Raw genomic sequence first — 48,559 nt, forward strand, 5'->3', positions numbered from 1 at the left:
GGCAACCCCACCCGTGTGGAAGGTACGCATTGTAAGCTGTGTACCAGGTTCCCCGATAGATTGGGCAGCGATTGTACCAACTGCTTCACCAACTTCAACCGCATCACCAGTCGCCAAGTTGATACCGTAACAGTGACGGCAGACACCATGACGAGTGTTACATGTAAATACGGAGCGGATGGTTACTTCTTCAACACCAGCATTAACAATTTCACGAGCCTTGTCTTCTGTAATCAATTCATTTGGACCAATGATAACTGCACCAGTTTCTGGGTGTTTAACAGTTTTCTTAGTGTAACGACCATTGAGACGTTCTTCAAGAGACTCAATCATCTCTTTACCTTCAGTAATAGAACGGATCAAGAGACCACGGTCTGTTCCACAGTCATCCTCACGGATGATCACGTCTTGGGCAACGTCAACCAAACGACGAGTCAAGTAACCTGAGTCGGCTGTCTTAAGGGCCGTATCGGTCATACCTTTACGAGCACCGTGAGTTGAGAAGAACATTTCCAATACAGACAAACCTTCACGGAAGTTTGAAAGGATTGGCAATTCCATGATACGTCCATTCGGAGCAGCCATCAGACCACGCATACCGGCAAGCTGTGAGAAGTTTGAGATGTTACCACGGGCTCCAGAGTCCATCATCATAACGATTGGGTTCTTAGGATCTTGGTTGGCAATCAAGCGTTTCTCCAATTTTTCACGGGCAGCACGCCATTCAGCTGTTACAGCATTGTAACGTTCGTCGTCTGTGATCATACCACGACGGAATTGTTTAGTGATTTGTTCTACACGTTTGTGTGATTCTTCAATGATTTCAGCCTTGTCTTCAACGACTGGGATATCGGCAATACCCACTGTCAATCCTGCAAGAGTTGAGTGGTGGTATCCGAGGTTCTTCATACGGTCAAGTAGGGCAGAAGTTTCAGTCGTACGGAAACGTTTGAAGATTTCAGCGATGATATTTCCAAGGTTTTTCTTCTTGAATGGAGGGTTAAGTTCAAGTTTGCTGATAGCTTCCTTGATATCTCCACCAAGTGGCAAGAAGTATTTAGCTGGAACGCCTTCTGTCAAGTTGGCATTATTTGGTTCTTGCAAGTAGGGTAGACCTTCTGGCATGATATCGTTGAAGAGAATCTTACCAACAGTTGTAAGCAAGATTTTGTGTTTTTGCTCTTCTGTCCATGGTTTGTTAAGACTGTCTGTTGCGATACCAACACGTGAGTGGAGGTGAACATAGCCATTGCGGTAAGCCATAACAGCTTCGTCACGGTCTTTGAAGACCATTCCTTCACCTTCACGACCAGCTTCTTCCATGGTCAAGTAGTAGTTACCCAAAACCATGTCCTGAGATGGAGTAACAACTGGTTTACCATCTTTCGGGTTCAAGATGTGCTCAGCAGCCAACATCAAGATACGCGCTTCTGCTTGGGCTTCTTCTGAAAGCGGTACGTGGATGGCCATTTGGTCACCGTCAAAGTCGGCATTGTAGGCTTCACAGACAAGTGGGTGCAAGCGAAGGGCTTTACCGTCAATCAAGACAGGTTCAAAGGCTTGGATACCCAAACGGTGAAGGGTCGGTGCGCGGTTCAAAAGCACTGGGTGTTCCTTGATAACTTCTTCGAGGATATCCCAGATGCGTTCGTCTCCACGTTCTACCAAGCGTTTAGCCGCTTTAACGTTTTGCACGATATCGCGCGCAACGATTTCACGCATCACGAATGGTTTAAAGAGCTCGATCGCCATTTCACGTGGCACACCACATTGGTACATCTTAAGAGTTGGACCAACGGCGATAACGGAACGTCCTGAGAAGTCAACACGTTTACCGAGCAAGTTTTGACGGAAGCGTCCTTGTTTACCTTTAAGCATGTGGCTCAATGATTTCAATGGACGGCTACCTGGTCCTGTGATTGGACGACCACGACGACCATTGTCAATCAAAGCGTCGACCGCTTCTTGAAGCATACGCTTCTCATTTTGAACGATGATACCTGGTGCATTCAACTCAAGCAAACGAGCCAAACGGTTGTTACGGTTGATAACACGGCGGTAAAGGTCATTCAAGTCAGATGAGGCAAAACGGCCACCATCCAACTGCAACATTGGACGAAGATCTGGTGGAATAACCGGAAGGATGTTGAGAATCATCCATTCAGGTTTGTTTCCAGACTTGTAAAAGGCATCCAAAACATCCAAACGACGGATAGCTTTGATACGTTTTTGTCCAGTTGCTGTCTTCAATTCTTCTTTAAGCTCAGCAATTTCTTTTTCAAGATCTACTTGTTTCAAGAGGTCTTGGATAGCTTCGGCACCCATTTTAGCAACGAATGATCCGTAGCCATATTCACGCAAGCGCTCACGGTATTCACGCTCTGTCATGATTGATTTGTGCTCAAGTGGTGTATCCTTAGGATCGATCACCACGTAAGCAGCAAAGTAGATTACTTCCTCGAGGGCACGAGGACTCATATCAAGGGTCAAGCCCATACGACTTGGAATTCCCTTGAAATACCAGATATGAGATACAGGAGCTTTCAACTCGATGTGTCCCATACGTTCACGACGAACTTTTGTACGCGTTACTTCAACACCACAACGGTCACAAACAATCCCTCTGTAACGAATGCGTTTGTACTTACCACAAGCACATTCCCAGTCTTTTGTAGGACCAAAGATGACTTCGTCAAATAGTCCTTCACGTTCTGGTTTCAACGTACGGTAATTGATTGTTTCAGGTTTTTTGACTTCTCCATAAGACCATGAACGGACTTTGCTTGGAGAAGCTAGTGTGATTTGCATACTTTTAAAACGATTTACGTCAACCACTATTTCTTCCCTTTCTATTCTAAGTGAGCTACTTATTCTTGTTCAGTAGCTTCTTCTGTTGCTTCCGCTTTTGCACCTTCTTCAGCTTCAAAAGCAGCTTTTGCTTCTTCAGCAGCTTTTTTACGTGCTTTTTCAAGGTCATCTACGTGGATGACATCTTCGTCCATGCCCTCGTCAAGATCACGAAGTTCAACTTCTTGATCATCTTCGTCAAGAACACGCATGTCAAGACCAAGTGATTGCAATTCTTTAACAAGAACTCGGAAGGATTCTGGAACACCTGGTTTTGGAATTGGTTTTCCTTTTGTAATAGCTTCATAGGCTTTCAAACGTCCGTTGATATCGTCAGACTTGTAAGTCAAGATTTCTTGAAGGACATTTGAGGCACCATAGGCTTCAAGCGCCCAAACCTCCATCTCACCGAAACGTTGTCCACCAAACTGAGCCTTACCTCCGAGTGGTTGTTGCGTAACTGTTGAGTATGGTCCGACTGAACGAGCGTGCAATTTATCATCAACCATGTGGTGGAGTTTGATCATGTACATGACACCAACTGATACACGGTTATCAAATGGTTCACCAGTACGTCCATCGTAAAGGATAGTCTTAGCATCGCTATCCATGCCTGCTTCCTTAACAGTTGACCAAAGATCTTCTGAACTTGCTCCATCAAAGACCGGTGTTGCGATGTGGATACCAAGAGTACGAGCTGCCATACCAAGGTGAAGCTCCATAACCTGACCGATATTCATACGTGATGGCACCCCAAGTGGGTTCAACATGATATCGACTGGAGTTCCATCTGGAAGGTAAGGCATATCTTCTACAGGAACGATACGAGAGACAACCCCTTTGTTTCCGTGACGTCCGGCCATCTTGTCTCCGACCTTAATCTTACGTTTTTGAGCGATGTAAACACGAACCAGCATATTAACACCTGATTGTAATTCATCACCATTTGCACGTGTAAAGATCTTAACATCACGAACAACACCATCGGCACCGTGGGGTACGCGAAGTGAAGTATCGCGAACTTCACGAGATTTGTCTCCGAAAATAGCGTGCAAGAGACGTTCTTCAGCTGAAAGGTCTTTTTCACCCTTAGGTGTTACTTTACCTACAAGGATATCCCCTTCTTTAACCTCAGCACCGATACGGATAATACCCATTTCGTCAAGGTCTTTAAGGGCATCTTCACCAACGTTTGGAATTTCACGAGTGATTTCTTCAGGCCCAAGCTTTGTATCGCGTGTTTCTGATTCGTATTCTTCAAGGTGGACAGATGTATAGACATCATCTTTAACCAAGCGTTCGCTCATGATAACGGCATCCTCGAAGTTGTAACCTTCCCATGTCATGTAGGCAACGATTGGGTTTTGTCCAAGCGCCATTTCTCCATTTTCCATAGAAGGTCCGTCAGCAATGAAATCACCTTTTTCAACGATATCGCCAACTTTTACGAGAGTACGTTGGTTGTAGGCAGTACCTGAGTTTGAACGACGGAATTTTTGAATGTGGTAAACATCCAATGAGCCATCTTCACGACGAACTTCTACCTTGTCAGCATCTGCATAGGTAACCTTACCACCATGTTGTGCAATAACTGCAGCTCCTGAATCATGAGCTGCTTGGTATTCCATACCAGTACCCACGTAAGGTGCTTTGGGATCAATCAATGGCACAGCCTGACGTTGCATGTTGGCTCCCATGAGGGCACGGTTGGAGTCATCGTTTTCCAAGAAAGGAATACATGCTGTCGCAACGGCAACTACCTGCTTAGGCGAAACGTCCATATAATCAACACTTGATGCTGGATATTCTTGGTTAACCCCTTGGTGACGTCCCATGACAACTTTTTCAGCAAAAGTGCCATCTGCGTTCAATTTAGAGTTAGCCTGAGCTACTGTGAACTCATCTTCTTCATCGGCTGTCAACCAAACGATTTCGTTGGTTACTTTTCCAGTTGCACGGTCAACCTTACGATATGGTGTTTGAATGAAACCATACTTGTTGAGGTGCCCGTATGAAGACAAGTTGTTGATCAAACCGATGTTTGGCCCTTCAGGTGTTTCAATCGGACACATACGACCATAGTGAGTGTAGTGCACGTCACGCACTTCATATCCAGCGCGGTCACGTGTCAAACCACCAGGTCCTAAGGCAGACAAACGACGTTTGTGTGACAACTCAGAAAGTGGGTTGTGTTGGTCCATGAACTGTGACAATTGAGAAGAACCAAAGAATTCTTTGATTGCTGCAGTTACTGGACGGATATTGATAATTTGTTGTGGTGTTAGTACTTCGTTATCTTGAACAGACATACGTTCACGAACGTTACGTTCCATACGTGAAAGTCCAAGACGCACTTGGTTGGCAAGCAATTCACCAACAGCACGGATACGACGATTTCCAAGGTGGTCGATATCATCCACACGGCCAATACCTTCAGCCAAGTTGAGGAAGTAGCTCATCTCAGCCAAGATATCTGCAGGAGTTACGATGCGAACTTTATCATCTGGATTTGCATTACCGATGATTGTTACAACACGGTCTGGATCAGTTGGTGCAACAACCTTGAATTTTTGAAGAACAACTGGCTCTGTTACTACAGCAGCATCATTTGGAATGTAGACAATCTTGTTCAAGTCGCCATCCAAATGGCTTTCGATACTTTCAATGACGCTACGAGTCATGATTGTACCAGCTTCTACCAAGATTTCTCCAGTTTCAGGATCTACCAATGGCTCAGCAATAGTTTGGTTGAGCAAACGTGTTTTAACATTGAGTTTTTTATTGATCTTGTAACGACCAACTGCAGCCAAGTCATAACGACGTGGGTCAAAGAAACGAGCTACAAGCAAGCTACGTGAGCTTTCAGCAGTCTTAGGCTCACCTGGACGAAGGCGTTCGTAGATTTCCTTCAAAGCTTCGTCTGTACGAGAGTCCATTGGGTTCTTGTGAATATCTTTTTCAACAGTGTTACGAACAAGATCGCTGTCACCAAAGATATCAAAGATTTCATCATCGCCTGAGAAACCAAGCGCACGAACTAAGGTCGTAAATGGAATTTTACGAGTACGGTCGATACGAGTATAGGCGATATCTTTTGAGTCGCTTTCAAGTTCCAACCAAGCTCCACGGTTAGGGATAACAGTTGAACCGTAGCCCACTTTACCATTTTTGTCTACCTTGTCATTAAAATAAACACCTGGAGAACGCACCAACTGTGATACGATGATACGCTCACCACCGTTGATGATGAAAGTCCCCATCTCAGTCATGATTGGGAAATCACCAAAGAAAACTTCCTGTGTCTTAATTTCGCCAGTTTCTTTGTTAATCAAGCGGAAGGTTACAAAGATAGGTGCTGAGTAGCTGGCATCATGGATACGAGCTTCTTCAAGCGTATATTTAGGTTCTTTGATTTCGTAGCCAACAAATTCCAACTCCATTGTGTCTGTGAAGTTTGAAATTGGCAATACATCTTCAAACACTTCCTTCAGACCATGGTCTAGGAAATCTTTGAATGAATCAGTTTGAATTTCAATCAAATTTGGTAAGTCAAGAACTTCTTTGATTCTTGAAAAACTACGACGGGTACGATGTTTCCCGTATTGAACGTCATGTCCTTTCTCCTTTTTAAATAAAGTTCCAAGCTTAGTGATCTAAGCTAGTAATTATCGTTAGAGGGTTCTAAAAACCCTATCAACTTATCCCCCTCGACCAATTTTCAGAATCTTTAAATCTTTGTTACAAAAATCGAAAAACCTGAAAAAAAGCACAAAAAGAGCAGCTAAATCCGACTTTTTCAGGAGATTTAACTGCTGTGAGCCTTGTCCGGACAATATTTCAGACAAAACCTACGACAAATGATTATTTACATTATACCTGATTTTTTTTGATTTTTCAAGGGTTTTGAACGATTTTTTTGCCTGTAATATTGATAGGTCTTGTTTTCAGAAAAGGATATTTTCATTTTCGCTAATTCATTTCCAAATCAGCCTCTTCGTAAAACTGTGTGACCTTCAACAAAAAATATCTGAATCAATGATCGAATCATTTTTGACCTCTGCCATTCAATGGTAGGAACTTAGCAAGCAAGAACTTCTAGAGACTTTAGGAAATCTATCCGACCTTAAAAAGGATTTCTCAGTCGTATTTGGATAGAAATTCATTCGTTTTTCCAACATGATTTCTTTATTGAAATAAACCTGAATAGCCTGGTCAGCAATGTTCAGTGAGCCAATGGTAAAAATAAATCCTACCAGAAGCATTTTTCATGCTCTCAAAAGAAGCTATCTTTTTGACTTTCAAAACGTTTGAATCAAGCTATTCTGTCCTTTTTATATAAAGTAATCCCCCCTAGTTTTAAAGATTTCTAGCTCTCCACTCTGACTCGGGTCACAATGCCATCCTTGTCAGTCAAGCTAAATTCTGCAGAAGAAAACCAATGAGTTATCGCCTTATTACCTTGAGATTGGGCAAAAACCTTCAACAACTCCTCTTTGTTCTCAACTTCAACCACATAGTAGGCAAGACCCACCATGCCATTCTCACGTCGCGCTAACAAACGACCACCCCATTCATTCACCGCTAGATGATGATGGTAATTCCCCGATGCTATCCAACTGGCATGCGGAATCGTGAATTTATCCTCAAGACCGAGAGACTCTTGGTAGAGCACACTCGCTTCTCGGCTGTTTTTAACAGATAGGTGAACGTGCCCTATGCGAGTGCCACTTGCGATTGCAAAAGGCTCTATGTTTCTTCCTAGTTCGTAGATATCTTGTGCAGAGAGTTCTTCTGTCACACCGATAATTCGTCCGTCCTCACGAATGTCCCAGACTGTCACTGGCTTGTCTCTATAGAGTTCTATGCCATTACCTTCCAGATCTTCAAGATAGATAGCCTCACTATAGCCATGATCAGCTCCACCAACTAATGGGATTTTTAAGTCTAACAAGTGTTTAAAAACATTAGCCAAATCTTCTCGACTTGGCAAAAGAAGGGCCATATGATAAAGACCATAACTTTGCTTAGGATTGCTAATGTCATCTGTCTTAATTAGCCGAACTAGCGGTTTCCCACCGGCACCTAAAAGAATTTCTTTTTCCGATTGAATCAAAATCTCCAACCCAAGCAATTGATGATAAAATGCTGTCTGACTTTCTAAGTCCTTGACATTTAAAGCTACTTCAGCCAAATGAATGCGACTATTATACTCGTAAACCATAGAAAACCTCTCTTTGTTGTAACTATTTTTGTTGCAACTATTATACTCCACTCTCAGCCAATGTCAATCCAAATGCTCAACGTTGATAAAACAAGAAAAATCCTCCCCATGTAGGAAGGATTGTTTGGATTTAATGAGCCAACATTTCTTGGGCAATCTCTTGACCAGATAAATTCTCTGGATAGTAGGTTGGCCAGTTGTCCATCTCTTCAAAGAGGACTTCCTGGCTAGTACCTCCAAAGAAGATATGGAAGTGCCCAGTCTTAACTGGTGCGATATTGTGGTCGCTAAACTGAACATACTTAAATTGTCCAGCATCCGCATCTGTCGCTTCAAAGAGATAACGAACTCCTCGATTCCCTTTCTTATAGGTCAAGATTTTCTTGCCGACATACTTGTATGTATATTTCTTACTTTGGTCACCTTGGATGAATTCCATAGTATTATCCGTGATATTAATCTTAGATACATCAGTTTGATAGCCTTTTTGATAGTAGGCTTTGTATTCATCCTTGGTCATTTTACCAGTCAATTTAGCCTTGTAGTCAAAGACTTGGTCGAGAGTACCATTTTCAAGGAAAGGATAAACAGACTGCCAGTTACCAGCATAGTCACTCAAGGTACGATCCTTGACATCGGCATCTTCAAAGTAACCATTTTGAACGGTTTTAGTTTCCTCTGCTTTTTCTGGCTCAATTTCTGCCCCTGCTTGGTCAGTTGTTTGCTTGAGGGCCTTGAGATTTTTCTCCATGACAGAGATATAGTTTTCTCCAGCTTTCATGTCCTCTTCGGTCAAGCTTTCCAGAGGATTCAGAACGTCTAACTTAACTCCTGTTTCTTTTGAGAGAGTATTAGCTAGGGCTTGTGAGGCATTTTCTTCAAAGTAGATATAAGAAATCTTATTTTTCTTGATGTATTCGGTCAATTCTGCCAAGCGGCTTGCTGAAGGCTCCGCATCTGGGGAAAGACCTGAGATAGAAACTTGATTGAGTCCGTAGTCTAAAGCTAAGTAACGAAAGGCCGCGTGTTGAGTCACAAAACTCTTTTGTTTAGCACTAGAAAGTCCTTCAGTATAGGCCTTATCCAGAGCTTGTAATTTCTCGATATAGGTAGCTGCATTTTGCTCAAAGGTTGCTTTTTTATCAGGATAGTCAGCTGAAAGACTATCACGGATGTGCTCTACAAGTTTGATTGCACGCGCAGGAGACAACCATACATGAGGGTCATACTCGTGATGATGACCTTCTTCGCCATGGTCATGGTCTTCCTCTTCTTCACTTCCTGGAAGAAGCAACATATCTCCAGTAGCCTTGATTGTTTTTACTTTTTTCGCATCTAGTGAATCTAAAAGCTTGGGAACCCATGTTTCCATGTTCTCATTTTCATAAACGAAGGCATCAGCGTCTTGGATTTTAGCAACTGCCTTAGGCGATGGTTCATAATCATGTGGTTCTGTCCCTGCCCCAATCAAGAGCTCGACATTGGCTGTATCTCCTGCTACTTGCTTGGTAAATTCGTAGACAGGATAGAAAGTTGTAACGATATTTAATTTCCCATCTGCTTGTTTTTGATTGGAACAAGCTGCCAAGAAAACTGTCACAAGACTTGCCAAAAGTAGGCCTAGTTTTTTCATTTTCTTCTCCTATTTGATAAAACGTTTGAGTAAGCTGACTAACAAAAAGACAACTACAAAGATAATGGTAATACTTGCACTCGGTGGTGTCTCTGCATAATAGGAAATATAAAGTCCTGCCACCATGCCTAGAAAACCAATAACGCTGGCAAGAATCATCACCGAACTAAAGTTCTTCCCTAAACGCAAAGCGATACTAGCTGGCAAGACCATGATAGTTGATACCAAAAGTGCCCCTGCAGCTGGAATCATAAGAGCAATAGCCACACCCGTCACCATGTTAAAGAGGATAGACATAGTACGCACTGGAAGACCATCTACAAAAGCTGTATCCTCATCAAAAGTTAAGATGTACATAGGTCTTAAAAAGAGGAAGGTCAGGATTAAAACAACCGCTGCAATGACAAAGAGCCCAATTACCTGCTCTTGACTAATAGTCACAATAGAACCAAAGAGGTATTGGTCCAAACTCATCGAGCTAGAGCTCTTACCCTTACTCATAACAATGAGTGAAACCGCAAGACCTGTTGACATGAGGATGGCTGTTCCAATCTCCATAAAGCTCTTGTAAACCGTACGTAGATATTCAAGAAAGACCGCCGCAATCAAGACAATAGCAATAGTCGAGGTGGTCGGAGAAATCCCCAAAACCAAACCAAAGGCAACCCCTGAAAGCGATACGTGACTCAGAGTATCACTCATGAGACTTTGGCGCCGTAAGATGAGGAAGGTCCCAAGGACTGGCGAAAAGAGACTCATAGCGATAACAGCCAAGAAGGCCCGTTGCATAAAATCATAAGAAAATAGATTAAGCATGGTCTACCTCCTGGTCATTTTCATGGACATTGAAACAACGCCATGGCGAATCTTGGTCACGGACAAGGTGGATATTGCGATCTGCGTAATCCTTGACTTCTTCAGGATCGTGAGTAATCATCAAAACAGCCTTGCCATGGTGGTGGGCACTGTGATGCATGAGTTCATAAAATTCATTCTTGGTACCTGCATCCATCCCTGTTGTCGGCTCATCCAAGATAAAGATATCTGGATCTGAAGCAAACATACGTGCAATGACCGCTCTTTGCTTTTGCCCACCAGAGAGAGAACCAATACGTTTATCCCGATGTTCCCACATGCCAACTGAGTTTAAACTAGCCTTAATGTGTTCTTCATCGTGAGCATTCAAACGACGGAACCAGCCCTTTCTTGGGTAGCGACCTGATTTGACAAACTCATAAACAGTACTAGGAAAACCTGCATTAAAACTGGCGATCTGCTGAGGAAGATAGGCGATTCTTAATTTTTTCCCATGAATATTTGTCTTTGAGATGGTTACTTTCCCAATTCGTGGTTGAAGAATTCCAAGGCTAGCCTTGATTAGCGTTGTCTTGGCTGCTCCATTTTCTCCTGTCAGTGTGACAAATTCCCCACTATCAACACTGTAATTGATATGCTCAAGCACAGGTTCCTTGTCATAATAGAAGGACAAATCCTCTACTGTGATGTATCTCATTACTTGATTTCTCCTACTAAAGCAGTTAAAAACCGCTGGATAATTTTTTGTTCGTTTGGTGTAAACTGAGTGGCAACCTGCTCATAAGTCGAGAGGGTATGTTCATGATGATGGTGGTGTTCCTCAGCAATAGGTCGAGCCAAGTCTGTTAATTGATAGAAGACAACGCGAGCATCCTTAGGATCCTTAGACGTTTCTAGCATCCCCTCTTTAACCAGGGATTTGATAGCCTTGGTAACGGCAGCTTGACTGACATTGAGACGACGCGCCAACTCAGAGTTGGTGAGCGACTCCTCTGATAAAAGCATGAGAATATGCTCCTGGGTATTGGTCAAGGCCACATCACTCGTGCAATGGCCAATCAAAATTTCATGCTGATTTTCAGCTTTTAAAATAATCTCGTTTAAAAATTGATCGATATCTTTTGCCAACTGTCTCATGATTTGCTCCTTTCTTAGAACGGAATTTCTATAAATACAAGGTTTTCATACTCTTCAAAAATCAAATTCAAACCACGTCAGCTTCGTCTTGGCGTACTCAAGTACAGCCCGCGTCTCGCTTCCTAGTTTGCTCTTTGAGTTTTATTGAGTATCACACCATTCCTTTACTAGTTAAGTATATCACATCCAAGTAAGGAGTCAAGAAAAAAGATGAAAACACCTGAGATGTTTTCATCCTTTAGAATTATTTTTCTTGTTTGCGGCTAGTCCAGAGGGCTGTCGCTCCAAGAATCATACCCAATAGCATCATGAAAATAGATTGTTCACTACCTGTATTCGGAAGTATTTTTTCTGATACGACTGTCTTATTGACAAATTTATCTGCAACCTTATAATCAACTTTTACAGTAGATGTTTGGGCAGGAGTTGTTCCTTGATTTTTTCCTGATGGAGTTGTTTTTGTTGCTGAGTCCTTCTCAGTTTTAGCTGGAGTGGTCTCTTGAGTTTTTCCTGGCTTAGTTGCATCATTTCCTGAATTAGCCGGAGTTGTTCCCTGAGTTTTTCCTGGTTGAGTAGGAGTTATTGCTGGATCTTTTTCTGGTTTAGCCGGATCTGTTGCTGAATCTTTTCCTGGTTTAGCTGGACCTTGCTCTTCTGGCAGTTTAAATGTTTTTGAATCCACAGAAATCGTGCGTGAATTTGGATTTACCTTTTCATACTGAGTCAAATCAGCTGTTTTGAGATAGTCTTCAAAGGCAGCATCCATTGAAGGACCTTCTTCTCTGGCACCACCAAGCATGGTGTAACCGTCACCACCTGCTGCAAGGAAGTCATTGGTTGCTAGGTAGTAAACTTTTTCCAAATCTAGTTTTTCATAAATACCAGTCGCACGATTCTTAACTTGAATAGCCAAGACACGTTTGCCTGCAGCTAGGTTTGTATCGTAATAGACCTTGGCTCCTGAAATCTGTAAGAATCCACCACTTGGTTCTAGCAATGGTTGACCATTTTCATCCAAGACAGTTTTTCCTGCCTTATCAACCTGCAAAATAGATCCGAGTGATTTTTCAAACATGTCAAAAACTTGCTGACCAGTTACTTGAATTTGTGAGATTGTGTTTCCAAATGGTAAAACCGCAATGACATTTCCTTTTGTAATTGGTTTACCCTTGGCAATCGTTTCACGCAAGCCACCACCATTTGTCACAGCGATATCTGTTGGATGACTAAACCCTGTTTGACCATACTGGTAGAGAGAATCTGCTACGACATTCCCAAGGTTGGTTTCACGGACACGGACATTTTCACGGTCACCGTTCAATTCAACTGGACTATTTGAAACGACTTCTATAGCATTTTCAGCGTCATACTTTTGTTTGATATCCTTGACAAGTTTTTCAATTTTTGGATTAGCTTCTAATTTCTTAGCATCAGCAGCCGCAATGAGTGAAGGATCACCCAATAATTGTCGAGATTTGTAAGTAATTTTACCAACGTTATGGAGATAGCTTCCTGTCTGGTTGTAAGTCACATTGTCACCATAAGTAGTCGATTCTACTGTATGAGAGTGACCATCAATCACTGTAACACGCTTACCTTTCAAAAGAGGATTTTTTGAAAGTGCTTCTGCAAGTGTTGAACCACGCCATTCTACAGGTGTTGTTGTATCGACTCCCAAGTGAGCGAGAACAACATAATGTTTGTAGTCTTTGCCTTCTGCCAATGCTTTAGCTTGAATTTCTTCGATAACCTTGTTAACCTCTGCAATAGGTTCTGTAAAGGTTACGCCTTTAACATTTTTAGGGTGGGTCTTAGTAGCTGTTTCAGGCGTTGTCACACCGATGACGACAAACTCATCACCTGCAACATCCTTGTTCTTATCAACAATTGTTGCTGCTTCAAATAAACGAGCCCCATTCACATAAGTGTTTGAGCTGAGCAATGGGAAGTTCAAAATTTCTTTGTATTTTTTAACTTCATCAAGTCCAAAGTCGAACTCATGATTTCCTACAGCCATAGCATCGTAGCCCATCTCATTTAGGATTTTGGCACGAGCTTCACCCTTTGTAGAGTTTGAAATAGGCAGACCTTGGAAGGCATCACCTGCATCCACTACTAGAGTCGTTTGGTTGCCCTTTTCTCGCTCCTTCTCAATAACTGTCGCGAGCTTGGCATCTCCAATTACTCCTTTTTCTTCTACGATACGACCATGCACGTCATTAGTATGCAAGATAACAGTATCTGCTTCTTCTTTTTGAGTTGCAGCCTCTTCAGCTGGTGTTGCCGGACTTGTAACAACCTCAGGAGTCGCTGCCACTACTGGTGCTTCTGTAGTGCTCACAACTTCTGTAGCTTCTGAAGTACTAGTATTTTCTTCAGCATAAACTTGTCCAGCTAAAAAGGCCGGAGCTAATAGGGCTGTCGATAGGACAGGCAACAAAAAACGTTTATTCATATTGAAATCCCTTTCTCTTCTTTCTTTTACCATTATACGCTATTTAGCATCATTTTAAAACTTTTAACCTTTTTGAAGGTAACCTATCCGACATTTCATAAAAAAAGTCTGAACAAAAAGCTCAAACTCCTTTTCTATATTATTGAAAATCTTTGATGTTACCATCGTAATCCGCCCAATCTTGACTAAAGAAACGATCATTCATTTGGTAATTAAGTTCGGTTGTTGGATTGCTCAAAAAAGGATTTACAACCTTATCAAACGCCAACCAGCCCAACCAACCAATATGAATCGTATCCTTAACAAAGTAGGGATCTCCACCATTTTTTGAAAAATCAGCAATATTAGTGAAACCTTGACTCTCCAACTGGTAACGAATTTTTTCGACAGTGTGTTGATACATTTCTTCACTCAAGCCTGTATAATCCATCCATTTTTTATTGACAGGTTGAAAGACAAAGAGTACATTGACCTTAGATTTTGCAAATTGATCGAGCACTAACTGTAAATCATTGTACTCACTTGACTGGAGAAAGTTGTAATTTTTTTGATACCCTTCCCACTTTTTTAAATCTTTCTTTAGTTGAGTATTGTAAAAGTGGTTATCCATCCCCAAATCATTATTGGTCGTATTTTCTTCTGCATCCTTACGTGCAATATTTTCCAATTCTTCATAAGAAAATTGATCTGGGAGGCTGCTCAAATATTTTTCAATATGATCCTTGTACTTTAATCGACCATGAATGGAGAATTGACCAAAAAGAGCAGCTTGTCTTTCATTGAACTCGGCAGAGAGATTAACCATCGTTTGATCAAAGTCTGACAATTGTTCATTCTTGGCAAGCTTCTCAACAATCCCCTTCATCGGTACTCTTGGATTTTGCTTCAAGAGTCTAGTGGCCGCATATTGAGCAGCCAGATCTCCGGATTGATTTTCCAAAAAGGCCGTCAACTGGTCATTGTTAAAAAAGCTTTGAAAAGTAGGCGCATCGTGCTCCTCTTTTGTAAACCATTGCGGAGAGATTACAAATACCGCTTGTTTGTTTTCAAGCTCAGATGTGATTTGTTGTAGTCCAAAGTACTGACTAAGAGAAGCTGCTCCTGCCTGCCCCATAAAATAAGGACGATAGGGGCGATTATACTTTTCAGCTAATACTCCTGGATGCATGCTATCAAAACGAATCCATTCACTCGAACCCAAAAAGGGTATAAAACGTATATTAGGATCCGTGAGAGCTCTCACTTTTTGACTTCTTTCCTTAAAGCTCTCTGCACTTATCGAAGCGGCAGAGTATTTTTCCTCCATGAGATTATGACTTGGGCTACTTGGATAGAAACAGATAAGAAGGCACACCAACAAGCCCGCTAGAAAGACAGGCCCGAAAATCAGCCACAAGCGTTTAAGCATTCTTTAACTCCGTAATTCCTGCTACGATTTTATTAGCTGTATTCCAGTCATCACGACCAAATTCTGTAACTGGGACACGAATATCAAATCGGTTTTCGATTTCCACGATTAATTCAACTGTCCCCATACTATCCAAGACACCTGCATCAAAAAGATCTTCATCCATCATGTCAGAAACATCTTCCATAAACAATTCATCAATAATTTCAATAACTTCTGATTTGATATCCATTTTTTAATTCCTTTTATTTTTTAAACCATAAATCATTCAAAAATCCAGAGAAGATTAAGAATGAAATCATCACGACATGGAAGGTTATCACCATGCCAAGCAACTGAACCCAGCGATTCTCAGGCAAGGGAGCTTGCCCTGCTTTCTTACGTTCTTTATTGAGCGTTTTTTTCTTTCGAACCCAGGCATCATTAATGACTAAGCCCACTCCATGAAAGAGTCCGTAGGCGATGTAAAACCAAGTTATCCCATGCCAGAACCCCATAAGGAGCATGTTCAAGATATAGGCGACACTTGAGGTCACATTTCGATTCTTAAACAATTTCTTTCTCGTCATCACCATGACCATGCGCATAAAGACAAAGTCACGGAACCAGAAGGATAAACTCATGTGCCAACGATTCCAAAACTCCTTCAAATCTCTTGACAAGAAAGGTTTGTTGAAGTTGATTGGACTACGAATCCCCATCAGATTTGAAATAGCTAGAGCAAACATAGAGTAACCTGCAAAGTCAAAGAAGAGCTCCAAACCAAATGTGTACATGATGGCCACTACATAATAGTTAAAGACGCCTCCTGTTTGTAGAGCTAAATTCTTTAGTGGTGGCAATAAAATCTCGCCTAGAATATGAGCTAGGATAAATTTATACAGAAATCCCCACATGATATACCGAACGGACTCGGCTAGCATATCTAGCAACTCATCGCGCTCTGGTATCGTCTTATAATTTTCATTAAAACGTTTGAAACGATCAATAGGACCACTTGAAAATGTCGGCATAAAGAGAAGAAAACGCAAATACTCCCACATCTTCAAATCCTTAATGACTCCATCTCTGAGTTCGATGATGATTCCCACCGAACGAAATGTCAAATAAGAAATTCCGATAAAACCCAGCAAGGATTGTGTTCCGTTAATGGCTGTTTGCGCCTTTACAAATACGATTGGAAGTAAAGACAACAGACTAACGAGATAGAAAATCCATTTGCCATCTCGAATTTTTCGATACTGCTTGTAAAAAAGAACCAGTACAATTTGCCAAATTAGATAGATTCCTAAGGCAGCTATTTGATTAGTCTTGCCACCCGTCAACATGGTAACGATAAAGAAGAGACTAACCAGTATTTCATACCAAGCAAAGCGTTTTTTGAAAAAAAGACCGATAAAGATTGGCAAGGCAGCAGTAATCACGTACAAAAAGTACTGCGGATTCCCATACGGCTCAATATGAGGCAGCTGTTTCAGGAAATCCATCATCTATTATTCACCTCGTTAATCAATCCTTTGATGTCAATCTTGCCATTTGGAGTTAGTGGCAATTCCTCTCTGTAAAGAAACTTAGATGGCATCATGTAAGACATCATAATATCTTCCAAGTCTTCCTTGATAGCTTTCGTGATATCAATTTCGCGCTCAAATTGTTCTTTGACGCCATCTTTTAAGATAACATAGGCCAAGAGGTTTTGAACCTTGTGGTCTTTGTTGTAACGTGGAACTGCAACAGCGGATTCAACATACTGAGATTTATTCAAGTTTTGAGAAACATCTTCTAGCTCAATGCGGTAACCGTTAAACTTGATCTGGAAGTCCATCCGTCCACCATAGAGAAGGAGACCTTCATCTGTCATAGTTCCCACATCTCCCGTATGATAGGCTGGCAGACCTTCAAATTCGAAGAAGGCTTCTGCTGTTTTCTCTGGATTATTCATATAACCTTTTGAAACGGCTGGTCCAGACACGATGATCTCCCCTTGCTCACCATTTGGCAATTTATTGCCCTCTTCATCGATGATGAAGGTTGGTGAATCAGGTTTGGTGTAGCCAATCGGAAGACGTTTCAAGGTTGCCAACATCTCATCTGTAATAGCGACTGCTGACAAAGCAACTGTTGCTTCCGTTGGACCGTAAGCATTGATGATACGCGCATTTGGGAAACGCTCGCGCAATTTCTGAGCGGTTTTAATGGTCAACTCTTCCCCATCAAAATAAAAATGGGTAATCCCTGGCATCTTTTCAGCATTGAAATCTTCAGACAACATGGCCATATCTGCAAAAGATGGTGTTGAAGTCCAGATAGAAATTGGAAGTGAAAAGATAGTCGCAAAGAGCTGCTTAAAGTCTTGAGTAATGGCTGATGGGAGGGCAAAAAGCGTTCCTCCAAGAGCCAAGGTCGGTGCCCAGTACATGACAGACAAGTCAAAAGAATAGGGTGGTTGCGCCAACATTTGTGGACGATCTGGCGTCGCAAATTCCTTGTCCGTAATCATCCAGTTGGTAAAGCTGAGCAGATTATCATGCGAAATTTGCACCCCTTTTGGTTTTCCAGTTGTCCCTGAAGTAAAGATAATGTAGTAGTTATCATCGCCCTTGACTGGATGCGTGATTTCATAGCTAGTCCCTTGGGCAAAGGCTTCTTGAACCTGAGCTAGATTCATCATCGGTGTAGAAACCTGCTCCAATGGAAATTCTGAAATGGCAATAATCAAACTTGGCTCTGCCACTTCTAAAATAGCTGAAACTCGCTCCAAAGCCGAATGGCTATCAATTGGAATGTAGGCATGACCTGACTTAGTCAGCGCTACAAAAGTTGCCAACATTTCATATTCTTGGCCTCCGAAAACAACCACGGGAGACTTCTCTGGTAAATCCAGTTGATCAATAGCTGCAGCCAAACTATCCGAATCAGACTTCAAATCTCCATAAGTGTGCTCTTGCCCTAAGACATTGTATACTGGAAAGGTAGGTTGAGTTTGGGCGAAATATTCAATCGCTTCAATCATATCTTTTATCGGCTTATTAGACACGATGATTTTTCTCCTTTAAACTAAAATTCATTGTAAATAAAGCTTCCCTGACTTTGTCCTAGGTAACTAAAAAAGTAAAGCAAACCAAGTAGAACAATAAAATACAGGACCGTTTGTCCTAAAAAAACATAGATTGGTTTCTTTTTATCCATAATTAACTTCTTTTTGTAAATTTTCAATAATTTTATGCAAATATACAATTACTATTTTTTCTTGTTCCCATTTTACCACTTTAGTCTCTTCATTTTCAACTGTTTACCATTTTTAGAAAGCACATTTTAGCTTATTTTAAGACAAGTTAAGATATTAATGTTTTGCCTTCAAAAAACAACAAAGTTTGAGATTGGATTCTCAAACTTTGTTACAAATAGCTCTTTTATCTTAGAAAAGTGAGAATACAAGCACGGCCAAGGCTGCACCGATAACAGGTCCCACAACTGGAATCCAAGCATAAGACCAGTCTCCGTCTCCCTTGTTTGAAATTGGAAGGATACTGTGCATGATACGAGGTCCAAGATCACGTGCAGGGTTCAAGGCATAACCTGTTGTCCCACCTAGTGATAGACCGATACCGACAATCAAAGTCCCCACTGCAAAGGTTCCGATTCCTGCTTGAAGGTCATAAAGTCCCAAAGCAAAGATTGTCAATACCAATACAAAGGTGCCAAGGATTTCGCTAATCAAGTTTGATACAGTATCTTTGATGGCTGGTCCAGTACTGAAGGTTGCCAGGATATTGCCTGCATTTTCTTCTGCATCATAATGTGGTTTAAATTGCAACCAAACCAAAATCTGACCGAGCATAGCCCCTGCGAACTGGGCTAGGATATAAGGGAATACTGATGCCCAGGGCAAACCACCTTTTAAAGCCACACCAATGGTCACAGCTGGATTTAAATGAGCTGGACTGAGGGTGCCAGACACAAAGGCCGCGACAGCAACGGCAATTCCCCAACCCATGGTAATGACAATCCATCCTGAATTGTTACTCTTAGTTTTGGGAAGAACCACACCTGCAACAACACCATTTCCTAGGAGAATCAGGATTAAAGTCCCCAAAAATTCTCCAAATAATTCTTTCATCATATCTTTGTCTCCATTTAAAAGAAGGAGAGAGAAAGCAAGGAACGCTTGTCTCCCTCTCTTCTAGTTTTTCTTAATTTTTTAATGCTGCCAAGTCATTTTGAGCAAGAGCTGCTTCGACATCAGCACGGTAAGTTGTTTTCTCTTCTTCTGTCCAGTCATAGAATCGTCCCATTTCATCCAAAACTGGCTCTAAGATGCTGTCCAAGCTATCACGCATGAAAAGCATGTAGTTGGTACGACGAAGGAGGAAGTCAACTGGGCTAAGAGCCAACTCGTTGCGCATTGCATAGTGAAGGGATAAGGTATCTGCCAAGCTGAGTCCTGGTGCTTGTTCTAAACTATGAGCAAGAGCAAAGACCTTCGGTGCATTTGAACCATAGAGATTTGCTAGGTAATGAGCTTCCTTGCTATCCAAACCACGTGACACTCCAAGTTGCGCAAAGGCTTCGATTTCTGAGTCCACATTTGCTGGATTCAATTCTCCACCTGAAACAGGGTAAGTCTTAGAGTTGATGAGTTTAAAGCTACGATCAAATTCTGCTTTGAGGATATCAACCACGCGCTCCATAGCTCCTTCTGCCATCTTACGGTAGTCTGTAATTTTACCACCAGCAAGGGTCAAAAGGCCATTGTCATCACGATCTAAGCTCGAACCACGAGAAACTGCAGATGGATCCAAATGTTTCTCAGAAGTACTACTTTCAAGCTTGCTGACAGCAGATTCAACATCTTCACGCGTTTTTTCTTTCGATAGATAAGCTTCAACAGTCGCAATCAAGTTATTAAAGCTTTCATCACTGATAGTTCCGTTATTTCCGCCATTGTAGTCAGAAGCGCTATTGCCTGCAATCAATGGACGAAGACCTGCCCAGCTGCTTTCGATATCGTCAATAGTGATGTTTGCTTCTGGGAAGCGGTTGTTGACAATGCCAAGCAGATAATCTACATCTTCCTGAGTCACTTTTGGATGTTCCAAATCACCTGTGTAGTCTGTATCCGTTGTACCAAAGTAAGTCTTGTTTTCACGTGGGAGAACAAAGACCATACGGCCATCATCCAAACCTGTATCAAAGTAAACTGGCTGTGAAACCTTGATCTTACTTGAATCCACTACTAGGTGAACTCCCTTAGTTGGACGCATTTGTGAGAATTGGGTTCCCTTATTAGACAAATTACGTACCTTGTCGCTCCAAGGACCTGTTGTGTTGATCACCAGACGAGCCTTGATTTCAAAGACTTGGTCTGTCAACAAATCACGGGCTACGACACCAGTAATCTTGCCACTTTCGTCAAAGAGGAAGCCTTCTGCCTTAACGTGGTTGGCAATGAGGGCACCATCTTGGTTAGCACGTTTGATGTTTTCAATCACGAGACGGGCATCGTTGTTACGGAAGTCAAGGTAAACCCCACCTCCTACCAAACCTTCTTTCTTCAAGTTTGGTTGACGTTCCAAGACTTCTTCCTTACTCAAGACCTTGTTGGCAGCTGGCGTGTTATTAACCCCTGCTAAAAGGTCATACAAATCCATGGCTACTTTGAGACGGAAGAGGCTAAAGGTCGCTCCATCCTCATCGTAAACTGGCAAGAGCATTGGGTCTGGTTTTGGAATGTGTGGAGCAATTTGTTGAACCACTGCACGTTCAGAAACCGTATCTGACACCACTTCTACGTCGAATTGTTTGAGGTAGCGAAGACCTCCGTGAACCAATTTTGTCGAACGGCTTGATGTTCCTTCTGCGAAATCCTGCATTTCAATCAAACCAGTTTCAAGACCACTAGCTGCCGCCTGTAAAGCTACACCAGCCCCTGTGATCCCCCCACCGATAATCAAGAGATCCAAGGTACGTTCCTGCATTTTTTTAATTGATAATTCACGTGTTTTCTTTGAAAATTCCATATCTACACACTTTCTAATTAAGTCGCTTTATTCTTCCAGTATTAGTCGTCGATTTCCGCAAATACTTGAGTTGCTTTCACAGCTTTCTTCCAGCCTTTGTAGAGTTGTTCCTTGCGAGATTCGTTCATGGATGGCTCAAAAAGTTCTCCTGTCTCATTCAAGAGTTTCAACTCATCCAAATCCTTCCAGTAGCCTACTGACAAACCTGCTAGGAAGGCTGCTCCTAGAGCAGTTGTTTCCAAGTTTTTGGCGCGTGCGATGTCGATTCCTAAGATGTCCGCTTGGAACTGCATGAGAAAGTTATTCATAGCTGCACCGCCATCCACCTTCAAGACTTGGATAGCTGTCTGAGCATCCACTTGCATGGTATCGATGATATCACGCACTTGATAAGCGATAGATTGCAAGGTTGCCTTGATAAAATCTTCTTTGCTTGTTCCACGAGTTAAGCCAAAGACAGAACCACGAGCATTTTGGTTCCAGTATGGAGCACCTAAACCTGTAAAGGCTGGAACGACATAAACTTCGTCATTATTGTGAGAGTCACGAGCATATTTTTCAGACTCTGGTGAGTTTTCAACCATGCGAAGTCCGTCACGAAGCCATTGAATGGCACTTCCTGCGATGAAGATAGAACCTTCCAAGGCATAGTAAACCTTGCCGTTAATACCATAACCAATGGTTGTCAAGAGGTTGTTTTCAGACAACTGCATTTCTTCACCAGTATTCATGATGATGAAAGAACCTGTTCCGTAAGTATTTTTGACCATACCAGGCTCAAAAGCCAACTGTCCAAAGAGGGCTGCCTGTTGGTCCCCAGCCATACCTGAGATTGGCACTTCACCGCCGTAGAAATGGAAAGGAGCTGTCTTACCGTAGATTTCAGAGTTAGAACGAACTTCTGGAAGCATAGCCTTCGGAATGTTGAGGATTTCCAAAATCTCATCATCCCATTTGAGTTCTTTAATGTTATAGAGCATGGTACGAGCCGCATTTGAGTAGTCGGTCACGTGAGCCGCACCATCAGTCAATTTCCAAACCAACCAAGTATCGATAGTACCAAAGAGCAACTCACCCTTTTCTGCTCGCTCTTGAGCGCCTTCTACATGGTCCAAGATCCAACGAACCTTGGTCGCAGAGAAGTAAGCATCGATGATCAGACCAGTCTTCTCATGGAATTTCTCTACATAACCTTGTTTTTTTAGTTGTTCAGCCAAAGGCGCTGTCTGGCGAGACTGCCAAACGATGGCATTATAGATAGGAAGACCTGTCTTTTTATCCCAAACAACTGTCGTTTCACGCTGGTTGGTAATCCCGATAGCTTGGATTTGATTTGGCTTGATACCACTTTCGATAAAAGCCCCAGCGATTACTGACTGGACTGAGTTCCAAATTTCATTGGCATTGTGCTCAACCCAACCTGCTTGTGGAAAGATTTGTGTGAATTCTTTTTGACTTGAGCTGACCTTTTCCCCTTTTTTGTTAAAAATAATGGCACGAGAACTGGTAGTTCCTTGGTCAATGGCCATAATGTATTTTTCTTGTGACATGTGCTGTCCTCCTGATAAAGATCTTGAGGTTATTTCCTCTTTACAGTAACTAGTATACAAAATAAAACGCTTTCTTGTTTATCAAGTTTTTTAAAATTTTAAAAAAAATTGATAAGATTGTGAGAATTTCACAAAAAAAGACCTGGATTCCCAAGCCTTTTAAGCAAATAATATCTGACGAATCGCTGCCAAATCTTCCATATCTAAGTCGTTTTTTAAATAATATACTGGAGTCTGGTCTTTTTTATGAATAGGATTATTGGTAACCAGCAAATCGTAGTGCCGACTAGGGTCATAGGCTTCAATAGTAATAAAACGATTGTATTCCAAATAGCGTTTCAAGATAGCAGTCATTCTTGAAAAGACAAGAAAACCCGCTGTTACATCTAGACCAATCCGCATATGATGACCGTCATTTTCTGCCATGTATTCCATCAATTGAAGCAATTCCCAAAGTATTTTTTTATCCAAGTCCGTCCCCTGCTGAAAGGCAGGTAAAGCATGAAAAATCTCCTCTGCTATCTCTTTAAAATCATGTTCCATCAGCAAATAAGGATGACGATTCTCTAACTGGTACTTATAGCGGTCTTGTAAAATATAGCCCTTGAATAGATAGACTTGCCCACAAAATTGACTCAGTTCATAGGTGACATGGTCTTCCGTATAACCGCCTAGCAAGCCCTCTTTCTTCATTTTTTGAATCAGTTGCGTCAACAAATCTGCCAGCCGCCCTCCAAACCCAAGGATATACTCCATGGTATGTAGGGGCAAAATGCGATGAGAAAGAATAAAAGAGAAGAAAATCATCATCTCACCATCCTCAGTTCCCAAAGGAATATGTTGCCCAGCAAAAAAGGACGGTGTCTTTCTCAACAAGCGAAGGTAGAAAATATTGTCAAAATAGCCTCGCATTTTATCTTCTATGACTTGAAATTGACAGGCATTGACACGTAAACGTTGTTGGCTGATATGATTCCACAAAATCAAGTCTAACTTCTGCCCCGAAGACAATTGAGCACCACAGATTTCTTCTAAACTAGCAATCTCCCGCCTTCTCTCAGGCTTTTGCATTTCATTTCCCCAGTCCTTACTCGACCAAACCTTACGTAAAAGACAGAAATAAAAGTAACGAATCTGGTGCTCTGGACCTCGCAAACGTCCGTTTTGGATAGATAAATCAAATTCGGATAAAATCTGATTTAAACCAGATAAGTGGCGCCCAAGCGTGGCCTCACTGACCATCAATTCTTGAACCAGCTGATGGGCTTGAAACTGATGGTGATAGAGCAGATATAGTAAAATCTGGTATTTCACCGCATTGTCTAAAAATAGGCGACGAATATCACGCCCCTTAGTAGTCGCACCGACTGACAAGTTGACCTGCTCTTCCTGTAAATGAATCTGTACATCTAGACCAACTGTTTGCGCTCTTTCATTTGTGAATAAGATGTACTTGGTCACAGTCGCTTTAGAGAAGCCCGTCTCCTCCATCAGTGCTTTTAAGGTCGTTTGTGACTCCTGCAATAAAAAAGAAAGGACTAAAAATTGACCAGCTTCAGCTTTTTCCATCAAGTCTCCTAAATACATTTGTTACCCCTTTCATTTTCTTCTTCAAGCATAGCATAAATTAAAAAAATGCTAAAATAATCTGTTTATCTTTTCGGTTTTTCCCTAGTTTCAAACTCAAATAATCCTCAGAATCAGCAAACACCCCACTCCCCCTTTGGGCATTTTTATGCTAAAATAGTAGCTATGGATAAAATTATTAAAACTATATCAGAAAGCGGAGCCTTTCGTGCTTTTGTCCTTGATAGCACAGAAACCGTCCGCACTGCTCAAGAAAAACATCAAACCCAAGCTAGTTCAACTGTAGCGCTTGGTCGTACACTTATCGCTAGCCAAATTCTTGCTGCCAATGAGAAAGGAAACACCAAGCTGACCGTCAAGGTTCTTGGGACTAGCTCCCTCGGTGCCATTATCACAGTTGCAGATACCAAGGGTAACGTCAAAGGCTACATTCAAAACCCTGGAGTTGACATTAAAAAGACTGCAACTGGTGAAGTCCTAGTCGGGCCTTTTGTCGGAAACGGTCAATTCCTCGTTATCACAGACTATGGTACTGGAAATCCTTATAACTCTATGACTCCCCTCATCTCGGGAGAAATCGGTGAAGATCTAGCTTTCTACCTAACAGAAAGTCAACAGACCCCTTCTGCAGTCGGCCTCAATGTCCTTTTGGATGAAGACGACAAGGTCAAGGTTGCAGGTGGCTTCCTAGTCCAAGTGTTGCCAGGAGCCAAGGAAGAAGAGATTGTTCGCTTTGAAAAACGTATCCAAGAAATGCCAGCTATTTCGACTCTTCTAGAAAGCGATGACCATATCGAAGCCCTTCTCAAGGCTATCTACGGAGACGAACCATACAAACGTCTGTCTGAAGAAGAAATTCGTTTCCAATGTGACTGTAGCAAAGAACGTTTTATGAAGGCTCTTTCTAGTCTTCCAAGCTCAGACTTGCAGGAAATGAAGGACGAAGACCACGGTGCAGAAATTACTTGTCAATTCTGCCAAACTACTTATAATTTCGATGAAAATGACCTGGAGGAACTCATTCGTGACAAATCTTAATACACCTTTTATGATTGGTAATGTTGAGATTCCCAATCGGACCGTTTTAGCACCCATGGCGGGAGTAACCAATTCTGCCTTCCGTACCATTGCAAAAGAGCTTGGAGCTGGACTCGTTGTCATGGAAATGGTCTCTGACAAGGGAATCCAATACAACAACGAAAAAACTCTTCACATGCTTCATATCGATGAAGGCGAAAACCCAGTCTCTATCCAACTTTTTGGTAGCGATGAAGATAGCCTTGCACGCGCAGCAGAATTCATTCAAGAAAACACCAAGACCGATATCGTGGATATCAACATGGGCTGTCCAGTTAACAAAATCGTGAAAAACGAAGCTGGGGCTATGTGGCTCAAGGACCCAGATAAGATTTACTCTATCATTAACAAAGTTCAATCTGTCCTTGATATCCCCCTTACTGTCAAAATGCGTACGGGCTGGTCTGACCCATCCCTAGCAGTTGAGAATGCCCTTGCTGCCGAAGCTGCAGGTGTCTCTGCCCTCGCTATGCATGGTCGTACACGTGAACAGATGTACACTGGGCACGCTGACCTTGAGACTCTTCATAAGGTTGCACAAGCTCTGACCAAGATTCCATTTATCGCTAACGGAGACATCCGTACGGTTCAAGAAGCTAAACAACGCATCGAGGAAGTCGGTGCCGACGCCGTTATGATTGGACGCGCAGCTATGGGAAATCCTTATCTCTTCAATCAAATCAATCATTACTTTGAAACTGGAGAAATCCTGCCTGATTTAACCTTTGAAGACAAGATGAAAATTGCCTATGAGCACTTAAAACGCTTGATTGATCTCAAGGGAGAAAAGATTGCGGTCCGTGAATTCCGTGGCCTCGCTCCTCACTATCTCCGTGGAACATCTGGCGCCGCTAAACTCCGTGGAGCTATCTCACAGGCAAGCACACTTGCAGAAATTGAAGCTCTCTTACAGTTAGAAAAAGCATAAACGTATAAAAATTGGCAAATCTCAAATTGAGATCTGCCGTTTTTTATATATTTTCATCTTGCAAATCTAACTGCTTCACTCTAGCAATATAGTATGCCATAATCAACAACAAATTAAAGCTGACAATCCAAATAGACCATTCATGGAAAAAATGCATAGATACAGCCAAGCTAATGGCCCCCACTACGAAACTACCTACAACAATACCATAGTTCAAGGCTTGTCGACGATATTCTTGAACATCTCCTTCTCCTCTAACGATGCGATACAAAGCAATCAACATTTTTCGGTAATTTCCAGACGTCATAAAAATGACATAAGGATGATCTTCAATCAAACTACCCGTAAATGTTAGCAGCATCATTCCAGTTCCAAAAGCAATAAAAGGAACTTCTAATAGAGGAAAGCGGGAAAAGAAGGGCAGAACAAGGGTCCCGATAAATAAGGGAAGCAGCATCTTAACCCGCCAATAGGCTGTTTTGCGATATTCTTTCATGTGTAAGGCAAAAAGAAAGCCTAGGGAAAAGAATATAATCGAGCAGAATCGCAACATGGTATTGATGACATGTGAGTCGTGCCAATCTGATATCAGTAGGAGAATGTTCCCTGTCTGTGTCGCCACCAAACTATGGTACTGGATGTGACAGAATACATCCAAAGAACCACCGATAAAGCCAAGAAACACTCCCATGAGCCGTGTGTTTTGAGGTAAAATTAATTTATCTGGCATTGATTCATCACTCGTTTCCCTTTGATTTTTTCATTATACCACTTTCTCTGAAAGAAACTAAGTGAAAAACGGTCAGTTCAGGTAGATATGATTAGATATACTCCTAAGTTAGTCTCATCTCTGAAGTTCATTTATGACGTCTTATCAACTTCAAATGCTGTAGGCACTCATCAACTGGACTATTTTTAAACAAATTATTTCTGTACTGAAGTCTATGGTTTAATCAAAGTAACACTTGAAACAGTACCATCTGCACCTGTTGTAATTTGGATGACTTTTCCACCACCTACTTCAGCATTGTATTTTCCATCATCAAGGGTATAAGAATAGCTTTGGATAGAGTAGTTTTCTTTCTTGCCATCAGCAGATTCTACTGTAAATTGACCGCCTGATGAGACAGTGATCGTTTCACCATTCGCACCCTTCCAATTCCCAGCCGCAGCCGAAAAATCTTTGTCTACCATAGTCAAGACACCTTTATAACGTTTATTGTGCTCTGCTTGCTTGTCTTGGAGTTTGCGATCAGTTGCTGGATCATAAGCTGACTGATTCGATTTTGCTTGTGTTCCTTGTTGATTGGATGGGGCTTGAGAAGGGGTTTGCTTAGCAGAAGGTTCTTGATTTTGTTTTGTTTCTGGTGCTGGTGTTGCTTGCGATTGGTTAGCAGTAGTCGTTGACTGATCAGAAGATGATGATTTAGCTTTTTCTGTTGAAGCTGAACTTGAGGACTTCTGAGTCTTGTTCTCTTTACTTGAAGAACTTGCCTTAGAACTAGAAGATGCTTGTGTTGTCTTGCTAGAACTATCACTTGCAGTATTCTCTTTCTTATTGCCACAAGCCCCCAATAGTAATGTTGAAGCGAGTACAGTTGCAGCCATTAATTTGATAGAAGTTTTATTTTTCATTTTATGCTCCTTTGTAACATTTTTGAAATATTAAGAAATGTTTTTGTAACATTATTGTAATATTTGTTTTTAAATCTGTCAACTATTTATCTAAAATTTTTTAGAATTATTTTTTAGTACATTTATTTTCTTACTCCTCCTATATCTTTTATTCGTAAAGAATTAAAAAAACAGGAAAATTTTTCCTATGAGAATACTATATTTTATACGTGTAATCGCTTGCATTTTTTTCTTAAAGGGCTATAATAAAATTGAGATAGGATATTGGAGGTGTAGGTTTATGTCAAAGAAATATTACAAATATCTTCCTTGGTTGATTATTGGTGCTTTCTCTTCTTATGGGATTGCTACTCATTACGCTCAAACAACATTTGATTTGTTCTACTTAACTGCCATTTTCATGATTGTCTATGTAGCTTTATTGTATTTACACGAAACCTATTTAAAATATAAATACAAAGATTTATTCATTTGAATCATGAGCAATTCTAATAAAGATAAACATCCTTAGCAGTCAGATAGCATCAAAAAAGAGGCCGGGAAAAATCCCGACCTCGATTTTTTATGAATAATAAACCTTTGACACGATAGTTGAACTGACTTTTAAGACAAACTTTATTTTCCCTATTCTCAAGCTTCAACCAGCCATCGGATTTGTTGAAACTTCTCAAATCTGAGACTAGGAAACCGAGACTTGATCTATCGATTTCTGTCCCCAAGCCTTTTATTTCAATCGATAGGTTTTTCTTGGTTTCTTTTTAGGCACTCGTTTGAGTCCAACTTCTTCTACATACTCACCGTATTTTACAAGAAAGTTATTGCTGACGATTGGTCGTCCTGGATTGATGAGATTGACTAATTCGGTTCCTTCATAGACAGTGAATTCCTCCTCTAGCAGATAGAGGAAGGTCGGATTCCAGTCAAGACGCCCTTGGATTCGTTTAATAGACTCTTGGATAATGGCATAATGGTCAAAGGCGAAGGCTTGCTCCCCCAGCTCTAGTCCCTCTAGGAAGCACTTACCCGTCTGAAAATCAACATCGACAAAAACCACATCCTTGGCATCATCTCCAGCTTGAACGAGTTCGAGTGCTCGACTAGGTAGATACACCAAGTGGGCGATAGTAACCGTCCAGCCCCGCGGATCACGACCTGGAGTAGATACTGTCATCAACTGTTCGATTTTTTCCAAAGGAAGGTCGAGGTTAACCTCCTCTCTCACTTCACGCTGACAAGCATGCCTTGCATCTTCGCTCTTATCCATAAAACCACCGACCAAAGCCAAACAGTTTTGATAAGGATGGGCCTTGCGACGAATTAGCAAGAGTTTGATTTTCCCTTCCACAAAGCAATAAGCTACCATATCCACCGTCACGCTCGGTTTTTCATACTGAGGAAGATCCTGTTTGCAGTACCAGTCTAAAAATTCCTTCTCAGTCGCATGAATCTCAAAATATTCTCTCTCTGTCATTCCAGCCGGGATTATCGTTTCAGTCATCTTATCCCTCCTTGACAGCTTTTGTCCATTGATACCAACCGACTAAACTATTGATGGTATAAACCCAGTACATACCTTGGATATGGATATTTTCACCCCACCAGAGGTAAATACTAAAGAGATTGGTAGCAATCCAGAAAATCCATTGCTCACGGTAAAGACGTGTCATCAAGAGCTGACCAACACCATTGGTTGCATCGGTAACACTGTCACGGAAAGGACGAGCGCTATGGATACTTTGGTAGGCAAAGCCCATGCCAATCCAGATGATGACTGTCAAAGCCAAATATTTGATCCAATCAATCAGGCCAAGTTTCTTAGCTTCAAAGTGGGATTCTTCTGGTTTTCCTTGCTCATTGATCCGATTAGACAACCAAGTATAGAGACCAATAGGCTGCATGACAAAGAAATAAACTGTTGTCAAAACTTCACCGTAGAAAGTAGCATTCATAGCTAGGACCAAATAGATTGCAGAGTTAATAGTACCAAAAAGGTAGTTACTAGCTCGACCTTCAGCAACTAAGATAACGCAGACAATCCCTGTCCAAGAAGCCAAGAGACCAACCCAGTCATGACTTTCCGTGTTTTGTGTAAACTCCAGAATAAGAGGGACACTTGATAAAGCAATCAAATAGAGCCACTGGAAAAGACTGCGTCCCACAAAGAGGTCTTTCCAAAGCAAACGCATAACTCCTGCAAAACCAATTTTACGAGCTTCTGCGTGAACATTTTTAAAGTTTTCAATAAATCGTGTGATTTTTTCAGTTATTTTTTTCATTTTCTTCTCCTAATCTGCTTGGTAAATGGCATCAATAGCCACTTTTGCTGCTTCATAATTTCCTAGATAGTCATCAGCTAGATAAACATGAGGGATATTGGCTAGATATTGCTCCCTCATCATATCCAAATGCTGAGAAAAACTGTGACGGATATGGTCTTCTGCCATAGTCATGTCGCGAAAACCATCATTGACATAAGAGCCAATAGGTTGCACAAAGAGGATTAAATCCCACTTTTCCTTGGCTAATATGGAAACAAAGAGATTGTCAAAGGTCTCTCCGGACAAGTCCTCCTGCTCTTCGCTTTCCATGTAGTAATCGTAGTAGCCCTTGGTTACCAATGAGTTGGTGTCTGCAATGACCAGGCCTCGATTGGCATTGCTATCGATTAACTTGGAAGTTTGGTCATATTGGCCCAAAAGAAGGTAATAATAATCTTTTGGGGTAAGCTCATCATCTCTGACATTATTTTTTATCTGATACTCACGAGCATACTCCAGACTGACTGGCGCATCATAAAAACGAGCTAAATCCTTGGCTAGAGTTGTTTTACCATTACTAGCACTTCCCATAATCAATACTTTCTTTGTAAACTGACGGCGGAAAGGTTGAGCGATATATTTCCAATATTTGCTTGGATTTTCTCGAATCATGGTAGCCGAAATTCCAAATTTTCTTTCCTGTAGAACAGTCTCGAAACCACGTTCTGACAATTCTTGTTGGTATTCGGACTCTCCTACAAAAAAGATTAGTTCCTCACCAGTCTGGTCATAGGAAATGGCCTGCAACATCTGATCCAACCACTCCTGCCAGCCCATTGGATAGCGTGGAATATTGGTTTCGTCAAGTTCACAAACAGAGGTCAACTCATCATCTCGAAATGCTTCACGAATATAGCGAAACCTCTTTTGTAGTGTAAGTCCAACCTGTTCACCACGATCTCCCTTATAACCTGAAACTACCACCCATACAGCATCGCATTGTCGTTTTGCTCTTTGGATTAAATCAATATGCCCCTGATGCAAGGGAGCAAAGGTTCCAAAAACCACTGCTATCTGTTTTTTCATGTCTTTTCAACTTTTTTATAACTTTTTATATTTTATATCATACTCTATCTTGTTCTGTTTGTCAATGCTTTTTTATTATTTTTTATAAAAACATTGCTGCATGATAAGATTTTTTTACTTGATATGCAAAACCTGATCAGTAGCATTCTGTTTTGAAATCCTTAAAATAAATGCAAAATCCAAATCCTTATTTGAGTAACAACTTTTCAAAAAAGAGGTTGAAACAATCTGTTCCAACCTCACATTTTTAAACAATCTCAAATTTTAATTGACCAGCTTTGACACCAATCTTCAGAGTCTTGCCAGCTTCTAATTCACCTTTAAGGAGAAGTTCTGCTAGTTTGTCTTCTACTTCTGTTTGCAAAGTTCTGCGTAGTGGACGAGCCCCCATCTCTGGATCATAGCCTTGCTGAGCTAGAAGTTTAAGGGCAGATGCTTGGAGTTTCAAGTCAATTCCTTTTTCTGCAAGACTAGCAATCAATGGTTTGACCATAATCTTAACTACTTCTTGCATATCTTGACTTGACAAGCTATGGAAGACTACCTTCTCATCAATACGGTTAATAAACTCTGGACGATAAGCCTTTTTCAGCTCCTCAAACATCCGTTTTTCCATATTTTCTTGATCAAAACGAATATCCTTAGCTCCAAAACCAACTGTCTTGTCATCACGAAGGGCTGTCGCACCAAGGTTTGACGTCATGATGATAATGGTATTAGAGAAGTCAACCTTGCGACCTTTACTGTCCGTCAAGACACCATCATCCAAAACCTGTAAGAGCACATTAAAGATGTCTGGGTGCGCCTTTTCTACCTCATCAAAGAGAAGTACTGAGTACGGTTTATTGCGAACCTTCTCGGTCAACTCTCCACCTTCTTCGTAACCCACATAACCTGGAGGAGCTCCGTTGAGACGGCTGGCCGCGAATTTCTCCATATACTCACTCATATCAAAGCGGATAAGGGCTGATTCGTCATCAAAGAGGACTTCTGCCAAGGCCTTGGCCAATTCGGTCTTACCGACACCTGTTGGTCCTAGGAACATAAAGGAACCAATCGGACGCTTATGACTGCGAATACCTGATTGATTACGGCGAATAGCACGACTGATACTAGATACAGCCTGTTCCTGTCCGATCACACGTTTATGCAGTTCAGCTTCAAGGTTGAGATACTTCTTGGCATCCGTTTGTGTCAATTTTTGAACAGGAATTCCTGATAAGCGACTCAAGGTGGTCAAAATATCAGATTCTTCTACTACATCTTTATAAATAGGTACTTCCTGTTCTTTTGCAATGAGTTGAGCTGCTTGCTTCCATTTCCCATCCACCAAGGCCTTATCAGCTAGTGTTAAACCTGACTCTTCTTGTTTAGCGTGTTTCGATTTATTTTGCACTGTTGCTGCCGCTTCATCCAAAAGGTCAATCGCTGAGTCTGGCAAGTGACGGCTTGTCAAATAACGATGTGCCATTTTGACAGCTGTTTCGACTGCATCGTCTGTAATTTGGACATGGTGGTGTTTCTCATAAGTTGCTTTCAAGCCCTGCAAAATAGCCATACTATCTGCTAAACTTGGCTCCTCAATCATCACCTTTGCAAAGCGACGAGAAAGGGCTGCGTCTTTTTCGATATGTTTTTGGTATTCTTCCTGAGTAGTCGCACCGACAGTTCTCAGAGTTCCACGTGCCAAGGCAGGTTTCAGGATATTGGCCGCATCCAAGGTCGAATCAATCCCACTTCCTGAGCCCATAATGGTATGAAGCTCATCGATAAAGAGGATGACCTTGCCATCTTCCTCAATATCTTTGATGATATTGTTCATACGTTCTTCAAAATCACCACGGAAACGAGTTCCCGCAACCACATTCATCAAATCAAGCTCTAGAACTCGCATTTTAGCCATCTCAGTTGGTACATCTCCGTTGGCAATACGTTGCGCAAGACCAAGTGCCAACGCTGTTTTACCCACACCTGCATCTCCAACTAAAACTGGATTGTTTTTAGTTTTACGGCTCAAGATTTGAATCATACGAGAGATTTCTTGGTCACGCCCGATGACTGGTTCCAATTTCCCTGAGCGAGCTTGCTCTGTAAGATCATGCGTATAATCTTCCAAACCTCCACTTGGTGTCTGAGGCATACCCATCATATTAGCCATAGAATTTTGCTTGTCCGCTACCGTCCGATGGCGTTGACGAAGGGCCTTTAAATCATCTCTAGTCCAACCAGCACGCGCTTCAAGACTACGACGAAGTCCAGCAATCTTGACTTGGTCCTTCTGGTCTTCATAAGAAAATCCCGCTTTTTCTAGAATACGAGTAGCCAAGGCATTGCCATCATGTAAGATAGCATAAAGCACGTGCTCTGTTCCTAATACCTTGGCATGAACGACAGAAGCAACGTGCTCTGCTTCCAACAACAATACCTTCAAACGGTGTGAAAAAGGCAACTCCTGATAATTTTCCTTATCGCTATACTTTGTTTCAGTCAGCTCTACAGCAACTTCCTCCAGACGATCAATCTCATAGGGAAATTCATTCAAAGTTGCCCCTGCCACACTATAACTATGATTGGCCATAGCAATCAATAGGTGCCAAGACTCTAGGTATTCTGCCCCAAAATGACTTGCGACCAGAAAGGCACTGTCTATACATTCTTTCAATGCTTTTGAATATTTCATTTAGTTCTATTTTCCTTTTCTATCTACCTCTTGTAATAACTGTCGGAGCATATTGGCACGGATAAGATTGGCATCCTCACCTAGAACCCGGTCTGTCGCCATCGCTAGTAATAGATTCATCTCCTGACGAGTCACTAAATCCTGTTCAAACAAGAGTCTTAAAACATCTTCAAAGATAACTAGGCTGACTTCTTCGCCCACCGAATACAGTAAATCGCGGAGCATATCATGATGGTTGGAGAATTCAATCCGACCAATGCGAATATAACCGCCTCCTCCTCGCTTACTTTCAACTAAATAGCCTCTGCTTTCAGTAAATCGAGTCTTAATCACATAGTTGATCTGGCTAGGCACGACTTGAAAGGTATCCGCCAATTGGCTTCGTTGCAATTCAACCATACCCGACTGCTCCAAAATCGCCTTGATATAGGCCTCTATATGGTCTGATGTATTTTTAAATCTCATAGAACGCCACCTCTTTCTTTGAACCTTGACTATCTTTGACTATTATACCGAATTTTTCGATTTTTTAAAAGAAAAAGGGGCTGGTAATGAAGAATCCTCACCAACTCCCTATCTTTCTACTTATCTAAGCCTAATTCTGCCAAGATTTGACGTTTGTAGGCAATCTTTTGGACTTCCTTGTCCTCGTCTTCAGACCAATCTAGTTGAATTTCAGCAACAATCTGCCCAGGGCGATTTTTCAAGATATAGATACGGTCGCTAAGGTTAAGGGCTTCCTCTATACTATGCGTAATGATGAGTGTCGTCAGGCCTAGCTGTTTATGAATATCCAAATACCAGGCATGGAGTTCCATTTTGGTCATCTCATCCAAGGCACTAAAGGCCTCATCTAAAAGAAAGAGCTTGTGCCCAAAAAGGTAAGTGCGGAGTAAGGCCACACGCTGGCGCATCCCACCACTAAGCTCATGAGGATACTTATCCCGTACAGCCGTCAACTGAAAGGTAGCAAGGATTTCGTCTGCACGGGCAATGGCTTCCTCCTTATCGACCTTTTGAATCAAGAGGGGCAGGATGATATTGCCAAGAACGGTCTTGTGTTCCAAAAGTAGATCCTTTTGTAGCATATAGCTCACGCGCCCCTTGGGATTTTCCTCACCGTCAAGAATGATTCGCCCAGACTGGACTTCTAAAATCCCTGCAATCAGGTTAAAGAGTGTGGTCTTTCCTACACCACTGGGGCCTAGGATAGAGACAACTTCACCTGAAGTCACCTGTAGGTTAATATCCTCTAAGATCTTTTCATCATCGTAGGCATAGCTTACGTGTTCTAGTCTAATTTCTGTCATTATTTTACAAATTCATTAGTGAAACCTTTGTCAGTCAAGTCTTCCTTGAGGATTCCATTTTCCTTATCCCATTTGTAGAAGGCATTCCAACGATCAGCATCAAATTGTCCCCATTTGTCCTTGTCGCTTGCGTATTCTTTTGACAAGTATTTCTGAGATTCGATGACAAAGTCACGTTTATCCTTGAGCTCAGGTGCATTCTTGATGAGGATATCTGCAGCTTCTTCTGGGTGCTCCATAGCGTATTGGTAGCCTTTTTTGATGGCTTGGATGACTTTGCGAGCTTCTTCTTTGTTGTCTTTCAGATAATCGTTGTTTGCAATGATAACTGGTGAGTAGTAGTCAAACTCCTTGACATAATCTTTCAAGTACATGAAGTTAGCGTCCACACCTTGAGATTTGGCAAGAATTCCATCCCAACCATAATAAATCCAGGCAGCATCAAAAACGCCATTGGCAATCGGTGTGATTGAGTTTGAGTCGTTGTTTGGTACTTTTTCGACCTTCTCAAAGTCTCCACCCTGAGATTCTACCAAGGTTTTCAGCATAGCAAGCTCAGTTGGGTCATTCCAAGTTCCGTATTTCTTACCAACCAAGTCTTTTGGACTGTTGATATTGTCAGACTTACGAGAGATGATCCCTGATGTATTATGTTCTACAATCGCTGCAACAGCGGTAATTCCCGCTCCTTTTTCCAGTTTCTTAGCCATGTAGTCTTGGAAATACACTGCAAATGGTGCCTTACCATTGATAACCAAGTCAGAAGAACTTTCTTCTGGTGGTAATTTCAAGTCCACATCCACTCCAGCTTCCTTGAAATAGCCTTTTTCCTTGGCAACATAAAGCCCTGTGTGGTTGGTATTTGGCGTCCAGTCTAGGATAAAATCAATCTTCTTGAGTTCTGCTTCTTTGTTATCCTTAGACGCAGTTCCTTGGCCACAGGCTACAAGTACAACAGCTACAAGGGCTGTTACAATCGTTAAAAACACTTTCCATGTTTTCTTCATTCTTATTTCCTCTTTTCTTTTTCTCAAACGCTCTATTTTAAGCACGTTTCCATTTAATCACATATTTTTCACTAATATCAACCAACTTCATACCCAAAAGGCTGATCAGCGATACCAGAATAATAATGGCAAACATGGTATCATACTGAAACAGTTTTTTAGACTGAATCATGTAGACACCTAGTCCTTCAAAGCCTCCCAACCACTCAGATACCACTGTTGTGATAAAGGCGTAGGAGACACTCACCCTCAGTCCTGCATAAAAGTAGGGCAGGCTGACAGGGATTTTAAAATGCCACAGGATTTGCCAAGGATTGGCTCGCATCAGACTAAACAAGGTCAGCATATCCTTGTCACAATGCCTAAAACCATCTAAAATACTGACGATGATAGGGAAGGTCGTCGTCAAGATAATCAAGACAATCTTGGGCAAGATTCCATAACCCAACCATAAAACTAGGATAGGGGCTATGGCAATGGTTGGTATGGTCTGGACAACTACCATCATAGGATAAATCAAGTCATTGAGCCAGCCCAAACTATCCATAAGGACTGCCATGATACAGGCTATCAAGACACCCAAGACCAAACCGAGTATAGCTACTCTCAAGGTTGCCCAGCTGTGGTACCAGAGAAATTCTCTGTCACGAACAAAAGACTGGAGGATTTCAAGTGGTGTTGGTAAGATAAACTTTGGTAGGAGTTTTAACAAACCCGCTAACTGCCAAAGAGATAAGACACCCAAAAATCCTAGCAGACTAATATGCCGTCTCATGATACTTTTCAAGTTTCTCATCGATGCTTAAAATCTCTCCTATATTTATTTTCACATTGGCAAAAACATTGTCTGCTCCTTGACCTGCCACTTCTAGCGCTTCTTTGAGAATGCGCATAAGCTCATCAAAGTCCCCCTCCAAGACCGTTTCAAATGGTGTCACCACCATGGTCACTTCTTGAGCTTGCAGATAAGCAATGACCTTATCAATTACAGCTATGCGGTCAATCCCTTGTGACAGGGGTAAGATTTGTAAAGCAATGCTTGCTTTCATAAAAACCTCCTTCTAAGTTACAGTTCTTCTTTGTAAAAAAAGAAAAACCTCTTTCATATATGAAAAAGGTGCAAAATTAGGCCAAGTATTCGTTCCCTACGCTGGCATTACCCAGATCAGGTGCGGTCGAAGTTTAACACTTCCTCTCAGACTGTACACAGACTCCCATATATTATATGGACATATGATAACGCAAAATAAACAAGATGTCAAGGAAACTGCTTACAGAAAAAGAGACGGCAAACCTTCTCTTTCTCTAATTATACAGATGAACTAGCTCTTTCAATTAAAGCATAGGGGCGAATAACTGAGCTACTTCTTTGATTAATGTTTGATACCAAGTAGGCTTGATTGTTCCAGGAAAAATTTCTTGCGATACTTCAAAAATCTCTTCAAAGTCCTTACGAATATCTGCAATCGATGGTGTTTCGTACAATAAAACTGCATTTTCATAGTGGTGAACTAAGCTGCGATAATCAAGATTTATGGTTCCAACAATCGCAAATCGATCATCAACAATCATTTGCTTACTATGGATAAAACCAGGAGTATACTCGTAGATACGTACACCAGCAGACAAAAGATCAGGATAAGACCCTCGAGTTACTAACTGGATGAGCTTTTTATCTGGGATAAATGGAGTTATAATTCTCACATCTACGCCTCGCATAGCCGCATTTTTGATATCCTCTGTCAAATCATAATCAATAATGAGATAAGGCGTGGTGATGTAGACAAAATCTTCCGCTTGATTAATCAAATTTTGATAGACGATTTTACCCACCTTCATCTGGTAGATTGGTTTTGGCCCACTACCATATGGAATACATAAACCGCCACCTAGTCGTGTCTGATTTTCCAAATGATACTGATCAAAATCACTGATTTCTCCATGGTTGATATACCAGTTCATGAGAAATAGTCTGGTAAAGGCCTGAGTCGCCGGACCATCGATACGAATCCCACTATCTTTCCAGTGTCCAAAACGTTCAATCTGATTGATGTATTCGTCTGCAAGATTAATCCCGCCAGTATAGGCAATCTGCCCATCAATGACCAAAATCTTACGGTGGTCACGGTTGTTATAGGCCACTGTCATACGAGGAATCACCTTATTAAACTTATGAGCATCAATCCCTTTAGAACGCAAATGAACAGTATAATCCCCAGGCAAGGTCACCATACAACCAATATCATCGTAGAGCATCTTGACCTCGACTCCCTGAGCAGCTTTTTCTTCAAGAATTTCAAGCATACTATCCCACATCAAACCTTCGTCGACAATGTAGTATTCTAGAAAAATAAATTTTTCAGCCCTCTTCAGATCCTCCAGCATCTGTTGCCACATTTCTTCTCCATTAGCAAAGAATTGTGAGTCTGTATGGTCATAAACCTCTGCATTACTATCCATATGTAGCAAGGCATTGATAATACCGTAGGCAGATTTATCAGTTTCTTGTAGGATCTGATGAAGACTATGCTCTCGCTTTTCATGAGATGCAATAGAACGAAGTTCCTGCAGTTGTTTGAATTCCTTTTTTGATAACCGACGCTCACCAAACATGATATAAAGCAAGGGACCAAAAACAGGGACAAAAGTAACAATCAACCACGTCACCTTGCTTTCAGGAGACATGGAACGATTGACAATGGCTAAAACAGTCGCCACGCTGACAAGAAATACAAGAGTAACCCAAACAAATGGAGCAATCTGGCTCATGTAAAGAATAATTCCGAAAACAAGAAATAATTCTATCAGGATAATCGCAATACTAAAGCCATACTTGGACATCAATAATCGAAATTTTCTTATCCCCATATCTCCCTCTCAATTTCTAAGTATACTCCCTAATATACCATCTGAAAACGCTTATTCCCCTCTAGTATACTTAGTTTCGTAAAAGTTATCAAGTATTTTCTGTTTAGGCCGATACTTCTACCTATAAAATCAATCTAAAAAGCAGGCAACTTACACGTGCCTGCTCTTATATTACAATTTTAATGCCAACATATTGACCGTCATACCAGCTGCAGTTCCCATCAAGAAGATGGTATCTCCTTCTTTTACATAGCCATGATCGAGTGCATAGGCTAAACCAAAAGGTACCGCAACTGAAACCATATTCCCATACTCACTGACAATATTGAGATACTTGTCTTTACTAACTCCTAGTTTATCCATAACAAGTGGTAATGCTCGACTAGCTTGGTGTGGAATAATATAGTCTACAGCATCTTTAGAAATACCAGATTTCTCTTGGAATTCTTGGAACATTTCTGGAATGACACGAGCAGAAAGCAAGAGGATTTTCTTCCCTTTCATATCAAACATGAAATTGGTCTTCGTTTCTTCCGAGTACTCTTTTGGTTGGTAAGAAGTCAGACCTCCACGGATTTCAGTATCGTGGACTCCCTCCGACCAAGTGCGTTGAAGGCTTGCTATCACTCCCTTATCCTTGTCACTTGCTTGGAAAATAAATGCTGCCGCCCCATCACCAAAGAGTTCATAACTTTCTTTTTGCTTTGGATTGAGCCCCAAGCTACCGACTTCACTGGAAACAATTAAGACACGACGATATTCTCCTGCTTCAATCAAATGTGACATCGTTGATAGAGCTGAAATAAAACTTGTACAAGTCGTATTGATATCCATGGCTGGAATAGATAGTCCTTTTGCCACGCGCTCATGAATCAAAGCAGCTGTACACGGAATAGGTTGAACACCAACCGCACTAGCTGATACAAGGCAATCAATATCTTTAATACTTAAGTTTGCATTTTCAAGCGCAGCTTGGATAGCTACTTCTGCCAAATCTAGCTGTGTTTCTTCATTTTCTACAACACGGTAACGCGTTTGGTCTTTAAATTGCACTGTGTTTTTTGGGAGGCAAACTCCATAGCCTGCAATTTCTACATGTCTTTTTACTTCTGTCATAATCTTTTGTCCTTTCATAAACGTTGGATACGTTTGAGCTTACGACTTGTATCCCAGTGATAATCTGAAAATCGAATTTCAGGTACTTTAAACTCTTTCTGTTGAGCTAAGAGTCTGAATTGCTCTGTGATTGCTGTTTCTACTTGCTCATCCCTTCGACTCAGACAAACTTCTACTAACTTTTCAGAATGCTGTTTAACTTGGTAATCTCCGACATTTTCCACAAAGAGAATGCAACGCCTGATAAAGTCAGGATAAATCCTTACCTGACCTCCATCCAGTCCTTCAAAGTAGAAGATGTCATCAGAACGTCCTTCGACCTTGTCAATCCTTGTATAATGAGATCCACATGGACAGGGCTCAGGATTTTCAACCAAGATATCGTTGAGCTGGTAGCGATAGACGGGCTGACTACTCCGCTTAAAGTCAGTAATGACTGGATAAAATCGTCGGTCATCCAGGTAGTTCTTTTCCACAAAGATGATATCTTCATTGAGATGAAGATTGCCAGCTGAGCAAGTACAAGCTAGAAAACCTTCTGTTGCTTGATAGACCTGGTCAATAACTGGTAGTGCAAAAGCCGCAGAAATCCGTTCTCTGTCAGTATCTTCCAAGATTTCAGCCACCGAAACGATTTTTTGTGGACGAATCCTTAATTCTCCTATCTTTAGGCGCTTACCCAATTCAATCAACATCGAAGCAGGCGCCACCACGATGGTCGGTTGATAATTGTTGAGGCGCTCGATATGCTCATCTGTATTCTTGAAAATATCAAAGTATTCTAAACGTATAAGTGCCGTATTGATGGTCTGATACAATTCATTATCCGCTCTGAGGAAAAAGGCTATACGGTGTCCAAAAAGGTGACCTTTGGGCAACATCTTTGCCAAGATAGCCGCTGCCCACATACTTCGTTCTTTTTCAGTTGTGATAAAAAGTCCTCGGTGTCCAGATGTTCCCGAAGACAGCCCAACAGCTATTTCTCCTTTGAGTTCTGTAAAATTTCGAGTCTTTTCACTTTCGATGGCCAAAGCTAAGGCCTCATCTCTATCCACTCCTTGAGTATTAAGTTCATTGAAATGCGTCATCATAAAAGCTTTATCCATATGGTCAAAGTCGTGAGGCACACCATTTTTAAAATAAGGTGATTCACGTTTTAGAAATTCCATATAGGCATCTAGTTGCTTTTTCTGATAGCTTTCTAAGGCTTCTCGAGACTTAAAATTATGAAGCCAACGAGTCTGGATAAAAGTTTTAAGAAAGGTTATTTTTTTCATACAAAATCCGCTCAATCCTTTCTACAGGGTCATGGCTGACAAGCGCTTCTATACCATCATTTAACATCTCTTCCAGCAACTCTGTTCCTTTGATATAGTCAGCCTTGCTATCTTGAACCAAGGAAGGAATCAGATGCATCTGTTTCGTATAGGGTAAGAGGTCAATTCCCCAACAAAGATCCGCTGCGATAAAGAGATGATAATCTGGAATAAAGAGGCAGGCTTGGCCCTTAGCATGCCCATCAATAGAAGCTACCAGGATACTTCCGTCTCCAAACAAATCATAGGTAGGACGGTAAGAGAAGTTGGAGTTTTGCTGATCTGTCTTGATGACTGTCAATCTTTCCTCGAAGTCACTCGGCAAAAATTCTTTAAAAATTAAATCTTTTAGTTTTGGTTTCTTGTAAACATCGTACACTTCCTGGGTTAGGATAAAGCTTGCGTTCGGAAAGAAACTAGCCCCTCCTAAATGATCTGGATGTAGATGAGACAGCAGGACATAATTAATTTCTTCTGGTTTAATTCCTTTAGCCTTCAGCAAATGCGAAATCTGATCCTGCTCTGTCATTTGAACGGGCGTCCCCAAGCGATATAAAGCATATCTTAGTTTTGTCTTAATATCGTAGTGATAGCCAGTATCATAAAGTACATAGCCCTTATCCCTATGTTTGATTAAAAAGACGCCTGCTGGGAAAGTCATCTTTCTATTCTTGACACCTTTAAAGAGCAAACCGGCATAACTCGTACAACATCCCGCTGGGAAATACTCAATGCTTTCGATAATCTTGGACATATTGTTCAATCCCTTCTGAAATACTAATTTTCGGACGATACCCCAATTCCCTCTGAGCCTTGCTAATATCTAGAGTTTGACTATAACGAAGTAGATAATAGGTATATCGTGTTAAAGGTGGCTCCCCTTTAAAGTGCAAGGTCTTGTATAGAAATTCTAAACTACTTGCAATTCCTGATAAGAGAGATGCTGGAATTTTTCTATATTTGATTGGATAACCCAGACCTATCAAACTTTCCTCTAGCAAATCTCTAAAAGCCCTCGGCTCACCATTAGTAATGTTAAAAACCTCACCTTTGGCTTCTGGAGCTTCTAAGGCTAACCGAATTGCCAGAGCAACATTTTCCACACAAGTCATGTCCATGAGCTGACGCCCATCCCCAATCAAAGGAATGCCAATTTTTTGACTAAGATTGATCACCCGTGGCAAGATGTTAGTATCTCCAATCCCAAACAGTCCCCGAGGCCTCAAGATAACACTAGGAACATCTGGATAATCCTTAAAGAGTCTCTCCGAAGCCAATTTGCTACGGATATAATTATTGAGATTATTTCCCTCTGGAGCATCACTTTCTTTGATCCCTAGTTGATCTTTTGGAGCAGCATAGATGCTTGGTGAGGAAACATAGACTAAACGCTGAATACCTGTTTGGCGACATGCCTCGAGAACATATTTGGTTCCTAAAACATTGGCCTGATAAAAATCTTCCCAGGGACCCCAAACTGTTGACAGAGCTCCCGCATGAACGACCATATCCATCCCCTTGCAAGCTTCTACTACATCCTCAGCTTTGGTCAGATCTCCCTGAAAAAAACTAACCGAAGAATTCTCTAAAGAGCGACCAACCTGACTATTTCTACCAAAGGCTCTTACTTGATAACCATGTTCTACTAGTTCTTCTACTACATATTTACCCAAGAAACCAGTGGCTCCTGTAACTAATACTTTTTTCATCATTCTTTCTCCTTATCTGCTAACAGACGGTGGATTTCGCTTTCCAAAATTTCTGTTGGATGATAGGATTGTGCAGCCTGGCGTAAAATTTCTAATTCTGACCAATCTTCTTTAGCAATTAATTTCTCAAAGGCTAAACCAATCGCTCTCGTATCCTCTTTATTAGCAGTCAGTGCAACACCCGCTTCCACACCACGAACGGCATAATCAAATTGGTCGTAGTCATGAGGCAAAATCAAAGCTGGTTTACCATAAATGATACACTGATAAAAAATCCCAGCTCCACCATGATGAATCACATAATCCATCTGAGGAATGTATTCTTTGTAAGGAAGATAAGAAACAAGGGACAGATTCTCCATCAGATTCTCACACTGAAAAGGTTCTCCACCAACTCCACGAGTCACAAAAAAGTGAAAATCAGGATGCGCTTTGGCTAGTTGCTTCGCTTGAAAGATTAGATTATCTTTGGCCCATGCCAGTTGTGTCCCACAAGTTACCAAAACCTTTTTTCGATTAGGGAAAACCGACAAATCTAATGGATAATCCTCTCCAGCCTCAACAGAAGCACCAGAGGGCCCTACCCATTTATAGTGTTTTGGGAATCCTTTTTTTAACTCTACTTCTTTCATCCCTATACCAAGGATTGAATATGGAGAATAAATAGTCTCTTGGTCCAGCTGATTATAGAGTCTAAAATTATATCTCTTTAAACGATCACGCAATAAAAAAGATACAATACGTTTAACTAAACGGGTTGCTTTTCTCCCGACATATTGTATTGAAGCTTCCCAGCCATTCTTAGGACTCCCCATTCCACCGATTAGACATGGCGGGCCATCAGTAGTCTCTAAAACAAATTGTGTAGCCATGGTAGTTATCCAAGGAATACCAAGTTGATTAGCTACAAGACCACCAGATAAGGTTATAAAATCAGCAATAACAATATCTGGACGATTCTTTTGCCACTCTTTCATTAATTGATCAGAAACTACGTTAATTAAATCAATACTTTCAGAAAGTTGATGATAGGCCGATAAAATTCCTAATTGCTCAGAGTTATTTGCTGCTTTTTCGAACTCCTCAACGTGGCCTTCTAGTATAGTAACTACATTAAAACCTGCAGCCTCAGCAACAGTTTTTTTCTGGGGGCCTGTAAATAAACGTATCTCATACTGAGGATTGTCTAATAGAGGTAGTAATAAATTCATAGTTGGATACAAATGTCCACTCAAAGGAACAATCACAACATCGATTTTGATTTTCTTCATAATCCTAGCATATCAAATTTTCCAAAAAAGAACTATCACGAGGATAGTTCTTCTTTAATATTATTGGCTTTAAATCATAGGAATAGTATTTGATTTCCTCATACATTATTTGAATAATCGGGAGGAATTCAGTAATGTAAGAATCTTAAATTTACTATCCCACAAAAGCTCTAAAATAGGTTTGCTTAGAACAATTCCTTATAGAAAGCAATGGTTTCTTCCAAAGTTGGCATGAATGGATTACCTGGCGCACAAGCATCAATCAAGGCATTCTTAGAAAGGTATTCAAAGTCAAAGTCTTTTTCTTCGATACCAAGTTCTGTAAGTTTCTTAGGAATACCGACAGTTTCAGAAAGTTTTTCAATTTCAGAAATAGCATAAGCAGCACATTCTTCGTCTGATTTTCCTTCAATTTGCATTCCCAAGGCCTTAGCAACATTACGGAAGGCTACAGGTACACGTTTAGCATTTTCACGCTCAACGACTGGCAAAAGCATAGCACAGCAAACACCATGAGGTAAGTTATAGACTGCACCCAATTGGTGAGCCATTGAGTGAACATAGCCGAGTCCAGCATTGTTAAAGCTCATCCCGCCAAGGAAGATAGCATTAACCATACCTTCACGAGCTTCGATGTCATGTCCATTTTCTACTGCACGTGGAAGATATTCTTTGATTAGCTCGATAGCTCCGATAGAGAGTTTCTTAGTCACATCATAAGCACCTGGTGTTACCAAAGCTTCAACGGCGTGAGTAAGAGCATCCATACCAGTAGCCGCAGTCAAAGCTTGAGGTTTTGAAACCATCAATTCAGGGTCATTAACAGAGATAAGGGCAAGACTGTTTTTATCCACCATTACCATTTTAACCTTACGTTCTTCATCAGTGATCACGTAGTTAATGGTAATTTCTGCTGATGTACCTGCAGTAGTATTGATAGCGACAACTGGAAGACCTTTTTGAGCAGACTTATGCAAACCTTCATAATCCTGTGGTTTACCACCATTCGTCGCGATTACAGAAATACAGCTAGCTGCATCCTGTGGAGAGCCACCACCGACCGAGATAATAAAGTCACAGTTGTGCTCTTTCAAAGCAGCAACCCCATCCATAACATTTTTACAACTAGGGTTCGGTTCAACATCACTAAAGATAACGTAAGCAATTCCTTCATCATCTAAAGGTTTTAAAATTTTTGGCAAGATATCACTTGATTCAATAAATTTATCTGTTACCAAAAGAGCCTTACTATAACCCAACTCCTTAACATAAGGCCCAACTTCATTTACCACACCTTTACCAATAAGGTTAACTGCTGGAACGTAAAATGTTGCCATATTTTATCCTCCTTGCGCTTTTCACGCTATATATTTAGATTAATTATATAATATGTTTTCTGTATTTTCAAATATTTGTGATTTTTTTAACAAATAGGATCTTTAAAAAATTTTTAACAAAATTTCATAAGGAAAAGATAATCAGACAAATTTGAGATGGACTATTTTATTCGGCTCTATAATTTCTGTAGTGGGTAAAACCACCATAGGAATTATGGAGCCTATTTTGTTGTAGAAAAAAAGTCCCACAAGACCTATAATGAAAAGTGACCAAACCATCATTAGAAAGAATCTTATGGAACAATTAAATTTCATCACAAACTTACTCGGAATTAAAGACAAGAACATCATAATCTTGGATTATATTGATGCTGGAACGCATAATGAAGTCATCGCTAAGCTAAATTATCCTGCTCCTAAGTGTCAGCACTGCCTAGGGCAAATGACTAAATATGACTTCCAGAAAGAATCTAAAATCCCCTATCTAGAGTGTGCAGGCTATAAGACACTCATTCGATTGAGAAAACGCCGTTTCCGTTGTAAACTCTGCGGGAAAATAGCTTTCGCAGAGACTTCCTTAGTCAAAAAGAATCACCTAATCGCGACCATCGTCAACCAGAAAATCACTCAAAAATTAATCGAGAAAGTCCCTATGACGGCTATCGCAGAAAGTCTATCTGTCTCTACTTCGACAGTCATTCGTAAATTGAAAGAATTCAAATTCAAGACAGATTTATCTTTCCTTCCAACTCACATGTCTTGGGATGAATACAGCTTCAAGAAAGGTAAGATGAGTTTCATTGCACAGGATTTTGATTCCAGAAAGATTGTAGCTATCCTGGATGGGCGAACTCAAGTGACTATTCGCAATCATTTCCTTCGTTATTCTAGACAGGTGAGAAGTCGCGTGAAAGTCATTACCATGGATATGTTTAGCCCCTACTATGATATTGCCAGAAAACTTTTTCCTAATGCTAAAATCGTTCTCGACCGCTTTCACATTGTCCAACATCTCAATCGAGCTATGAAACGTCTTCGCATCCAAGTCATGAATCATTTTGATCGTAAATCGCACGAATATAAGGCACTAAAACGTTGCTGGAAACTCATTCAACAGGATAGCCGCAAACTCAGCGATAAACGATTTTATCGTCCGACTTTTCGCTCACACTTGACCAATAATGAGATTCTCGAAAAAATCCTTGCATACTCTCAAGAACTTAGAGAACACTATGACCTCTATCAACTATTACTGTTTCATTTCCAAGAGAAACAAAGAGACCATTTCTTTGAACTGATTGAAGAAACGATTTCTTGTGTAAATCCTATTTTTCAAACTGTTTTTAAGACCTTTTTGAAAGACAAGGACAAAATCATGAACTCACTGGAACTGCCCTACTCAAACGCGAAACTAGAGGCTACTAATAACCTCATTAAGGTCATCGAGCGCAATGCTTTTGGCTTCAGGAACTTTGAAAACTTTAAAACTAGAATCCTCATTGCTTTGAACATAAAAAAGGAGAGAACCAAGTTGGTCCTCTCCAGGTTATAACTTTTCATCAACCCACTACAGTTGACAAAGAGGCACAAATAAAAAAGAACAACTAGTGTTCTTACTCAAGTAATATTTATCGGGAAGACAGGATTCGAACCTGCGACACCTTGGTCCCAAACCAAGTACTCTACCAAGCTGAGCTACTTCCCGAGTTAAATAGAAAAAATGCACCCTAGAGGAGTCGAACCTCTAACCGCCTGATTCGTAGTCAGGTACTCTATCCAGTTGAGCTAAGGGTGCTCATTATATGCCGAGGACCGTCTGCCAGTTCCGCCACCCCGGCCTCTCTAAGCGAACGACGGGATTCGAACCCGCGACCCCCACCTTGGCAAGGTGGTGTTCTACCACTGAACTACGTTCGCATCGACCTCTTGGTTATATTAAAAAAATGCCGGCTACATGACTTGAACACGCGACCCTCTGATTACAAATCAGATGCTCTACCAACTGAGCTAAGCCGGCTTATTTCTATTATGCGGGTTAAGGGACTTGAACCCCCACGCCGTTAAGCGCCAGATCCTAAATCTGGTGCGTCTGCCAATTCCGCCAAACCCGCAATGATGACCCGTACTGGGCTCGAACCAGTGACCCATTGATTAAAAGTCAATTGCTCTACCAACTGAGCTAACGAGTCTAAAATAACTTCCGTTATCTTAAACGGTCCCGACGGGAATCGAACCCGCGATCTTCGCCGTGACAGGGCGACGTGATAACCGCTACACTACGGGACCT

The 48,559-nt window shown here is 41.2% G+C and carries 39 protein-coding genes, 7 tRNA genes and 1 riboswitch; of the genes, 4 read left to right on the forward strand and 42 right to left on the reverse strand.

All coding sequences use genetic code 11. From position 1 onward, the window contains the following. The 17 genes from rpoC to E7C97_RS04445 form a co-directional block, all read right to left on the reverse strand. Positions 1 to 2,835, reverse strand: a 2,835-nt coding sequence (rpoC, locus tag E7C97_RS04365; protein ID WP_316108274.1) for a DNA-directed RNA polymerase subunit beta', incomplete at its 3' end; no start/stop codon positions are given. Positions 2,836 to 2,867: 32 nt separating this feature from the next. Beyond that, positions 2,868 to 6,500, reverse strand: coding sequence for a DNA-directed RNA polymerase subunit beta (locus tag E7C97_RS04370; protein WP_316108292.1), 3,633 nt, complete (start codon positions 6,498 to 6,500; stop codon positions 2,868 to 2,870). 713 nt (positions 6,501 to 7,213) lie between these two features. Continuing rightward, positions 7,214 to 8,068, reverse strand: coding sequence for a VOC family protein (locus tag E7C97_RS04375; protein WP_316108275.1), 855 nt, complete (start codon positions 8,066 to 8,068; stop codon positions 7,214 to 7,216). 130 nt (positions 8,069 to 8,198) lie between these two features. Beyond that, positions 8,199 to 9,701: a zinc ABC transporter substrate-binding protein AdcA gene (locus E7C97_RS04380; RefSeq protein ID WP_316108276.1), complete on the reverse strand. Its 1,503-nt coding sequence runs from the start codon at positions 9,699 to 9,701 to the stop codon at positions 8,199 to 8,201. Positions 9,702 to 9,710: 9 nt separating this feature from the next. After that, a complete protein-coding gene (locus tag E7C97_RS04385) occupies positions 9,711 to 10,517 on the reverse strand; it encodes a metal ABC transporter permease (RefSeq protein ID WP_316108277.1) in 807 nt (268 codons plus the stop codon). Beyond that, positions 10,510 to 11,214 carry a metal ABC transporter ATP-binding protein gene (locus E7C97_RS04390; RefSeq protein ID WP_316108278.1) on the reverse strand — a complete coding sequence of 235 codons (705 nt, stop codon included), beginning with the start codon at positions 11,212 to 11,214 and terminating at the stop codon, positions 10,510 to 10,512. The genes E7C97_RS04385 and E7C97_RS04390 overlap by 8 nt, the downstream gene beginning before the upstream one ends. Further along, on the reverse strand, positions 11,214 to 11,654 hold the full coding sequence (gene adcR, locus E7C97_RS04395; protein ID WP_001249315.1) for a zinc-dependent transcriptional regulator AdcR: 441 nt from the start codon (positions 11,652 to 11,654) through the stop codon (positions 11,214 to 11,216). The genes E7C97_RS04390 and adcR overlap by 1 nt, the downstream gene beginning before the upstream one ends. 244 nt (positions 11,655 to 11,898) lie before the next feature. Then, positions 11,899 to 14,109: a cell surface ecto-5'-nucleotidase Nt5e gene (gene nt5e / locus E7C97_RS04400; protein ID WP_316108279.1), complete on the reverse strand. Its 2,211-nt coding sequence runs from the start codon at positions 14,107 to 14,109 to the stop codon at positions 11,899 to 11,901. Between the two features lie 139 nt (positions 14,110 to 14,248). After that, a complete protein-coding gene (gene dltD, locus E7C97_RS04405) occupies positions 14,249 to 15,517 on the reverse strand; it encodes a D-alanyl-lipoteichoic acid biosynthesis protein DltD (RefSeq protein WP_316108280.1) in 1,269 nt (422 codons plus the stop codon). Next, the gene (dltC, locus tag E7C97_RS04410) at positions 15,510 to 15,749 is read right to left on the reverse strand and encodes a D-alanine--poly(phosphoribitol) ligase subunit DltC (protein ID WP_000351968.1); all 240 of its coding nucleotides are present in this window, start codon (positions 15,747 to 15,749) and stop codon (positions 15,510 to 15,512) included. The genes dltD and dltC overlap by 8 nt, the downstream gene beginning before the upstream one ends. Positions 15,750 to 15,762: 13 nt before the next feature. Beyond that, complete coding sequence (gene dltB / locus E7C97_RS04415; protein WP_301393495.1) at positions 15,763 to 17,007, reverse strand: D-alanyl-lipoteichoic acid biosynthesis protein DltB; 1,245 nt, start codon at positions 17,005 to 17,007, stop codon at positions 15,763 to 15,765. Beyond that, positions 17,004 to 18,554, reverse strand: a complete 1,551-nt coding sequence (gene dltA / locus E7C97_RS04420) for a D-alanine--poly(phosphoribitol) ligase subunit DltA (protein ID WP_301393493.1) — start codon at positions 18,552 to 18,554, stop codon at positions 17,004 to 17,006. The genes dltB and dltA overlap by 4 nt, the downstream gene beginning before the upstream one ends. 20 nt (positions 18,555 to 18,574) lie before the next feature. After that, positions 18,575 to 18,706, reverse strand: a complete 132-nt coding sequence (locus E7C97_RS04425; RefSeq protein WP_000358457.1) for a teichoic acid D-Ala incorporation-associated protein DltX — start codon at positions 18,704 to 18,706, stop codon at positions 18,575 to 18,577. 229 nt (positions 18,707 to 18,935) lie between these two features. Beyond that, on the reverse strand, positions 18,936 to 19,640 hold the full coding sequence (locus E7C97_RS04430) for an MIP/aquaporin family protein (protein ID WP_301393491.1): 705 nt from the start codon (positions 19,638 to 19,640) through the stop codon (positions 18,936 to 18,938). 70 nt (positions 19,641 to 19,710) lie between these two features. Continuing rightward, the gene (glpO, locus tag E7C97_RS04435) at positions 19,711 to 21,537 is read right to left on the reverse strand and encodes a type 1 glycerol-3-phosphate oxidase (RefSeq protein ID WP_301393489.1); all 1,827 of its coding nucleotides are present in this window, start codon (positions 21,535 to 21,537) and stop codon (positions 19,711 to 19,713) included. A 41-nt stretch (positions 21,538 to 21,578) separates the two neighbouring features. Then, entirely contained in the window at positions 21,579 to 23,087 is a 1,509-nt protein-coding gene (gene glpK, locus E7C97_RS04440; RefSeq protein WP_075232366.1) for a glycerol kinase GlpK, read from the reverse strand. A gap of 159 nt (positions 23,088 to 23,246) precedes the next feature. After that, positions 23,247 to 24,674 carry a helix-turn-helix domain-containing protein gene (locus E7C97_RS04445; protein ID WP_301393487.1) on the reverse strand — a complete coding sequence of 476 codons (1,428 nt, stop codon included), beginning with the start codon at positions 24,672 to 24,674 and terminating at the stop codon, positions 23,247 to 23,249. Positions 24,675 to 24,839: 165 nt separating this feature from the next. Here E7C97_RS04445 and hslO point away from each other — a divergent pair, with 165 nt between their 5' ends. Together hslO and dusB are read left to right on the forward strand one after the other, a co-directional pair. Continuing rightward, on the forward strand, positions 24,840 to 25,712 hold the full coding sequence (hslO, locus tag E7C97_RS04450) for an Hsp33 family molecular chaperone HslO (RefSeq protein ID WP_301393485.1): 873 nt from the start codon (positions 24,840 to 24,842) through the stop codon (positions 25,710 to 25,712). Beyond that, entirely contained in the window at positions 25,699 to 26,679 is a 981-nt protein-coding gene (dusB, locus tag E7C97_RS04455; RefSeq protein WP_049508077.1) for a tRNA dihydrouridine synthase DusB, read from the forward strand. Before hslO ends, dusB begins: the two co-directional genes overlap by 14 nt. Before the next feature lie 43 nt (positions 26,680 to 26,722). Here dusB and E7C97_RS04460 read toward each other — a convergent pair whose 3' ends face one another. Together E7C97_RS04460 and E7C97_RS04465 are read right to left on the reverse strand one after the other, a co-directional pair. Further along, positions 26,723 to 27,409 carry a YoaK family protein gene (locus tag E7C97_RS04460; RefSeq protein WP_049508074.1) on the reverse strand — a complete coding sequence of 229 codons (687 nt, stop codon included), beginning with the start codon at positions 27,407 to 27,409 and terminating at the stop codon, positions 26,723 to 26,725. A 212-nt stretch (positions 27,410 to 27,621) separates the two neighbouring features. Beyond that, a complete protein-coding gene (locus E7C97_RS04465) occupies positions 27,622 to 28,314 on the reverse strand; it encodes a hypothetical protein (protein ID WP_049508072.1) in 693 nt (230 codons plus the stop codon). Between the two features lie 280 nt (positions 28,315 to 28,594). Between E7C97_RS04465 and E7C97_RS04470 the strand changes: the two genes are divergently transcribed. Then, positions 28,595 to 28,789, forward strand: coding sequence for a hypothetical protein (locus tag E7C97_RS04470; RefSeq protein ID WP_316108281.1), 195 nt, complete (start codon positions 28,595 to 28,597; stop codon positions 28,787 to 28,789). A gap of 249 nt (positions 28,790 to 29,038) precedes the next feature. Here the strand turns inward: E7C97_RS04470 and E7C97_RS04475 are convergent, their stop codons facing one another. From E7C97_RS04475 to E7C97_RS04550, 16 genes are all read right to left on the reverse strand, one after another. After that, positions 29,039 to 29,812 carry an NUDIX hydrolase gene (locus E7C97_RS04475; RefSeq protein ID WP_301393479.1) on the reverse strand — a complete coding sequence of 258 codons (774 nt, stop codon included), beginning with the start codon at positions 29,810 to 29,812 and terminating at the stop codon, positions 29,039 to 29,041. Position 29,813: 1 nt separating this feature from the next. After that, on the reverse strand, positions 29,814 to 30,590 hold the full coding sequence (gene pnuC, locus E7C97_RS04480; protein WP_301393477.1) for a nicotinamide riboside transporter PnuC: 777 nt from the start codon (positions 30,588 to 30,590) through the stop codon (positions 29,814 to 29,816). Between the two features lie 9 nt (positions 30,591 to 30,599). Beyond that, complete coding sequence (locus E7C97_RS04485; protein WP_301393476.1) at positions 30,600 to 31,658, reverse strand: AAA family ATPase; 1,059 nt, start codon at positions 31,656 to 31,658, stop codon at positions 30,600 to 30,602. Positions 31,659 to 31,905: 247 nt separating this feature from the next. Further along, entirely contained in the window at positions 31,906 to 34,338 is a 2,433-nt protein-coding gene (locus tag E7C97_RS04490) for an ATP-dependent Clp protease ATP-binding subunit (protein ID WP_316108282.1), read from the reverse strand. A 6-nt stretch (positions 34,339 to 34,344) separates the two neighbouring features. Beyond that, positions 34,345 to 34,803, reverse strand: a complete 459-nt coding sequence (locus tag E7C97_RS04495) for a CtsR family transcriptional regulator (RefSeq protein WP_316108283.1) — start codon at positions 34,801 to 34,803, stop codon at positions 34,345 to 34,347. A gap of 116 nt (positions 34,804 to 34,919) precedes the next feature. Beyond that, positions 34,920 to 35,648 carry an ABC transporter ATP-binding protein gene (locus E7C97_RS04500; RefSeq protein ID WP_316108284.1) on the reverse strand — a complete coding sequence of 243 codons (729 nt, stop codon included), beginning with the start codon at positions 35,646 to 35,648 and terminating at the stop codon, positions 34,920 to 34,922. Further along, positions 35,648 to 36,655: an ABC transporter substrate-binding protein gene (locus E7C97_RS04505; RefSeq protein ID WP_316108285.1), complete on the reverse strand. Its 1,008-nt coding sequence runs from the start codon at positions 36,653 to 36,655 to the stop codon at positions 35,648 to 35,650. The genes E7C97_RS04500 and E7C97_RS04505 overlap by 1 nt, the downstream gene beginning before the upstream one ends. A gap of 37 nt (positions 36,656 to 36,692) precedes the next feature. After that, positions 36,693 to 37,451 (reverse strand): ABC transporter permease, encoded by a 759-nt coding sequence (locus E7C97_RS04510; RefSeq protein ID WP_316108286.1) that lies wholly within the window; start codon positions 37,449 to 37,451, stop codon positions 36,693 to 36,695. Then, positions 37,414 to 37,704 carry a thiamine-binding protein gene (locus tag E7C97_RS04515; protein ID WP_316108287.1) on the reverse strand — a complete coding sequence of 97 codons (291 nt, stop codon included), beginning with the start codon at positions 37,702 to 37,704 and terminating at the stop codon, positions 37,414 to 37,416. The genes E7C97_RS04510 and E7C97_RS04515 overlap by 38 nt, the downstream gene beginning before the upstream one ends. Before the next feature lie 76 nt (positions 37,705 to 37,780). Beyond that, positions 37,781 to 37,883: riboswitch (TPP riboswitch) on the reverse strand. Positions 37,884 to 37,990: 107 nt separating this feature from the next. After that, positions 37,991 to 39,523, reverse strand: a complete 1,533-nt coding sequence (gene cls, locus E7C97_RS04520) for a cardiolipin synthase (protein WP_316108288.1) — start codon at positions 39,521 to 39,523, stop codon at positions 37,991 to 37,993. A gap of 171 nt (positions 39,524 to 39,694) precedes the next feature. Next, entirely contained in the window at positions 39,695 to 40,639 is a 945-nt protein-coding gene (locus E7C97_RS04525) for a 3-oxoacyl-[acyl-carrier-protein] synthase III C-terminal domain-containing protein (protein ID WP_316108289.1), read from the reverse strand. Positions 40,640 to 40,653: 14 nt separating this feature from the next. Continuing rightward, positions 40,654 to 41,916: a F390 synthetase-related protein gene (locus E7C97_RS04530; protein ID WP_316108290.1), complete on the reverse strand. Its 1,263-nt coding sequence runs from the start codon at positions 41,914 to 41,916 to the stop codon at positions 40,654 to 40,656. After that, on the reverse strand, positions 41,894 to 42,709 hold the full coding sequence (locus E7C97_RS04535) for an MBL fold metallo-hydrolase (RefSeq protein ID WP_049503852.1): 816 nt from the start codon (positions 42,707 to 42,709) through the stop codon (positions 41,894 to 41,896). Before E7C97_RS04535 ends, E7C97_RS04530 begins: the two co-directional genes overlap by 23 nt. Beyond that, on the reverse strand, positions 42,684 to 43,664 hold the full coding sequence (locus E7C97_RS04540) for an NAD(P)-dependent oxidoreductase (RefSeq protein WP_049503861.1): 981 nt from the start codon (positions 43,662 to 43,664) through the stop codon (positions 42,684 to 42,686). The genes E7C97_RS04535 and E7C97_RS04540 overlap by 26 nt, the downstream gene beginning before the upstream one ends. Next, positions 43,664 to 44,935, reverse strand: a complete 1,272-nt coding sequence (locus tag E7C97_RS04545) for a nucleotide disphospho-sugar-binding domain-containing protein (protein WP_301393459.1) — start codon at positions 44,933 to 44,935, stop codon at positions 43,664 to 43,666. The genes E7C97_RS04540 and E7C97_RS04545 overlap by 1 nt, the downstream gene beginning before the upstream one ends. Before the next feature lie 185 nt (positions 44,936 to 45,120). After that, positions 45,121 to 46,272, reverse strand: coding sequence for an iron-containing alcohol dehydrogenase (locus tag E7C97_RS04550; RefSeq protein ID WP_223140431.1), 1,152 nt, complete (start codon positions 46,270 to 46,272; stop codon positions 45,121 to 45,123). 295 nt (positions 46,273 to 46,567) lie between these two features. On the opposite strand from E7C97_RS04550, the gene E7C97_RS04555 reads away from it, so the two are divergent. Then, entirely contained in the window at positions 46,568 to 47,824 is a 1,257-nt protein-coding gene (locus tag E7C97_RS04555; RefSeq protein WP_316108291.1) for an ISL3 family transposase, read from the forward strand. 79 nt (positions 47,825 to 47,903) lie between these two features. Here the strand turns inward: E7C97_RS04555 and E7C97_RS04560 are convergent. From E7C97_RS04560 to E7C97_RS04590, 7 genes are all read right to left on the reverse strand, one after another. Next, positions 47,904 to 47,977: transfer RNA gene (locus E7C97_RS04560), tRNA-Pro, on the reverse strand. 16 nt (positions 47,978 to 47,993) lie between these two features. Then, a tRNA-Arg gene (locus E7C97_RS04565) sits at positions 47,994 to 48,067 on the reverse strand. 50 nt (positions 48,068 to 48,117) lie between these two features. Continuing rightward, a tRNA-Gly gene (locus tag E7C97_RS04570) sits at positions 48,118 to 48,189 on the reverse strand. A gap of 27 nt (positions 48,190 to 48,216) precedes the next feature. Continuing rightward, positions 48,217 to 48,289 (reverse strand) — tRNA-Thr (locus E7C97_RS04575). Positions 48,290 to 48,301: 12 nt separating this feature from the next. Beyond that, positions 48,302 to 48,383, reverse strand: a tRNA-Leu gene (locus E7C97_RS04580). A 5-nt stretch (positions 48,384 to 48,388) separates the two neighbouring features. Further along, positions 48,389 to 48,461 (reverse strand) — tRNA-Lys (locus E7C97_RS04585). Positions 48,462 to 48,485: 24 nt separating this feature from the next. Then, positions 48,486 to 48,558: transfer RNA gene (locus E7C97_RS04590), tRNA-Asp, on the reverse strand. Between the last annotated feature and the right edge of the window lies 1 nt (position 48,559).

The sequence above is a fragment of the Streptococcus sp. genome (assembly GCF_032481935.1).
Taxonomy (GTDB): Bacteria; Bacillota; Bacilli; order Lactobacillales; family Streptococcaceae; genus Streptococcus.

Excerpts from the sequence above, each read along its gene's own strand:
- E7C97_RS04375 (WP_316108275.1), bottom strand. The coding sequence starts at position 8,068 with ATGGTTTACGAGTATAATAGTCGCATTCATTTGGCTGAAGTAGCTTTA.
- E7C97_RS04380 (WP_316108276.1), bottom strand. The coding sequence starts at position 9,701 with ATGAAAAAACTAGGCCTACTTTTGGCAAGTCTTGTGACAGTTTTCTTG.
- E7C97_RS04385 (WP_316108277.1), bottom strand. The coding sequence starts at position 10,517 with ATGCTTAATCTATTTTCTTATGATTTTATGCAACGGGCCTTCTTGGCT.
- E7C97_RS04390 (WP_316108278.1), bottom strand. The coding sequence starts at position 11,214 with ATGAGATACATCACAGTAGAGGATTTGTCCTTCTATTATGACAAGGAA.
- adcR (WP_001249315.1), bottom strand. The coding sequence starts at position 11,654 with ATGAGACAGTTGGCAAAAGATATCGATCAATTTTTAAACGAGATTATT.
- nt5e (WP_316108279.1), bottom strand. The coding sequence starts at position 14,109 with ATGAATAAACGTTTTTTGTTGCCTGTCCTATCGACAGCCCTATTAGCT.
- dltD (WP_316108280.1), bottom strand. The coding sequence starts at position 15,517 with ATGCTTAAACGCTTGTGGCTGATTTTCGGGCCTGTCTTTCTAGCGGGC.
- dltC (WP_000351968.1), bottom strand. The coding sequence starts at position 15,749 with ATGGATATCAAATCAGAAGTTATTGAAATTATTGATGAATTGTTTATG.
- dltB (WP_301393495.1), bottom strand. The coding sequence starts at position 17,007 with ATGATGGATTTCCTGAAACAGCTGCCTCATATTGAGCCGTATGGGAAT.
- E7C97_RS04425 (WP_000358457.1), bottom strand. The coding sequence starts at position 18,706 with ATGGATAAAAAGAAACCAATCTATGTTTTTTTAGGACAAACGGTCCTG.
- E7C97_RS04430 (WP_301393491.1), bottom strand. The coding sequence starts at position 19,640 with ATGATGAAAGAATTATTTGGAGAATTTTTGGGGACTTTAATCCTGATT.
- glpO (WP_301393489.1), bottom strand. The coding sequence starts at position 21,537 with ATGGAATTTTCAAAGAAAACACGTGAATTATCAATTAAAAAAATGCAG.
- glpK (WP_075232366.1), bottom strand. The coding sequence starts at position 23,087 with ATGTCACAAGAAAAATACATTATGGCCATTGACCAAGGAACTACCAGT.
- E7C97_RS04445 (WP_301393487.1), bottom strand. The coding sequence starts at position 24,674 with ATGTATTTAGGAGACTTGATGGAAAAAGCTGAAGCTGGTCAATTTTTA.
- hslO (WP_301393485.1), top strand. The coding sequence starts at position 24,840 with ATGGATAAAATTATTAAAACTATATCAGAAAGCGGAGCCTTTCGTGCT.
- E7C97_RS04460 (WP_049508074.1), bottom strand. The coding sequence starts at position 27,409 with ATGCCAGATAAATTAATTTTACCTCAAAACACACGGCTCATGGGAGTG.
- E7C97_RS04465 (WP_049508072.1), bottom strand. The coding sequence starts at position 28,314 with ATGAAAAATAAAACTTCTATCAAATTAATGGCTGCAACTGTACTCGCT.
- E7C97_RS04470 (WP_316108281.1), top strand. The coding sequence starts at position 28,595 with ATGTCAAAGAAATATTACAAATATCTTCCTTGGTTGATTATTGGTGCT.
- E7C97_RS04475 (WP_301393479.1), bottom strand. The coding sequence starts at position 29,812 with ATGACTGAAACGATAATCCCGGCTGGAATGACAGAGAGAGAATATTTT.
- pnuC (WP_301393477.1), bottom strand. The coding sequence starts at position 30,590 with ATGAAAAAAATAACTGAAAAAATCACACGATTTATTGAAAACTTTAAA.
- E7C97_RS04485 (WP_301393476.1), bottom strand. The coding sequence starts at position 31,658 with ATGAAAAAACAGATAGCAGTGGTTTTTGGAACCTTTGCTCCCTTGCAT.
- E7C97_RS04490 (WP_316108282.1), bottom strand. The coding sequence starts at position 34,338 with ATGAAATATTCAAAAGCATTGAAAGAATGTATAGACAGTGCCTTTCTG.
- E7C97_RS04495 (WP_316108283.1), bottom strand. The coding sequence starts at position 34,803 with ATGAGATTTAAAAATACATCAGACCATATAGAGGCCTATATCAAGGCG.
- E7C97_RS04500 (WP_316108284.1), bottom strand. The coding sequence starts at position 35,648 with ATGACAGAAATTAGACTAGAACACGTAAGCTATGCCTACGATGATGAA.
- E7C97_RS04505 (WP_316108285.1), bottom strand. The coding sequence starts at position 36,655 with ATGAAGAAAACATGGAAAGTGTTTTTAACGATTGTAACAGCCCTTGTA.
- E7C97_RS04510 (WP_316108286.1), bottom strand. The coding sequence starts at position 37,451 with ATGAGAAACTTGAAAAGTATCATGAGACGGCATATTAGTCTGCTAGGA.
- E7C97_RS04515 (WP_316108287.1), bottom strand. The coding sequence starts at position 37,704 with ATGAAAGCAAGCATTGCTTTACAAATCTTACCCCTGTCACAAGGGATT.
- cls (WP_316108288.1), bottom strand. The coding sequence starts at position 39,523 with ATGGGGATAAGAAAATTTCGATTATTGATGTCCAAGTATGGCTTTAGT.
- E7C97_RS04525 (WP_316108289.1), bottom strand. The coding sequence starts at position 40,639 with ATGACAGAAGTAAAAAGACATGTAGAAATTGCAGGCTATGGAGTTTGC.
- E7C97_RS04530 (WP_316108290.1), bottom strand. The coding sequence starts at position 41,916 with ATGAAAAAAATAACCTTTCTTAAAACTTTTATCCAGACTCGTTGGCTT.
- E7C97_RS04535 (WP_049503852.1), bottom strand. The coding sequence starts at position 42,709 with ATGTCCAAGATTATCGAAAGCATTGAGTATTTCCCAGCGGGATGTTGT.
- E7C97_RS04540 (WP_049503861.1), bottom strand. The coding sequence starts at position 43,664 with ATGAAAAAAGTATTAGTTACAGGAGCCACTGGTTTCTTGGGTAAATAT.
- E7C97_RS04545 (WP_301393459.1), bottom strand. The coding sequence starts at position 44,935 with ATGAAGAAAATCAAAATCGATGTTGTGATTGTTCCTTTGAGTGGACAT.
- E7C97_RS04550 (WP_223140431.1), bottom strand. The coding sequence starts at position 46,272 with ATGGCAACATTTTACGTTCCAGCAGTTAACCTTATTGGTAAAGGTGTG.
- E7C97_RS04555 (WP_316108291.1), top strand. The coding sequence starts at position 46,568 with ATGGAACAATTAAATTTCATCACAAACTTACTCGGAATTAAAGACAAG.